The organism is uncultured Streptococcus sp. (genome assembly GCF_963456385.1).
Taxonomy (GTDB): domain Bacteria; phylum Bacillota; class Bacilli; order Lactobacillales; family Streptococcaceae; genus Streptococcus.
In genome coordinates this window covers 1-56727 of record NZ_CAUOLF010000017.1, presented here as the reverse complement: position 1 = coordinate 56727, position 56727 = coordinate 1, and the positions used below count along the sequence as shown (strand labels likewise).

The following is a 56727-nucleotide window of genomic DNA, read 5'->3' as shown; positions in this document are numbered from 1 at the left end:
ATGCTGGCATTTTCCACCCAGTCCGTCTCAATCCCATAGGCTTTGAGCTCAGGATAATGAGTCGTCGCCATGGTTTTAATCTGCCTCAACCGCAAGTCTTCCAAGATAGCAATAGCCAGAGCTGCACCCTCCTGCGGATCAGTCCCAGCTCCTAGCTCATCCAGCAGGACCAAGCTATCGCTATCCACCTGCTCCAAAATAGAGACGATATTGGTCATGTGACTAGAGAAGGTAGACAGGCTCTGCTCAATGGACTGCTCATCACCAATGTCTGCAAAAATCTGACTGAAAATCCCGACGCGGCTGCCCTTGTCCGCCAGAATCGGCAGACCTGACTGGGCCATGATCTGAGCCAGCCCCAAGGTCTTCAGCATGATGGTCTTACCACCGGTATTAGGCCCGGTAATAACAATCTCTGTCAAATCAGGCCCGAAATGTAGGTCATTGGCCACTGCATTTTCAATCAGGGGATGACGGACACTAAGCAGTTGGATATCCTGCTCTTCCGACAGGTCTGGCACCACCGCTCCCGTCTCTTGCATGAAGCGGACCTTGGCACGCACCAGATCCAGATGTCCAATAATCCAAGCATTGTTGGCAATTTCAGCTGCATGGGGACGGAAGAGATCCGATAATTCCTGCAAAATCCGCTGAATTTCATAACGCTCGTCCGCCCGACTGCTGGCAATTTCTTCGTTGAGATTGACAACTGCTCTAGGCTCGATATAGACGGTATTGCCGCTGGCTGAAATATCGTGAACCACACCAGAAATGCGGTTGCGGTAGGTATTTTTCACAGGCAGCACATTGCGACCATTCCGGCTGGCCACTACCTGATCCGCCAGCATCTCTCCCTTGTTTTTGAGAATCTCTTGCAGAATTTCCCGCACCTGGTTTTCATTTTCTTGAATTTTTCGGCGGATACGGCTCAAACTTTCGCTGGCAAAGCTTTCGATAAAGCCGCCATCATTAACAGCCTGCAGACTTCCTTGCAGCTTAGGGAACACAGCTAGGTTCTCAAACAGACGGTCCAGCTTTTCCAAGTGCACATTTTCCAAGTCCTCATAAAAGGACTTGAGCTCCTGAGTCACAGCCAAGACGCGCTTGAGAGCCAAAAACTCCTCAATATTCAAGTCGCTTTCCAGCTCCAAGCGCTTGGTCAAGGCAGTAATATCCTGAGTCGCAGCCAGACTAAAGTGCGGATGCTGCACAAAAATCTGCTGCATATCTGTCATTTCCAGAAAAGCTGAGGCCACCGTCTCCATCTTGCTAGTCGGCAAAAGCAGGCCCAGCTCCAACTGCCCCTGCTCGGTCAGAAGATAGGGAGCAAACAGTTCTTTAATCTTGCTAAATTCTAAGGTTTCTAAAATTTTTGTGTTCATAATTTTCTTTTCTAGTAAAAAAGAACTCAGCTAGCAGGCCAACTGAGTCGTCTTTTATCCGATAACTTGATTCACCCAGAGATCTTTGAGGATATTGGATGTGATAGGGGTATACTTGACAATAAAGCGAATCATGAAGCTGCTGTTGAGCCGCTCCTGAACCATCTCCATCGGCACCGTCGCTAAAATAGTCAGGCACATTCCCAAAACAAAAATAGAGATGCAAACAGCAATGACTCCGCTGGTCACATTGTACCATTTGGTATCCAGCTTATTGGGATAGGGAATCAGATTCGCAAAAATCCCGAAAAAGCGCCCAAGGATATAGACAGCCGTAAAAATAATGAGATAGGCCAAACCAGCATAAAAAACCTGATCCAACTGAAAAAGCTGGGAGCTAGGGAAAAAGTAGGTCGAAGAGCCCTGAGTTGCGCTGGCATAAGGCACCCAAAGGCTGATAAACTTAGCCAAGCTCTTATAAAAAGCTCCAGCCACCAGCATAGAAACCATGGTCGCAGAGGCATAATAGCCCTGCAGAACAATGCCACGCGAGTAGCCAATATAAAAGCTCCAGGCCAATATTAGTAAAATAATAATAGAAAACATTATTGCTCCTCTATTTACCCGACTTTTCTCTTAAATCACTGAGCATTTTGTGACGAAAATCTTCTAGTTCTTTTTCTTTGTCATCAAACTCAATCTCGCGGCTGAGCTGGGTAGATAGGCTATTGACCGCCAGCAAAATCGCCAGGACTTCATCATCTGCCGCAGGCATCTGCTCTTTGATAGCCTTGTATTTTTCCTTTGCTACCCGTTCTACTTCTTCCATAAAGAGATTATCGTGTTCTGTTGTTAGAGTTAAGGTCTTGTTTCCAAATGTAAATTTATATCGATTCAAATTTGCCATAAAATCACCTCATTGTATTATATCAAAAAAGAAGCCCTTTGTCAGTTATTAAAACACTTGGAACTAGACAAGGACTTTCTTTTTCATCTTTTTTGACATTGTAAACAGCGGTGCGCTCCTACAAAATTTTTGTAGGATTTTCAATCTTATGACTTTCGACTTTTCCTTTTTATGGTACAATAGGGGGTATGGAAAGTATCACCCTCAGTCCCAAACAGCAAGAAATTCAGGCTTTTGTTGAGAAATATCAGAGCCAGCTGGCTCCCAGCAAGAACCCGCATATTCAATATTTCTTCCGGCTGGATCAGGCGACGGTCAGTGTCTTTAGCTCCGGAAAAGTTCTCTTTCAAGGGGCAAAAGCTGCTCACTACGCTGGCTTTTTTGGCCATCAAGTGACCAAGACCAGTTCTAGTCCTGCTTCTCAGAATTTCGCCCTCATTGGGACAGATGAGGTCGGAAACGGCTCCTACTTTGGAGGTCTAGCCGTCGTAGCTTCTTTCGTCACTCCAGACCAGCATGACTTTCTGAGAAAACTGGGTGTCGGTGATTCTAAAACCTTGAACGATAGCAAGATTCGCCAACTGGCACCTGTCTTGAAAGAAAAGATTGCTCATCAAGCTCTGCTCCTATCGCCAGAGAAGTACAACGAAGTCATCGCTTCTGGCTACAATGCCGTCTCTGTCAAGGTAGCTCTGCACAATCAAGCTATCTACCTACTGCTGCAAAAAGGCATCAATCCCGAAAAAATTGTCATCGATGCCTTTACCAGCCAGCAAAACTACAATAAATACCTAAAGCAGGAAAAAAACCATTTTCCAAATCCGGTAAGTCTGATTGAAAAGGCCGAAGGAAAGTTCCTAGCTGTTGCGGTCAGCTCTATTATAGCTCGTGACCTCTTTCTGGAAAATCTAGAAAATCTTAGTCAAGAGTTAGGCTATACCCTGCCTAGCGGAGCCGGAAGCAAGAGCGATCATGTTGCCAGCCAGATTCTCCAAGCCTACGGAATGGCCGGTCTGCAGCATACTGCCAAACTCCACTTTAAAAATACTGAAAAAGCTCAAAAACTTCTAGAAAGGTAACCTATGAAAAAATCAAATACTGCTGTTGTCATTCTCAAAGAATGGGGACTCTTTATCTTCTTTATATCTGTCATTATCCTGTCAAGGCTCTTTCTCTGGTCGCCTGTCAAGGTAGACGGCCACTCTATGGACCCTACTCTGGCCAATGGGGAATACCTGCTGGTCCTCAAACATCAGTCTATTGACCGCTTTGATATCGTTGTCGCCACTGAGACAGATAATGACGGAACGACCAAGGAGATTGTCAAACGGGTCATCGGTATGCCGGGCGACACTATTCAGTATGAAAATGATACCCTTTACATCAACGGCAAAAAGACAGATGAACCTTACCTGACGGACTACATCAAGAAATTTAAAGAAGACAAGCTCCAATCCACTTATACTGGGGACGATTATGATGACAATGGTGAGTTTTTCAGAAAACTCGCTGCTCAGGCTCAAGCCTTCACTGTTGATAGTGAAGGCAGCCCTGTCTTCACCGTCAAGCTTCTGGATGATGAATACCTGCTTCTAGGTGACGATCGGATTGTTTCCAAGGATAGTCGCCAAGTCGGTACCTTCCAAAAAGAACAAATCCAGGGAGAAGCCAAGTTCCGCTTCTGGCCACTGCTGCCTTTTAAGACCTATTAAGCATACCGAACTCAGTTGAACGTCAGCTGGGTTCGTTTTAAAAGAAGAACCTATAAACTATGGAATTTTACTTTTCAGGAACGATTGAACGGATTATTTTTGAAAATCCCAGCAACTTTTTCCGCATCCTGCTCTTAGATATTGAGGATACAGATGCCGAAGATTTTGAAGATTTTGAAATCATTGTCACCGGCTCCATGGCAGATGTCATGGAAGGCGAAGACTACACCTTCTGGGGCAGTCTTGTCCAACACCCCAAATATGGCCAACAGCTGAAAATTTCCCGCTATGAGCGAGCAAAACCCAGCAGCAAAGGCCTAGTAAAATACTTCTCCAGTGACCATTTCAAGGGCATCGGGGTCAAGACTGCTCAAAAAATCGTCCAACTCTACGGAGAAGATACCGAGGACACCATTGACAAGATTTTAGCGGAGCCGGAAAAGCTGACTCAGATAAACGGCTTAGCAGCTAAGAACCGCGAGGCCTTTGTCGCCAAGCTCAGACTCAACTACGGAACTGAGATGGTACTAGCCAAACTGTCAGCCTACGGCATTCCCAATAAGCTGGCTTTTCAAATCCAGGATACCTACAAGGAAGAAACGCTGGATATTGTCGAAAAATATCCCTATCAGCTGGTAGAGGATATTCAGGGGATCGGCTTTAAAATCGCTGACCATCTGGCAGAAGAGCTGGGGATCCAAAGTGATGCCCCTGAGCGTTTTCGGGCTGGTCTTGTCCACACCTTGCTGACCCAGTCTATGGAGCGGGGAGATACCTATGTCGAAGCTCGTGATTTACTAGAGCATACCATCGAACTCTTAGAAAGCTCACGCCAAGTGGAGCTGGACCCTAGTCTAGTCGCTGATGAGCTGGCTCATCTAATTGAGGAAGATAAGGTCCAGAATGTAGAGACCAAGATCTTTGAAAACAGCCTATTTTTTGCTGAAGAAGGAATAAAAAGTAATCTGGTTCGTCTGTTGGAAAAAGGAGAGCAAGACTGCTTTGACGCAGATAACATTACTGCGGCTATCCAGCAAGTGGAGGAGAACTCCGGTATCTCCTATGACAGTATCCAGAAAGAAGCTATCCGTCAGGCTATCAATCAGAAGGTCTTTATCCTAACCGGCGGACCGGGTACTGGAAAAACTACCGTTATCAACTGTATCATCGCAGTCTACGCCCAGCTTCGCGGTTTGGATCTGCGAAAGGTCAATGATCTGCCGATTCTGCTAGCGGCTCCCACTGGTCGTGCTGCTCGGCGCATGAACGAATTGACTGGTCTGCCTAGCGCCACTATCCACCGCCACTTGGGGATGACTGGAGATGATGATACCAGTCATTTGGATGATTATCTGGATGCTGATTTTATCATTGTGGATGAATTTTCCATGGTCGATACTTGGCTGGCTAATCAGCTGCTCAGCAATATCTCCTCTCAAACCAAGCTCTTGATTGTCGGAGATGCGGATCAACTTCCGTCTGTCAGTCCAGGTCAGGTTCTGGCAGACTTGCTGCAGATACCGACTATCCCACAGACCAAGCTGGAAACCATCTATCGGCAGAGCGAAGAGTCTACAATCGTCACACTGGCCAGCCAGATTCAGAAAGGCATTTTACCAGCAGACTTTACAGAGAAAAAAGCGGATCGCTCATATTTTGAAGCTAGAAATGAACATATCCCGCCTATGATTGAGAAAATCGCTAGCGCTGCCATTCGCAGCGGTATCCCTGCTCAAGATGTTCAGGTATTGGCACCTATGTATCGGGGGCCAGCCGGCATTGACCAGATTAACAATCTTATGCAAAATCTCATCAATCCTGTCGAGAAAGAGGAACTGACCTTTGAAGCTCCCGACTGTCAGTATCGCCAAGGAGATAGGGTTATCCACTTGGTCAATGATGCCGAAAGCAATGTCTTCAACGGTGACTTAGGCTATATCAGCGATCTGCTGCCTGCTAAGTACACCGACTCCAAGCAGGACGAGCTGACCATTGACTTTGATGGCAATGAACTTGTTTATCAGCGTAGCGAGTGGTATAAGATTCGCCTGGCCTACGCCATGAGCATCCACAAGTCTCAGGGCAGTGAATTTCCCGTGGTTATCTTGCCCATCACCAAGAGCAGTCACCGAATGCTGCAGCGCAACCTCATCTACACCGCTATCACCCGTGCCAAGAGCAAGTTGATCTTACTTGGGGAAAAAGCAGCCTTTGACTATGCTGCAAAAAATACTGGAACCGCCCGTAAAACCTATCTCATCGAGCGCTTTGGAGACCTACCGCAAGCCGAAAGCAATATCCACAATCCTGTGGATAAAATGAAAACACCTGTGGAAAACTATGTCCTGACTGAGGAAAACTTCCAGAAAATTGACCCTATGATTGGAATAAGAGAAGAAGATATAAAGGGAATTTTTAAGTAATCCTTGACTCCCTTCTTTGCTCTGTGTATAATGCTAAAATGTGGCTATACGACCAGACAAAACAACAATTAACTTTCTTCAAAGGAGATATTAATGAAATACAATAAATATGCCTCTCTAATAAAATGGGTGCTTGTAGGATGCTGTCTTATTTTATTTGGTACCCGTTCATCAAAAAACATTAAGGATATCAGTGTGGAAACCTTGCGAAAAGAAGGAAAAATTCTTTCTGCAAAAATCTCTGATACCTCCTACAGCCAAGCAATACAAATTACTCATATTGATGGACCGGTTGCTGAGTTAAAAGAAGAGCATGACTCAACCTATTTCTACAAAGTAACTTATATAGATAAAAATGGTAGGGAAGCCGATATTGGCCTACGCAATGATTCTTCAACTAGCCGCTTCGTAGATGAACTAGAAAAAGCGAATACTTTAGGAGGAGAGCCAAAATGGTTGATTGCCTCAGTACACTCAGCTTCAGATATTCCTGATTACGCTAAAATCATGAACTCTCATCTATTTAATGATGAAAATAACCAACAACTGAAATACTACATCACTCTCTCTGATGACAAAGAATTCCAAAAAGGTGGAACAACTTCCTTCACTTTCTTCACCTATATTGCTATATTCTGCATTTTGATCGGGTTCATCCGTTATTACTTAAACCATAAAAGATTGAATGATTTTTACAGACTCTATCCCGAGTTGAATGAAACGCTGGATCAGATTGAAAACAATGGTGGTTATGTTGACCCAGATATTCGTGTCTTCTTTTACAAGAATCATCTGGTCAGTTACAAATCTAGCTTTAAAACATGTGACATACATGACGCGCTAACAATTTATCATCATAGCAATTCATTCATGATTTCTATCTTTCCAATCATCAGAAAAAATGAGATTCGGGTTGTCCTTTCTGATGGCAACGAAGAGAAACTGCCTCTAAGACATCAAAACGTTTCTAAAACAGATCTTGCTTTAACTCGTTTAAAAAATCAAATCCATGAAAAATTTCCAAATATTGAATTATAAAGAGGACAGTTTGCTGTCCTCTTTATATTAACTTTCTACAATTGTATTTAGAAAATTCGGTGTACCAATCATCGCTTAGCTTCGTTTTAAGTATGTCAGAGTCTGTTCCATCAGATCGTCACTAAGAATATCAATGCCAATAGATTCCAGCATAAAGCGGATAAAGCGGAGACGCTCAGCCTGCTTTTCAAAACTTTTCTCTGAAAATCGACCCCCTAATCGGCCTGACCGAGGAAGATATCCACAGTATATTCGGAACATAAATAAAAAGGCAGGGACAGAATTAAATTTTTTAGTTCTGTCCCTGCCTTTTTTATGCTTTTTTTTTTCTGGCTAAAGAGAGCCGCATGAGCTCATCATTAAAGATATCCATGCCGACCGAGGTCATCATAAACTGCAGAAAATGGAGGCGTTCTGGCAGTTTTTCAGGATCGCTTTCAAAAACTGTCTCATTCATCCAGAAGTTCACTAGCAGCAGAAAGACTTCCGCAGCCTGGTCCGGATACTGAGTCTGGATAGACCCATCTGCCATGCCTTTTTTGATAATATCGCTGACCAGAGGGGCGCCTATCCGCAGATTGTCCCGCATCATGGTCAAAATAAAACCTGCATCCTGCTCGTACTCATCCACAATGCCGTCTAAGGCCCGGGCTGTCTGACTTTCCAGATTGGACTTGAAGATGGTTTGCAGCTGCTCCCTGCCGGTCAGATTTTCCGTAGCCTTGAGCCACTGCTTCATCTCTTCTTCCATCAGCTCCTGCCGGCTCCTCATCACCGCCAGGACAATCTCATCTTTTGACTTGAAATGATGGTAGATAGCCCCCTTGGAAATGCCTGCCGTCTGGGCGATGTCCTGCATACTGGTCTTTTCGGACCCCTTTTGGATAAAGAGCTGGGTCGCTGTATTTAAAACTTTTTCTCTCATGGCCTGGGATTTGTCTTTTCGTTGCGCCATTCTGTTCCCCTTTGTTTCTGATATAGCTTTATTCTACCAGAAAAGCCGGGAAAATACAAAATTAGAAAAACAGCCACTAAAGCTTGTCTTGCTGACTCCTTTGATACCAAAGATAGATACTGTAAGCCGCCATCAAGATATAGCCTAGGAAAAAGAGGGGATTTTCCGTACCCTTACCAGCAAAAATGCCTTCGCCAATAGTATTAATGAGCCCATGAAAGAGGACACAATAGAGGACAGACTGACTGGTCTTGTAAAGGGCTGCCAGCCAGAAACGGCTGAGCAGGCAAAAGGCTGTAAAGACCAGAAGAGAGGTCCCCGCCTGACTGCTGCCCGGCGTAAAGAAGAGAGGCAAATGCCAAACTGCCCAAATTAATCCCATTGCCCCAGTAGCTAGCGGAAAAGGAAGTTGCTTTTCTAAGGCCGGCTGCAGGAAACCCTGCCAGCCAATTTCTTCATTACCACCTGTCAAGAGAGTCGTTACCAGAGCTAGAATCAAGACATTCAAAAGATTCAAACCTGGCAGCGGCTTGGTCACAAAGGCAATGGAAATCGTGAAGAGCCCCACAAAAATCAATAGATAAGGCCAGCTTCCTTTCCTAGTAAACTTGATAAAAGCCAGCATTTCTTTCAAAGACTTACCTAAGACAAGCTTGGTGCTTATAGCAGGACCAAATGTTCCCACTATCATGAGAAGCGAAGGAAGCAGCGGCACTCGTCCTTTCAGCACAGCTGAGAGAATCCACGCAGACCAAGTGATACCAAAAGTCCAAAGCAGAAAAAATAGAATTTGCTTGACAGATGAGGAATCTTTATAGCTTCTAGCTTGCATTTTTCTCAGCCCCTTTCCGATTGCCCTTCCAGTACCACCAGCCTAGCAGTAAAATTGTCATCACCGCATTTGCAGCATGAAAGCTTAGGGACGTTCCGCCCTTGATAGCTGCTCCTACGATGACTGTCTGGGCAAAGTTTATACAGCCGTGAAAGACCATGCAGGCAAAGACAGAGGCCGTCTGCTTGTAGAGAACCGCCTGACAGAAACAGAGCAAGATACCAAAGGAGAGATAGAAGGGCAAAGAAATCTGACTTTGACTCGTTCCCGGAATCAGCCAGAGAGGCAGATGCCAGGCCACCCAGACCAGAGCCGTGATGACAGTTGCCAGAGGGAAGGAGAATTTTTTCTCCAGAGCCGGCTGCAGCACTCCCCGCCAGCCCAACTCTTCATTCCCGCCCCCAGCAAAGGTGACAAAGGTCCAACCCAGAGGAAACATGAGTATGGCATTGAGCGGCGGTAATACAGGATTGGCAATAAAGAGAGTCAAAATCCGAATCAGGCAGAAGACTAGCATATACAGCCACCAGCCCTTAGCATGAGAAAAGATAAAGGACAGCATTTGCTTCGGTTTAGAAATGTTAAGGCTGATAAAGCTCCCTAGAGCCGGGCCAAAACCTCCTATCAAGATAAAGACAGTTCCCAGAGTTTCTGCGCTGTTGGTGACCTGCAGCACAGATAAAATATAGAGAATCAGCCAGGCACCCCAGCTAATACCAAAGGTCCAAGCTAAGAAAGGCCAAATATGCTTGGGTTCTGGCCCTACATGTGTTTGTGTGTTCATACGATAACTCCTTATCAAATGTAGAATAGTGAAAAATCATTCGAAAACTGGATAAAAGCATCCTTTACCCTCAGTCGTTCAGATGATTGCCTGTTTTGAAACGCAGTCTTTTAAAATCCGACCATTTGGTTTGTTTTTGTTATAAAAAATAAAGACCTGCGCTAAATAGAAAACATAGTCTTTTAGTCCTTGCCTAAAATAAAAAGCAAAGATAAATTAAATGATGTTAAAAGAACCGTCAGCACCGTCTAGCTGCTACCAGCTGCTTTTAGTTTCTAAGTTGTCCTAACTCTGATGCTTAAGACAGGTCATCTCTCTGCTACTTGCTCCTTTCCTGATTTTGCAATCGCCGGATATGCCATAGATTGGAGGCAAGGCTCAGACCGCCTACTGCTATAATACCCAGTCCTCGCCATGGGCTAAAGACAGAAGTCAGCAAGCCACCAGCAAGGACAGCATATCCAGCTTTGACTCCCCACTTAGAATAGCGTATGCCATTCTCACCCTGTGTTATCTTTTCTAGCCACACCTTACGTTTTTCTGCCTGCTGCTGCAAAAACTCTTTCTGACCTTCCAGCTGCCGATCCAGCTCCTGATTCATCTTGAGGATGTGCTCGCTTGTTTTTTCTACTACAGATTTCTTCATTTCTGCTCCTTTCTTTTTAAAAACCGACCAGGCGGTTTTTTATTTTATAAACTCAGTATAACAGATACAGAAAACTTTGTCCACTATTTTTTCAAAAAAGATTATTTTTAGTCAATGAAAATTATCAGACAGCTTAGAAGCTCGTCACAAGCAACTCTCTCATACTAAAAACTATATCTAAAAAAGCTCGGTAACGAACCAAGCCTTTATCTTTATTCAAACCCCGTCACTGTCAGTCCTAGCAGTCGGATACCTCGTGGTTGCTCTTCCAAGCTATCGTATATCTCATGCGCAGTTCGCTCGATTTGCTCCTTGTCTCGAGTGGCTAGATTCAAACTTTTCCTTTTAGTCAAGGTGGAGAAATCAGCATAGCGGATTTTCAGAACGATGGTTCGCCCTTTCTTGTCATGCTTAGTCAAGCTATTTTCTACCTTCTGTGCCAGCAGGGTCAGCTCTTTCTTGATGTCCTCCTCACTATAGAGCAGTTTGGCATAGGTCCGCTCCTTCCCGATCGACTTACGAATACGATTGGATTTGACTGGACTATTGCTGATGCCACGCGCTTTACGATAGAGATCAAAACCAAAGCGACCAAACTTATCAATCAAGGTCATTTCTGATACCTTGAGCAGATCTGCACCGGTATAAATACCCATGCCATGTAGTTTTTCAACGCTCTTCTTACCAACTCCATGAAACTTGGCAATATCCATAGGCGCCAGAAAGGCCTCTGCTTCCTCAGGCAGAATAACAGTCAGACCATGAGGCTTCTCATAGTCACTGGCAATCTTGGCCAGAAACTTATTATAAGAAACGCCTGCCGAAGCTGTCAGATGGAGTTCATTCCAGATATCATGCTGAATCAGCTTGGCTATTTTGACTGCGGATTTAATCCCCAGCTTGTTTTCCGTTACATCCAGATAAGCCTCGTCGATGCTCATGGGTTCAATCAAGTCCGTATAACGTTTGAAAATTTCTCGGATCTGCAATCCGACCGCCTGATATTTTTCGTAATTCCCCGAGATAAAAATCCCCTGGGGACAACGCTCATAGGCTTCCTTGGAGCTCATAGCCGAATGAACTCCGAACTTTCTGGCCTCATAATTGCAGGTGGAGACGACACCACGACCGCCTGTCAAGCGTGGGTCGCTGCCGATAATGACTGGATGCCCCTTTAACTTAGGATTATCCCGCTCTTCCACCGAAGCGAAAAAAGCATCCATATCAATGTGGATAATCTTCCGAGATGTATCGTTAATCAGTGGAAAAATCAGCATACCCTCCTCCTTTCTCCTGCCATCAATCTCAGCTTACAGGCTTTCACAAAGTCAGCCCTTTTTGCTCAAATAAATCTGAAACAGTTTTTCGTTCTTGTAAAAAGTATTTTAAACGTAAGATTCTTCGTCAGCAATTTTTGTATGACATTTTAATTACTTTTATTATAACTTTTTTACCCATTTTTCCAAAATATTTGAAAAGAGTTATGTTTTTCAAATCTATAGTACACATCTGAGACTTTTTACTTTCTGTATTATAAAAGAAAGTCTTTCTTTCTGCCAAAAATGGTTTGTGAAACCGATTACCATATGATATACTTTACTTATAAATGTAACAGTTTATGTTGCTAGAATAAAGAGGAAAATCAAATGGTTGTAAAAACAGTTGTTGAAGCTCAAGATATTTTTGACAAAGCTTGGGAAGGCTTCAAAGGTGAAGACTGGAAAGAGAAAGCAAGTGTTTCTCGCTTCGTTCAAGCTAACTACACACCTTATGATGGAGATGAAAGCTTCTTGGCAGGTCCTACTGAGCGCTCACTCCACATCAAGAAAATCGTAGAAGAAACAAAAGCTCACTACGAAGAAACTCGTTTCCCAATGGACACTCGTCCAGCATCTATCGCTGATATTGACGCTGGTTACATTGACAAGGACAACGAACTGATTTACGGTATCCAAAACGACGAACTCTTCAAATTGAACTTCATGCCAAAAGGCGGTATCCGCATGGCTGAAACTACTTTGAAAGAAAATGGATACGAACCAGATCCTGCTGTTCACGAAATCTTTACTAAATATGTTACTACAGTAAATGACGGTATCTTCCGTGCTTACACTTCTAACATCCGCCGTGCTCGTCACGCCCACACTGTAACTGGTCTTCCAGATGCTTACTCACGCGGACGTATCATCGGTGTTTACGCACGTCTTGCTCTTTATGGAGCTGACTACCTCATGGCTGAAAAAGTTCGCGACTGGAATGGTTTGACTGATATTGACGAAGAAACAATCCGTCTGCGCGAAGAAATCAACCTGCAATACCAAGCACTTGGTGAAGTTGTAAAACTTGGTGACCTTTACGGAGTTGACGTTCGCCGTCCTGCTTTCGACGTTAAAGAAGCTATCCAATGGACTAACATCGCCTTCATGGCTGTCTGCCGTGTTATCAACGGTGCTGCAACATCTCTAGGACGTGTGCCAATCGTACTTGATATCTTTGCAGAACGTGACCTTGCTCGTGGTACATTTACTGAATCAGAAATCCAAGAATTTGTTGATGATTTCGTTATGAAACTTCGTACAGTGAAGTTTGCTCGTACGAAAGCTTACGACCAACTTTACTCTGGTGACCCAACCTTCATCACTACTTCTATGGCAGGTATGGGTAACGACGGCCGTCACCGTGTTACAAAGATGGACTACCGTTTCCTTAACACACTTGACAACATTGGTAACTCTCCAGAGCCAAACTTGACCGTTCTCTGGACTGACAAACTTCCATACTCATTCCGTCGCTACTGTATGCACATGAGCCATAAGCACTCTTCTATCCAATACGAAGGTGTAACAACTATGGCTAAAGACGGCTACGGTGAAATGAGCTGTATCTCTTGCTGTGTGTCTCCGCTTGACCCTGAAAATGAAGAACAACGCCACAACATCCAATACTTTGGTGCTCGTGTAAACGTGCTGAAAGCCCTTCTGACAGGTCTCAACGGTGGTTACGACGATGTTCATAAAGACTACAAGGTATTTGACATCGAGCCTATCCGTGACGAAGTTCTTGAATTCGAATCAGTTAAAGCGAACTTTGAAAAATCTCTTGACTGGTTGACTGACACTTACGTAGATGCTTTGAACATCATCCACTACATGACTGACAAGTACAACTACGAAGCTGTTCAAATGGCCTTCTTGCCAACTTACCAACGCGCTAACATGGGATTCGGTATCTGTGGATTTGCCAACACTGTTGATACCTTGTCTGCTATCAAGTATGCAACTGTTAAACCAATCCGCGACGAAAATGGCTATATCTACGACTATGAAACAATCGGAGAATACCCACGTTGGGGTGAAGATGATCCTCGCTCTAACGAACTGGCTGAATGGTTGGTAGAAGCTTACACAACTCGTCTGCGCAGCCACAAACTTTACAAGAACGCTGAAGCAACAGTATCACTCTTGACTATCACATCTAACGTTGCTTACTCTAAACAAACTGGTAACTCACCAGTCCATAAAGGAGTGTACCTCAACGAAGATGGTAGCGTGAACTTGTCTAAATTGGAATTCTTCTCACCAGGTGCTAACCCATCTAACAAGGCAAAAGGTGGCTGGTTGCAAAACTTGAACTCTCTTGCTAGCTTGGACTTTAGTTACGCAGCTGACGGTATTTCCCTGACAACTCAAGTATCACCTCGTGCGCTTGGTAAGACACACGACGAACAAGTAGACAACTTGGTAACAATCCTGGATGGCTACTTCGAAAACGGTGGTCAACACGTTAACTTGAACGTTATGGACTTGAAGGATGTTTACGACAAGATTATGTCTGGCGAAGATGTTATCGTTCGTATCTCAGGTTACTGTGTAAATACTAAGTACTTGACTCCAGAGCAAAAGACTGAATTGACTCAACGTGTCTTCCACGAAGTACTCTCTATGGACGATGCTTTGAGCTAATAAACGACTAAGGACTTACAAACCATTTGAAAGAAGATTGGAAATTTCCAATCTTCTTTTTTGTATTTCAGACTTCGAATGACTGCCAACTTGATGATATTTTTCAGAGGCTTTATGGTATAATGGTTCTATTGCTATACTAGGAAAAGGACTGGGGAAATGACAGAGAAAGGTATCAGGGAAGAAGCCAAAGATTTCAATCTGGCGGTAGATGTCATCATGCTGGCTGGGACACTGCTGCTGCAGAGCGGTTCCGAGACTTATCGGGTGGAAGACACCATGATTCGTATCGCTCATTCGCAAGGGATAATCGACTGCAATGCCTTAGCAATGCCAGTGGCTATTTTCTTTTCGATTGAAAATACAAATGTTTCACGGATGAAGCGTAATCTCAAGACCAACTACAATATCGAGAAGGTCTGCGATGTCAATCAGGTCTCCCGTCAGTTGGTAACAGGAGAAATTAGCCTTCAAGAGGCTTTTGATGAGCTGAATCGCCTCAAAGTCAAGGAGCTGCCCTATAACAACAAGCAGCTGATTGCTGCCGCAACGCTCAGTGCTCCCTTCTTCTCCATCATGTTTGGCGGAAATTTCTACGATGCTTTGGGGGCTGCCATTGCTACCTTCTTTGGCTTTGCCTTCTCTTTGTATGTGGACAAATATATCCGCATTCCTTTTGTGACAGCTTTTGCCGGTGCCTTTGTCTTCGGACTGCTGGCTCATATCTGGACGCGTTATTCCGGTTTTAACTCCACAGATGATTTGATTATTGCGGGTTCTGTCATGCCTTTTGTCCCTGGCATTGCTCTGACCAACTCTGTGCGTGACATCATGACCAACCATATCAACTCTGGGATGAGCAAGCTCTTTGAATCGCTCCTCATCACTCTTGCTCTCGGTGCAGGCACTTCTGTTGCCCTCCTTATTATGAAATAAGCCTATGACAATCTTGACATTCTTACTGCAAGCAGTTGCCAGCCTACTGGCTATCATTACCTTTTTAATCGTTCTAAATGTCCAGCGCAGTATGCTGATTCCCGGTGGAGTACTGGGTATGGCTATTTGGCTGCTCTATCTCCTGCTCAAAGGACCGACCAATGTCATTATAGCAACCTTTGTGGCTGCTATCATTGGTTCCTGCGTCAGCCAAATTCTCAGCATCATCTACAAAACGCCCGCTGTTGTTTTTATTTTGGCTATTCTAGCCCCCTTGGTCCCAGGCTACATTTCCTATCGGACGACTGCCTTCTTTGTCACTGGTGACTATAGCCAGGCCATGATTCACGCCACTCTGGTAGTCATTCTAGCTTTGGTCATCTCAATTGGCATGGCCAGCGGCACCGTCGTACTCAAGCTCTACCACTATTTAAAAAAGCGCCAAACCAAACTCACAGCAAACAAACAGTAGAGCCATCTGCTGTTTTTATTTTGGAAAATACATCTTAAGCCTGATTTAGCTGAGATTAGATGTTTTTGTAAGAGTTTTATTCCTAAGTATGGTAAAATAGTCTTCGGAATATACTAGAATAAAAGGATTTAAAGAGGTCTTATAATGACAATCGGAATCGACAAAATCGGTTTTGCGACCAGTAATTATGTCTTAAAATTAAATGATTTAGCTGCAGCCCGTGAGACTGACCCAGAAAAGCTTAGCAAGGGACTCTTGCTCAAGGAACTAAGCATTGCTCCTCTAACTGAGGATATTGTTACTTTGGGAGCCGCGGCAGCAGACCCCATCCTGACAACAGAGGACAAAGAAAAGATTGATATGGTCATCGTGGCTACTGAGTCAGGGATCGACCAGAGCAAGGCGGCAGCCGTTTTTGTCCACGGCCTTTTGGGTATCCAGCCTTTTGCCCGCAGCTTTGAAATCAAGGAAGCCTGCTATGGAGCAACTGCTGCACTGGACTATGCCAAGCTCCATATCGAAAAACATCCAGACAGCAAAGTTTTGGTGTTAGCTAGCGACATTGCCAAGTACGGCATTAACACACCTGGCGAGCCAACACAGGGAGCCGGAGCCATTTCTATGCTGATTAGCGGCAATCCTCGTATCCTCGCTTTCAATGATGATAATGTAGCTCAGACGCGCGATATCATGGATTTTTGGCGCCCAAATTACTCGACAACCCCTTATGTCAACGGCCTCTATTCAACCCAGCAATATCTGGATAGCTTAAAGACAACTTGGATGGAGTACCAGAAGCGCCACAAGCTAGCTCTCAAAGATTTTGCGGCCTACTGCTTCCACTTGCCCTATCCAAAACTTGCCCTTAAAGGCCTCAATAAAATCATGGATAAAAGCCTGCCTCAAGAGCAGCAAGATCAGCTTAGAAAGAACTTTGAAGCCTCTATTCTCTACAGCCAAAAGGTTGGAAATATCTATACAGGCTCCCTCTTCCTAGGTCTTCTGTCTCTTTTAGAAAACTCTGACAACCTCAAGGCTGGTGATCGAATTGCTCTCTTCGGCTATGGCAGCGGAGCTGTATCTGAAATCTTTAGTGCCAATTTGGTAGAGGGCTATGAAAAGCATCTATCTCAAACACGCCTAGAGGAATTAGACCAACGTCAGGCTCTTTCCATCCCAGACTACGAGCGCATCTTTTTTGAAGAAGCTGAGCTGGATGCGGAGGGCAATGCCAGCTTCTCTGGCTATGAAGACCAAAGCTTTGCTCTGGCAGAAATTGCAGAGCACCAGCGCAAGTACATCAAAGTTGAGAAATCATCATGAAAGTAAACTGGACTGGATTTTCCAAAAAAACTCCTGCTGAACGGCTGCAGATGTTGAAAGAAAAGGGACTTTTACAAGATGAACATTGGCAGCTGCTAGACAGTCAGCAGACTTTGCCTCTGGAAACGGCCAACCAGATGAGTGAAAATGTGCTAGCCACTCTGGCTCTGCCTTACTCTCTGGTGCCAGACTTTCTGGTGGATGGCAAAAGCTATCAAGTTCCATTTGTGACAGAAGAGCCATCTGTGGTAGCAGCGGCTAGCTTTGCCGCTAAGATTATCAAACGTTCAGGCGGATTTGAAACCGAGGTTCACAAACGCCAGATGATTGGGCAGATCGCCCTCTATCAGGTTGATGATAAAGACCGAGCCATTAAAGATATTCTCAAGAAAAAGAAAGAGTTACTGGAACAGGCCAACCAAGCTTATCCATCGATTGTTGCCCGTGGGGGCGGAGCTAGAGATCTCTGGCTGGAGCCAAAGGATGACTTCCTCATTTTTTATCTTTCTGTGGATACACAGGAAGCCATGGGTGCCAATATGCTCAACACCATGCTGGAGGCCCTCACCCTTTCTCTGGAAGAGCTGACTGGCGGTAAAAGTCTGATGGCTATCCTATCAAACTATGCAACAGATAGCCTAGTAACAGCCCGCTGTGTCATCGACTATCGTTTTCTCAGTCGGGATAAGGCCGAGGCGGAACTTCTTGCGGATAAAATGCAACTAGCCAGTAAATTAGCAAAGGTCGACCCTTACCGGGCAGCTACCCACAATAAAGGTATCTTTAATGGTATTGGTGCTTTGGTGCTGGCTACTGGAAATGACTGGAGGGCTATAGAAGCTGGCGCTCATGCCTATGCCAGCCGAGAAGGAAGCTACCGCGGCCTCTCTACTTGGACGGCAGACCCAGACAAACGCCAGCTTCACGGTCAGATGACCCTGCCCATGCCCATTGCAACTAAGGGGGGCTCCATCGGCCTCAATCCCACAGTGACAGCCAGCTTTGACTTGCTAGGGCAGCCTCAGGCCAGGGACTTGGCATCCCTCATCGTATCGGTTGGATTGGCACAAAATTTCGCTGCCCTCAAAGCCCTGGTCAGCACTGGTATCCAAGCCGGACACATGAAATTGCAAGCCAAATCTTTAGCATTACAAGCTGGAGCCCAGGGTGAAGAAATTGCTGCTGTAGCCAATCGCTTAACAGCCATGAAGACTTTCAACCTCGCTACTGCTCAGGAAATTCTAGCTGATTTACGAAAACAGGACAAGTAAAAAGGCCTTAATGGCCTTTTTTTATGTCTTTATGCTATTTATTGAATCTGTTCCTGAGCTTCTTTTAGCCGACCGTAGAGTAGATAAGGTACACTCTTTAATTCTTGCAAGTTTCGGCAAGATAGGGCGCACATGATAAGCCGCAAATCCGATTTCCAGCCTTCTACAATATCAATAACCTCTTCCACTGAGTGATTTTCCACCAAGTCCAACATGGCGCGAGAAAGGCCAACCGACTTGGCTCCTAAGACCAGAGCTTTGATTATGTCTAAAGGATGGCGGACACCTCCACTAGCCAAGAGTTCGACCTCATCACGAAGTGGCTGAAGAGCTAGCAGACTTTGCAGAGTAGATTGACCCCAATCATTAAGGTAGTCACGATTGCCACCCCGCTGATTTTCAATATAGGCAAAGCTAGTGCCACCCCGGCCGGAAATATCAAAAGTCTGAATTCCAAAGAAGCGCGCTTCTTCGACAGTAGAGCGATCCATGCCAAAGCCAACTTCTTTAAGAATTAGAGGGACTTCTAATCGCTGACTATAATCTGCCAAGTACTGGCGCCAAGAACGAAACTCCCGCTCGCCCTCTGGCATTAGCAATTCCTGCATGAGATTGACATGGACCTGCAAAAAGAGGGGCTGTAAATCAGCTACTGCTTGCTGGGCGGCTTGATAAGGCTTGTCCAAGCCGATATTGGTAGCCAGTAATAAATTAGGCAGACCAGCCGCCACCCGATAGGAAGGATCAGAAGGATTTTTCAAGGCTGCGCTGTAAGAGCCAGTTACAAAAAGAAGGCCACAACTTTCAGCTACTTGAGCCAGCTTTTCATTGATTTGACCGCCTTTTTGGCTGCCGCCAGTCATGGCATTGATGTAAAAGGGAAACGCCCAATCACGGCCAGCAAAGTGAGTAGATAGGTCAATCTCTGCCAAATCGTACTTGGGCAGAGAACGGTGAATCAGCTCCATTTCATCAAAACTGTTGTAACCCAGACGCTGCTCTAAGGCGTATTTGATATGGTCATCCTTACGATTCTGGCTCATCATGGCCCATCCTTTCTCTGTATAATAGCTCAATGCCAGCTGCTTGCCAGGCTTGAATCAGTTGCTTGCTAGATGTGACATCAAAGCTGAGAGCAATCCCACAGTCGCCACCGCCGGCACCACTGCTCTTAGCCACACAGTTCAGACCCTCTGCCGCTTCTTTTAAGACTTTCAACCTGTCTGTATAAATAGCTGGGCTGAGCCTTTCTAAGAGCTGGCTAGCCTTTTCCAAACTGGACTGAATAGCAAGCTTCTCTCTTGCTAATAAAGCTCTCTCCAAAGCATCAACCTGCGTCCTGCTTCCTGTCAAAAAGGACTCTGAAATAGCTGACTTGACCTGATTGACCAAGTCCTTAGAGATAGCCGGCTGCTTGGTCCAGCCAACTAGAAAATCCATGGCTAAGCGAGGCTTAATGCTGCGAATTTCAAAACCCCAATCCTCTGCTAACAGCTGTAGCAAATCAACTTTGTCCATACGCTTACGGATCAGTTCTCTATCAAAAGACCGGTAGTAAATCAGGTCTTCATAAGCAATGCAGGCTAGATCTCCCATGGAGCCATTGTCCCCTCGCTTTAGGAGGACGTAGGAAGCCAGCTTAAAGAGTAACTCTGGCTCCAAGTCCAGCTCATAAAGCGCCGCCATGGCCTTGAGAGTCAGAATAACCACACTACCGCTGGAGCCAATCCCGAACTTCTTACCGTCCCTTTCCATTTTGCCACTAATCTTTAGAGAAAAGGGCTGAAGTTGGTAGTCTAAGGCTAGCAGATAAGTGTTCATAGCCCCTACCGTCTCCTGAATCAAGGCATAATCAGGGTCTGACTCTAGGTTAGCGCTGTGTTCAAACATATCTGATGTCAAGCGATAGGCGGAGGCTGCCTGGATTTCCGCCGTCATATAGATAGGAATGGCCTTGATAATGGCCGGCTGACCTGCCGCCAGCACGGCATATTCACCCGCCAGATAGAGCTTGCCGCAGGTTTGGACTCTTGCACTAGTCTTCATCTGACAAGTCCTTTGTTTTGGAGACGATAAGCCGGTAGTCCTTCTCAAAAATAGCCACCAGATGGTCTAGGTCTTCCTCCAAGCAGAGCACCTTGACATTGGGCCCCGCGTCCATGGTAAAGTAGCAACGCTCGCCCTGCTCCCGTAGCTTTCTGACAGCATCCATAGCCTGGTAAGACTCCTCTGTCAGATAAGAAAACGGCGGATAAGCTTTTTCTGTTGTAGCATGCATTCGAAGAGCATTTTCTTCCGTCAGCTGACCCACCTTGGTGAAATCATTGTCCTGCAAATAGCCTAGCATGGCCTGATAATCCAAGGCAGACTGGGCAATCCAATCTGGGAAAATCGTGGAAGTTTTAGCACAGAGCTCCATACCGTCGCGGCTGGAAATGGGCTTTTTCTCATCGTGCAAAACCAGCATAATCATGGCTAGTTTCAAATCCGTCTTGACTGGATAAATGGCCCCACTGTCCTTATCCCAGGCCGCTAGCGGACCAAAGAAAGACCGAGCTGATGACCCTGAAGCAAACTTGGCTAGCTGAGCCAGCTCTTGCGTCTGATAGCCCGTCTGAAAATAAGCATTGCAGGCTTTGACTAGGGCAGATAGGCCGCTGGAGCTGGAGGATAGACCAGCTGCTGTTGGCATATTATTGCTGGTATCAACACGGACAAAACCATCTTCTGGAGAGCGGAAACGGTCAATAATCTTACTGATTTTGGCATGTTCTGCTGGGCTTTGCAGCTGACCGTCAATATAAAACTCATCTTCAGTCGCTGTATCCGGCAAAGGACTCAGCTGCGTCTCAGTATACATATTTTCCAGTGTCAGCGAGATACTGCTGGTAGACGGAATCATCTTTTCTGCATCTTTCTTCCCCCAATATTTGACAATTGCAATATTGGCATAGGATTTGACACTTACAGACTTTCGATCCATGTGTTAATGGCCCCTTTCTCTCTCAATAAGGCGGCTAAGGCCTCCGCCTGATTTCTTTCTCCTACAAGAGCAATGACACAGCCGCCCAGACCGCCGCCGCTCATTTTAGCTCCCAAAGCTCCGTTTTCAAGAGCTGCCGATACTAGCTCATCCGCTTTCTGGCAAGACACTCCTAACTTGGCTAGCTTCTCATGAGCCTTGGTCATAGCTTGTCCCATCGTCATCAGGTCCTTGATAGAAATAGCCTTCTCAAGGATTTTCGTTAAATTCCCCAATTCCTGCAGCAAAGGCAGAGCTTTTTGACCCTGACTTTCTACAGCACGGATAGCTTCGCGGGTATGACCGTGAATGCCCGTATCTGCAATCACTAAAAAGGCATCCAGATCCAGCTCTATTTCACTGAAACCGAAATTGCGGATAAACTTAATAGCTACATCGCTAAGGCAGGTCTTGGCATCAAGGCCGCTGGGATTCATATGGGCAATCATCTCTGCCCGATTGGCTAGAATCTCCAGTGTTTGGTCATCCAGCTCTTCCTCAAAGTAGTCAAAGACCGCCCGAATAGCCGCAATACTGACTGCGGCTGAAGACCCCATCCCCCTCTTCTCAGGGACCATGGACTCCACCTGACAGCGAATCTTAGCTCCCTGCCGGCCTAGATGTTCTAGACAGGCAAAAACAGCCATGGACAGTGTATCCTCAGCGTAGAGGGTCCAGGCCCGCTCAGACGGAAAGACCCGACAGGTCACTTCAATACGATTAAGAGGCAGGGAAATGGCCGGATAGCCATAGACCACCGAATGCTCTCCCATTAAAATAATTTTACTATGTGCCTTGCCGACACCGATTTCTTTTGTCATATTCTTCTCTTGTTTGTAGATTCTCTCTATCTTATTTTAATATACTTTGGCAAAAAAAGCGATTTTTATTAAGAGAAAATCACTGGGGCTAGAGACCGATATTTATATAGGCAGACATGATAAAACCCCGGGGCTTGCAGCCGGAGTCTTTTAAAGTTCTATTCTTATCAGGTCCATCAGCTGGTTACGATCCAAGATCCACTGAGCCCGCTCGTCTTTTTCATAGGTCCGGTTGGATAGGAAAATAGCCGCCTTTTGCTCCTTGCGATTATACATGATAAAGATTCCCGTGTAGCCAGTATGGTCCAGCCAGCCGCTTTCTAGATTCCAAGCTAGACTGCGTCTTTTGCCAGGCTCTTTGGAAAAATTCTGGGTCAGATTGGCCGCAAAGTCATCCTGCAGATAATGCTCCAGAAATATTTCCAAATCCTTGAGAGTTGAAAATAAGCCAGCACTGCCAGCATGGATGCCTAGAACACGCGCCTTGGGATCATGAACCTGACCATCCTGGACACCGCGAACGGTCGGCACAGCTACTGGAACTGGCCCAAAACCTGTCTCAGTCAAACCCCAAGGCTGGAAAATCTGACTTTGAAAAATCTGATCCAAGGACTGACCGTAGATCTCTTCCAACATAAAGCCCAAGAGCAGAAAATTCACATCCGTATAGCGGAAGGTCTTATCTTCAAGCACGGTCAAATGATTGAGCGCTGATTTCAACTCAGGAGCTGTCAGCTGGTCACGATTGGGAATAAAGGGATCCAGCCCAGATGTGTGGGTCAAGAGCTGACGCAAGGTCACATCTTCTTGATGGAAGGCCGGATAATAGTGTTGCAAGGGTAAATCCAGCTCCAGCTTGCCTTGCTCATACAAAAAGGCTGCCAGAGTACCAACTCCGACCACCTTGCTGACGCTAGCCAAGTCATAGACCAAACCTGCTTGAGTGGCCTTTTTTTCTTGCGGATCAGCTAAACCAAAGTAGAATTCCTGCCACTGGCCAGCTTGATACAAGGCCAGACTAGCACCGGGATAGATACCGTCTTTTAGCTGTTCTTTGATTTTATTGGTGATTTTTTCTAGAGTCATGCTTCAAACCACAATTCAATCTTACTAAAATCCTGACTCAGCAGGAACTTATCTGACTTGGGTACAAAGACCTCGTGTCCTTCAAAGATAGGACGCAGCGCAGCGGTTTCTAAACGATTGACTTGAGCTTTGAGCATAGTCAAGTCCCAAGTTAGGGCATTGTCTGCCTTCAAGTCTTGACCCTCTGCTTCTATAAAGGTCAGAAAGTCCAGCGCATTTTCAATCTTGCTATAAAATTCTTGGGCTGCATTGGCATCAGGCACACGAATTTCTACTGTCTCTATCTCAAATTGACTAAGACCGATGAAGTCCTCTTGCTTTTCAAATTCAGGCGCCTCCGCCACTTCTTGAAGATTTGTTCTATTCTCTTCTGCATGCAGGAGAACTAGGTCACCCTCTGGTGACAGAGCTTCAAAAGCATAGCCTTTCTCTCCTTGATACAGCTTAGTCCAAGCAGGCTTTTGGGCCAATAGAGACTCGATTTCTTTAGCATCTGCAACCTTGACAACGATTCTGGCTAATTTTTTAGGACCTTTGACTCGCCGCGACCGCATACTGGGTGATTCTTCCAGCTGCAGTTTCTCTGTCTTAGTCTGATCTCCTAAAGACAGAAAAGCAGCTTCCTCTAAAAGGGCCTTCATGCCCAGCTGATTTACAAAAAATTCTTGATTTAAATGACGATTATTTATCTTTAATACAGGGATAATTCTAATAATATGATTCGCGCTCATAATTCCTCCAAACCATTTTATTGTAATGGATTTTCATCTTTTTGACAAGAAATTATGCGCAAATAAACAATTTTTAAAACAAGAAGGACTTGGATTTATTGGTAAACGGTCTGAGCAATGACCAAACCTCTAGCGGACTCAAACTCGTACTGCAGATAGGACTGGTAGGTACCAGGCGCGATAATACCACGAATATCCAGAATATCTGTCCCAGCCTGCCCAATAATCGAATCTGCTAGCAGGCAACAGTTGGTCGACAGGACAAAATAAGTCTTGAAACGACTGGTTTTAAACTTATATAGCTGCGCTCCTAGTTCATGCTTCAACTTGTAGGAGTATGTTGGCTGGCCATTTTTCAGTTCCGCTGGCGGCTCCCATTCTACCAACAGCTGATCAATTTCAGCCAGGCGCTTCTCAACCGCCTCCTTCTCCTTATCCGTCAAAGCCAAAGAATAACCAAAGAGTGTTTTCTTGCTTTCTTTTTTGCAAAGCTCAATATAAGCGTCTTTAGGAACCTTGAAGAGAACACCGTCTCCAATCATGCCCTTGCATCGCTCAGAAAAAACATCATAGCTGCCATAAGAAATCACTTGTCCCTGATAACAAATATCTACATGACCAATGCCCCCTAATAAACTTGTCTTTGAAGTATGGACCAAGACCTCCAAGTCCGCCTTTTTCTCTCTATTCTTAACAAGACTATAAACATTTTTACGATCAGAAGCAGTATCTCCCTGAATCAGTCGATTAAAGTGTTCCAGATTTTCTACCGGAATAAAGGCTGCAAAAATAATAGGGAGGTTAATACGAATTTGCCTACGCAGCCGATGTTTTTCACGGTCATTATCAAAAAAGAGGCCATCCCGGATATTGGACATTCCCAGCATCATCAAATAGATTCCCAAAATCAAAAACTGCAAGTGTCCGTCAGTCGCAGGCGAAAGAATACTGGTCAGCCCAATCCCACCATAGAGAACGGTATCAAATAGATAGCGCAAGCCGCCCTTGACATGATTTTGCCGATAAAGGAGATAGGTCACTCCGTAAATACCGGCAGTCAAGAGCTGGTAGCTACCCAAACTGATAATCACAATATTGACAGGCACATCACTGATTCGGTTGAGCCAGCTGATACCCATAGCGACTGCAATCTGAAGCAGACTATGCCAGACAGCCCCTTCTTTCTTGCGCGTAAAAACATGAAGAACAATATTTACCAAGCCAACAACCGTCAGATAAAACGAAATAAAATCGAAGGCCAGCTTGGTAAATCTGAAGCCATTGACAATGATAATCAGGCCAAAAACAAGGGCTAAAAAGCCAAAGAGTAAGGTTCTGCGGCCACTGATCTTATGATATTTTGATACTTGCATCTCCATCTTTACCTTCTCTATCGTTCGAAAAAAGAGCTGGGGAAATCCCCCAACTCTGATCTTATGTGCTTATCCGTAGATTGTTTTAAACAAGAGGACTGCTGTGATACCTGCAAGAATCGGTGCCACAACTGGAACCCAAGAATACCACCATTTTGAATCACCCTTGTGTTTGCCCAAAACAGATTCTGGCAGGATGAAGTGGAGGATACGAGGTCCAAGGTCACGAGCTGGGTTCAGCCCAGGTCCAGTAGGGCCTCCCAGAGAGGTTACCAAAGCCATTACCAAGAAACCAAGTGCCAAGTGAGCGACTGAAAGGCTACCAACTTGGAATGGTGCAACTTGGTCTTTAGCCTGAGATATTGCAGCAGCAATCTGTTCTTTAGGAACTGAAGTCCCTTGTGCTGCCATCTGAGCAGCTTGCGAATTGATAGTTGCTTCAGCTTTGCTCAACAATTCTGCTCCAAAGTAGTTCTTGGTCAAACCCATAGCAGCAAAGAAAAGAACAAAAGAACCAACAAATTCATTGATAAAACCATTGAACAAGGCTGCTTTACGTGATTCAGGCGTGCCATGGTCTAGACTAGAGATAGTAGAGAAAGTACCTAAGATATTGTTAGGATTTTCTGTTTTCAGATAGTAAGGACGGTGGGTCGCAACGACCAAGGCCTGTCCGAAGATAGCTCCCAAAATCTGCGCTGCAATGTATGGTGCAACCTGTTCCCAACGGAAATAACCGCTGACAGCAAGTCCCAAAGTAAAGGCAGGGTTGATATGGTTGCCAGACACATTACCAAACATCAAAGCTGGAATCATAACCCCCATACCGTATCCGACAGCGATGACTAACCAACCGCTCTGGTGTCCCTTAGTTCCTTTTAATTCAACGTTGGCAACAGCTCCGTTCCCCAAGACAATGAGGATAGCTGTTCCTAAAAATTCTGTGGCGTATTTAACGACCCATTCGAAATCCATTTAGTGATACTCCTTAAATATTTTTTAGACAAAGTCTATTTTATCAAGTATAATGGATAATGTAAAGGTCATTTTTAATAAAAATAAGAAAAAGAGGGAAGAATATGCGTTTTAATCAGTATAGTTATGCAAGAACGAAACGGGAAAATATGTTGACAGAATTAGCGGAATTAGGCTTTTTTTATGACAGCAATCGCTCTGATAAGGAAAATCTTGAAGATTTTCTCCGCACCAGCTTTTTCACTTATAAAAATACAGATTATCCCTTGAAATCCTTGGCTGCTGACAGCCAAATAGACCTGCTGAGCTTTTTCCAGTCTGACAGAGAACTGACGGCGTCTGTCTTTTACACTGTGGCCTTTCAGCTGCTTGAGTTCTCGCCCTTTATTGATTTTACAGATGTTGAGGCCTTTCGCAAAGAAACAGGCTTTCCCATTACATTTGGAGACTTGTTGGAAAACCTCTACCAGCTGCTCAACACTCGAACAAAAAATGGTAATTTGCTGATTGATAAGCTAGTCAGCGAGGGTTTGATTCCTGAGGACAATACCCACCACTACTTCAACGGTAAGAGCCTGGCAACCTTTTCCAGCCATGATGCTATCCGAGAGGTGGTTTATGTGGAATCACGCGTGGATACTGATCAAGACGGTCGTCCGGATCTCATCAAGGTCAGCATTATTCGGCCCCGCTATCAAGGACAAGTCCCTGCTGTCATGACCGCTTCTCCTTATCATCAAGGAACCAATGACCCCGCCAGCGACAAGGCTCTCCACGATATGAATGTGGACTTAGTAAAAAAAGAGCCTCATCAAATCACAGTACAAGATCCTGAGCTCAAATTGCTCCAGCTTGATTCGCCGGATTCTGCCCAAGAAGTCTCTGAATCCGAGGAAAAATTAGGCCATATCGGTACCTACACGCTCAATGATTACTTGCTGCCCCGCGGCTTTGCCAATCTCTATGTGTCTGGTGTAGGAACCAAAGATTCTGAAGGGCTGATGACCAGCGGTGACTATCAGCAGATTGAGGCTTATAAAAACGTTATTGACTGGCTCAACGGCCGCTGCCGAGCCTTCACCGACCACACCCGCCAACGGGAAATCAAGGCTAGTTGGTCCAACGGAAAAGTAGCTACGACCGGTATCTCCTATCTGGGCACCATGTCCAACGGACTGGCAACAACCGGTGTAGATGGTCTGGAAGTCATCATCGCTGAAGCTGGGATTTCTTCTTGGTACAACTACTACCGCGAAAACGGCCTTGTCACTAGTCCTGGCGGCTATCCAGGAGAGGATTTTGAATCCCTGACCGAACTGACCTACTCCCGCAACCTGAGGGCTGGTGACTACCTGCGTCATAATGATGCTTATCAGCAAAGCCTAGAGCAACAGCGCAAAGAACTAGACCGGCAAACCGGAGATTACAACCAATTTTGGCATGACCGCAACTACCTGCTCCACGCATATAAGGTCAAGGCCGAAGTCGTCTTCACCCATGGCTCTCAAGACTGGAATGTCAAGCCCCTCCATGTCTATAATATGTTTCGAGCCTTACCGCACCACATCAAAAAACATCTCTTCTTCCATAACGGTGCCCATGTTTACATAAACAATTGGCAGTCCATCGACTTCCGTGAGTCTATCAATGCTCTGCTGAGCAAGAAACTGCTGGGGTATGAATCAGACTTTGAACTTCCAGCAGTCATCTGGCAGGACAACAGCCAGGCTCAAAGCTGGCTGACCTTGGAAGACTTCGGCGGACAAGAGCAGAAGCTTCAGCTCCAACTAGGCCAAAACTGCAAATCTATCCAAAATCAATATTCAGAAGAAGACTATAATCGCTTTGCTAAAAATTACCAAAGCTTCAAGACTGAGCTTTTTAAAGGTAAGGTCAATCAGATTACTCTGGACTGGACCTTGGAAAAGGACCTCTTTCTCAACGGAGCGAGCCAGCTCAATCTTCGCCTCAAATCCAGCACTGATAAAGGACTGATTTCTGCTCAATTACTGGACTTCGGACCAGCTAAACGCCTCACACCGATTCCTAATCCTATTGAGCCTAGAGTCATGGATAACGGCCGCTACTATATGCTGGACAATCTGGTTGAACTTCCCCATACTGAAACGCCTCATCGCGTCATCACCAAAGGCTTCATCAACCTGCAAAACCGGACCAACCTACTGACTGTCGAAGAAGTCACTCCTGACCAATGGCTGGAATTTTCCTTTGAACTGCAACCAACCATCTATAAGATGAAAAAAGGCGACCAACTGCGCCTCGTCCTCTACACTACAGACTTTGAGCATACCGTTCGTGATAAGACTGACTATCAGCTGACGGTAGATTTGGAGCAATCTAGTCTGGATTTGCCGACCATGACATCACATTAATAAAACCTAAAAGGCGCTAAAATTCAGCGCCTTTTCTTTTATCGTAGATTGAGATATTCCTCTGCATATTTTTTATAATCCGGCTTTTCCTTGCGGTTCATAGCAAAGAGCATACTGCCTGTGAGATAGTCATCGTCTGAGTCAGGAATTAGCATAATAGCAATATTTTTATCTTTCTCAGGAAAGACGATAGAAAATGTTCCGCCATTATCTTTCCGAGTCAAGCCATAATAACTCACCCCATTCTTAAAACCAACTGCATTTTGAGTATACTCATATTCTTCTTCGTTGACAATGATGGTCTTGTCTTTTATTTCAATGGTCTTTTGTTCACCGCTAGCGTCCTGTACATTCCATTTTCCCTGAATTTTGGGGCTGCCGCTACAGCCAATTAGGATGAAGAGGGATGAGAGCACTATCAACAGCAAAGCTTTTATCTTCTTATTTTTCAAGTTGTCTTCTCCTTGATATATAGATTCATGACCATTCTACTATAAATGCTAAATTTTTGTCAAACCTCTTAGAAATGTTCTTCTTGCCACTTTTCCAAAAAATGATATAATTTGAAGAGTGAAGATTACCAAGGGCTAAGCCCTTGCGAGAGAAAGGAAAGAAAATCTTATGATGAACATGCAAAGCATGATGAAGCAAGCACAAAAGCTTCAAAAACAAATGGAAAAAGGACAGACAGAACTAGCTGCAACAGAATTTACCGGCAAATCAGCTCAAGACTTAGTCGTTGCTAAGCTGACAGGCGATAAAAAGGTAGTCGGCATTGACTTCAATCCAGCAGTTGTGGATCCTGAAGATTTGGAAACTCTGTCAGAGATGACTGCGCAAGCCCTGAATCACGCGCTGGCTCAGATTGATGATGCTACTCAGAAGAAAATGGGCGCTTTCGCAGGCAAATTGCCATTTTAAGCAAGATAAATAACCTTCCAACTTGACTAAACATAAGTCAAGAGATACTCGAACCAGCAAAAAAGACTGAAAAATCTCAGTCTTTTTTGATTTATAGTCGTTTTCTCACTAGTCAACTACACAAAATTAAGCAAATCCGCTGCCTTACTCATCAAAAGCAGGGCATAGTCGGGATTGTTTTGCAGCTCCTTGATAGAGCTCTGCACCAGCTCTAAATCATCGGTAATCATCCCATCAACACCCAGACGGAAGGATTTTCCAATGCTGTCTGCATCATTGATGGTCCAGTCATAGAGCTGCTTATCTGTCGTCCATAGCTTATCGACAAAGTTTTCATCGAGGGTTGAGTACTCCATCGTATAGCCAGAAGCCTGTGTCCGTGGAAAAATAGTATTGTAGGGCAGGATAAAGAAGGTCGGTATGCTCTCATCATACTGGACTGTCTTGTCAATAACCTGATAGTCCAAAGACTGAATCTGATGGCCATAAACCTTGATATTGGCTCCGTATTGGCTCAGGAAATGCTCCATCATATCGTCTGAGTCCAAGCTGCTGGTCTTGATTTCTATCAAGAGTCGCTGGCCCATTTGATTGGCTCGTTTGAGATAAGCATCAAAGCTGGAAATTTTGGCAGTGTGTCCATTTTCTGAAATATCTAAAGCCGTCAGCTCTTGCAGAGTCAGCTCTTGCGGTCTGGCATCGACGCCGGCCAAGGCTTCTAGATTGGCATCGTGCATCATGACAAACTGGCCGTCCTTGGTCTCCTGTACATCCATTTCGATATAGTCTGGCTTAAGCAAGGCTGTTTTCTCTAGCGACTCAACCGTATTCTGAACACCATTTCCCTGCGAAACTCCGCGGTGAGAGATGGTCAGAGGGACGTTTTCCAAGGGCAGATTGAGATAGACAAAGCCTTCAAGGGCAAAGACAGAGCTAGTGACCAAAAGGATAAACCAGCGCATGAGAGGCAGGCCTTTTCTGTAGCGGTATTCAGACAGCTTACTGTCTGTCAAAAAAGCCACAAACTTAATCAAAAAGTAAGCTACCATGAAGTAATAAGCCAGCTTGATGAGGCAGTAATTGACAACCGCTGCTATCAAGGCTATCTGATTGGACTGGCCATCCGCATACTGCTGCAACACTAAAATCGGAATGCTGCTTAAAAGAAAGAAGAGAAAGCTCTTAGCCAGTATCCAAAAGAGCTGCCAAGTATAGCGAATCAAGTGCCCCTTGGTCTTCTCCAAACTATACCTAATCGCGTCTCGTAGGCGGAAATGCTCAAAAAAGAGCTTGGGCAGGGCAAACATCAGGCGAACCGCTATCAAAAAAAGCAGAAAACCTAAAGCATAGATTGATAATCTCATCCATAAGGCCGTCTTGAGATAGGTAACAATAAATTCTGGAATCAGAATTTTATTCAAGTAATAAATTTTGAGAATTTGCCGCAGAAAGGGAAAGATAAAGCCCATATACAGTGCAATAAAGAGGACCTTGCTGGGCCGGGCGTAGCGAATCAGCGAGCCGCTGTCTCTGAAACTTTTCTTAATGAACTGAAAGGCGCTTCGTTCTTCCTCGTCCAGAAGATTGCGGAGACCCATAAATATCAGTCCAATCTGAAAATAAGCGACAAAGAGATTAGCTGCAAAAAGCGCTAGAAAGGCTAAGCCAACCCAGACATTTGAAGTCAGAACCTTCAGGCCATTCGTATAAGATAAGAAGAGGTAGCCTGTCTGCTTGAGCAGAGTCTCTGCTGCAAAGGAGTTGAAAGGCACCCAGGCCAGCTCCATGAGCATAAAGACCGTGAAAAAGAGCAACAGAATTTTATCAAGATTGCGATAGAGACGTAAAAGCCCTAGTCTTTGTGATTTCATTTTCTTCCTTTATGTTGTGAACAATACAAAACTTGCTAAAAAGCGATTCTTATTTAAAACAAGGTTGAGACAGATGTCCCAACCTTATTTTTATTTTCCAAATAAACGTGCCCAGAAGCCCTTGCTTTCCTGCTCCTGCACCTTTTCCTTGGCTTCATCCAACTCCAACAGCAAGGTTTCACGCTCATTCATAGCCTTAGCTGTTAGCTGCTGCTGCTGGTCCAACTGCTTGTCCTTTTCAGCAATCTGGACATCCTTGATGCGCAGCTGCTCATCTTTCTTAGCCAGTTGGCCGTCCTTGGCCTTAAGCTGCTCATAGAGACGCACAATCTCAGCATTTTTTTCGTCCACCAAGATTTCCATCAGCTCGCGTTGCTTCACATCTTCGCTGACAGGTTCATCTTCAAAAATAGTTTTCTTATAAATTTCTTCCAGCTTAATCAAGCCGCTGCGGGTCACCACCGTGACTCCTTTTTCATTCTTTTCCGTATCTTCTGGCGGCAGTGCCTTGACACGATTGTTAATCGCCTGGCGGCTAACTCCAAGAATCTCGGCTAACTCGCTGACTGTCTTTTCAATTGCCATAATTTCCTCAAAAACTTTTTCTAGTTTGTAGATACCTAAATCTTATCATATCAAGCCTTAACTGTCAAATTTCACAATATTTTTTGAGCCTGACTCCTATCTTTTTAGCCCTTTTTTATGATACAATGAGACAGATTAGTCTAATAAAAGAAATGAAAAAATCGAATGAATTTAGAAGCCTAGAGATATTCAGCTACAGCCTTCCAAGAGGATCTGCAAGACAGCAAAAAGGCATCCGTAAGGATATACCAGACTTCCAACCAACAGATAAAAACCACTTTCCACGAAAGGAAAAGACCAATGAAGTATTTCGACACAATCATCATCGGAGGAGGACCGGCTGGCATGATGGCTGCCATTTCCAGTTCTTTCTACGGACAGAAGACCTTGCTCCTTGAGAAAAATAAACGATTGGGAAAGAAACTAGCTGGTACAGGCGGCGGCCGCTGCAATGTGACCAATAACGGAAACCTGGATGACCTCATGGCTGGTATTCCAGGCAACGGGCGCTTTCTTTACAGCGTCTTTTCCCAGTTTGACAACCATGATATCATCAACTTCTTTACAGAGAACGGTGTCAAACTTAAGGTTGAGGACCACGGCCGTGTTTTCCCAGCGACAGACAAGTCCCGCACTATTATCGAAGCTTTGGAAAATAAAATTGCAGAGCTGGGCGGCACTGTCATAACCAATACTGAAATCGTCTCCGTCAAAAAATCCGATGGACTTTTCACTGTCAGATCCAGCGACCAGACTTGGACCTGCCAAAAATTGATTGTGACGACTGGCGGCAAGTCCTACCCTTCAACTGGCTCGACAGGCTTCGGTCACGATATTGCCCGACACTTCAAGCACACAGTGACTGAGCTGGAAGCTGCTGAAAGTCCTCTTATGACTGACTTTCCTCACAAAGCGCTTCAGGGGATTTCGCTGGACGATGTGACCCTCAGCTACGGAAAGCATGTCATTACCCACGACCTGCTCTTTACCCACTTTGGCCTATCAGGTCCGGCAGCCCTGCGCTTGTCTAGCTTTGTCAAGGGTGGAGAAACCATTTATCTGGATCTTCTGCCACAGATAAGTAAGCAGGATTTGGCAGACTTTTTAGAAAAACATCGGGAAAAATCACTGAAGAACTGTCTGAAAATTCTCCTACCCGAGCGACTGGCAGACTTTTTTGCCCAGCCCTTTCCCGAGAAAGTCAAACAACTCAATCTCAGTGAAAAAGATGCCCTCATCAAACAAATCAAAGAACTGCCCATCCCTGTCACTGGCAAAATGTCCCTGGCCAAGTCCTTTGTAACCAAGGGTGGCGTCAGCCTCAAAGAAATCAATCCCAAAACTCTGGAAAGCAAACTCGTTCCCGGCCTCCACTTTGCTGGAGAGATCCTAGACATCAATGCCCACACGGGTGGTTTCAACATCACATCTGCCCTCTGCACCGGCTGGGTGGCAGGAAGCTTGCATTATGAGTGATTGTTTAGATTCCACCATTCATCTCAAACAAAAGGAAGAAACAAATGAATCGACTGGAAAATGTAGAATTCGTCAATATGTGCATGATTTATGACGGAGAAAAAGTTCTCGTCCAAGAACGAGTGAAGTCTGACTGGCCAGGCATCACTTTTCCTGGCGGGCATGTAGAGCGTGGAGAATCTTTTACCGATGCAGTTATCAGAGAAGTAAAAGAAGAAACTGGATTAACCATATCCAAGCCTCAACTTTGCGGCATAAAGGATTGGTATGATGATAAAGATTTTCGTTATGTCGTCCTGCTCTATAAGACAAAGCACTATTCTGGTGTGCTGCAATCCTCAGATGAAGGAAAGGTCTGGTGGGAAGATTTTAAAAATCTGTCCCATTTAAAGCTGGCAACCAGTGACATGTCTGATATGCTACGTGTTTTTTTAGAAGACGATTTAAGTGAATTCTTTTACTATAAAGACGGTGACGACTGGCTTTATGACTTGAAGTAGAATAAAATAGGCTAGGAAATTCCTAGCCTATTTATTTCGCAATTGTCTGCACATAAGCAGCAATCACATCTGCTGTGTACTGGGCAGTGCCTGGTCCAAATTGATCGATATTCTTCTTGAATTCTGGATTGTGGACATAGCCTTGGCCGATGTGAGCAAAGACTTGCAGTGAGCAGTCAAAGCCGTAAGTGCGAATGGCTTGTAAGAGACGCGCTGCCTGCTCCTGATTTTCTGTTGCCTCAACTGGCAAGCCTTGTTGCATATTCTCTGCCAGACTTTGAAAAACTTGATTGAAGGCTGCGGCAGATTCTTCTTCCCGTCCATTTTGACGAGTCAATGCTTCCGACATGACTTCTTGACCGTATTCTTCGACGGCTTCTTGATGATATTTGTGATTATCTTCGTAGGTAAAGCCTGCGAATTTTTCTTTCATTGTCATCTTTCTTTCTCCTTTTTCTTCTTGGATAGTTTTTTGTAAGGTGGAAATCAAGGTATCCAAGCGGTCTCTTTCCTGCTGCAAATACTCTAACTGCCTAACCAGATGCGGCAATAAAGCCTGTTCATCCTGACTCAGCAGCTCTGCTATTTTCTCCAAAGAAAAGCCCAGATACTTATAGTAGAGGATGACCTGCAGCCGCTCTAAATCAGCTTGGCTATATGTCCGATAGCCATTTTCTGATTTGGCGGGGACTAACAGTCCGATTTTATCATAATGATGCAGGGTTTTCACAGAGACACCTGAGAGCTGCGCCGCTTCTTTGATATGGTACATGATAGACCTCCTTACCACTATAGTATAAACCCTGACCTAAGGGTAGAGTCAAGCCTTTTATGAAATTTTTAAAGTCACTTTAAATTTTCTAAAGTAGCTAGCATTTATTTGCGAGAAACCATAGCAATAAAGCCCAGTTTTTCCTGATTTTTTTGGAACATCTTAAACATCTTCATAAACTGGCCGTAGTTCTCTTTTTTAAGGGCATTGAAGCAGATTTTCAGAGTGCCGCCCAGTCCTTCGTCATAAATCATACCTCGAAGACTCATCAAGGTCATTTCGCCGACAAAGGTGTCCACACGGTCAAAAGCATGAGAACGTGCCAGCTGAATCCAAGAGCCCTCGGTTAGAGGACCAACATTAACGTTAATCGCACGCGATAGCTCTTCCCGGATATTCTCATCTTTTTGTTTGAGCATGACATCGTGTGTGAGGAGCACTCCACCTGGCTTCAGCACCCGGTAGTACTCATCCATACATTTGGCCTTCCCCTTATCCGTCTGCATGGTCAGCATGGCTTCATTGATAACAATATCAAAAGAATTGTCATCATAAGGCAGCTTCATGGCATTAGCCTGCTCAAATGTGACGAGTTCACTAACACCAGCTTTGTCTCCATTAAGCCGTGCCTGAGCCAGCGCAGCCTTATCCAAATCAACTGCAGTAATCTGGCAGCCATATGTTTTAGCTAGCTCGATTGTTGTGGTCCCCATATTGCAGGCAACCTCTAGAACTTTCTTATCGCTGGAAAACTGCCCCTGCTCAATCAGCCAATCCGTTGCCAGCTTACCACCGGGACGAAGACGTTTCTTTCCTAATTTTGCTAAAAATTTATGACCTGCTTCTGCCATTTCCGAACCTCCATGATTTTTATTGCTTCCATTATAGCATAAAATATTATATTTTCAGATAATTCTTAGAATTCGACAAAAAAACAGACCGAATCGACTGATTCAATCTGTCTTGTATCTTCTTTACAGCCCAAGAAATCCAGCCAGATAGCGCAGCAAGGCCACCAAGACTACGCCAAACACAACAGTTGCAATTAAGTTCTTATACTTAAAAGCCACATAGCTTGTTGGAAAAACGGCTATTAAATCTAGCCATTTAAAACTCGGCAGCTGACCTGTTTTAGCATTGGTGACACTGGATAGGATAAGGGCAAAGATAATGGAAACTGGCAGATATTTGAGGAAACGCTCTACCATGGGCGGAAGCCCCTTGTACTTGACTAGGATAAAGGGCAAAACCCGCGGAATCCAAGTGACCAGGGCTGACAAAAGAATAGCCAGCAAAATATACTTACTTATCATCCAAGATCACCCCCACTGTACAGCCTAGTAAGGTTGCAAAAAGCACCGCTAACGAATTTTGAAGTAGCATGGTTAGGACTAAGTAGGAAAGGCCGACCACACCCAGAACTAAAAAGAGCTTCTTTATCTTGACCCGTCGCAGCATGATTGTAAACTGAGAAGAGAAGATACCGATAAACATGGAGACTAGGGCAAAGTCCAAGCCAAAGCTTTCAGGATTGGGCAGAAGGGCACCGAGAGTTGTTCCCAAAATAGACCCCAAGATCCAAGCAGTATAACCCATAAAATTATTGCCCATCATCCAACGAGCAGCGATTCCCTCTGTATGTGCCCGCTCTCCCATCAAGACTCCGTAAGATTCATCCGTCAAAAAAGAGCCAATGACAATATTCTGAGTCAAGCTAGACTTACGAAAAAGAGTTGATGCATGTAAGCCTAGCAGAAGATTCCGAATATTAATAAGAAAAACAGTCAATGCGATGGCCAAGACAGGCGCCTGCTGAGCAAATAAACCAATCATTGCAAACTGGGCACTGCCCGCATAAACCAGAATACTCATCAGCCCCATCTCCAAGGGATTCATATAAGGCGCCGCCATGATGCCGCAGGCTAAGCCAATCCCAATATAGCCCAGAGCTGTTGGCACTGCTGCTTGTGTCCCTTGTTTAAATGTCTGTCCGCGCATTCTTCTCCTTTACTCCATCGTTTCAAAAGCCAGACTCGGCTTAGCATTCAGGTCCAAACTGGCAAAATTCTTCTTATTCCATTCGCTGACACTGGCATAGGCAATCATACCAGCGTTGTCACCGCAAAGGCGCAGAGGCGGAATGATTACTTTCACATCCTGAATCTCAGCAGCCAAGCGTTCTCTCAGACCTTGATTGGCCGCAACACCGCCCGCCACGACCAGAGTCTTGACTGGATATTTTGCCAGCGCTTTCTTAGTCTTGGCCATGAGAATATCCATGACCGCTGCCTGAAAGCTAGTCGACAAGTCTTGATTAGACAAGACTTCTACTTTTTGCTGGGCATTGTGGTGCAGGTTGATAAAGGCCGACTTGAGACCAGAAAAAGAAAATTCCAGATTGTCCTCCTTAATCATTGCCCGAGGAAAATCATAAATATCCTGTCCCTCATGAGCTAACTGATCAATCTCCCGTCCTGCTGGATAGGTCAGCCCCATAACGCGACCCACCTTGTCATAGGCTTCACCGACTGCATCATCGCGGGTCTCCCCCACAATCTTATAATCACCAGCCTGACTGACATAGACCAGCTCAGTATGGCCGCCGCTGACCAAGAGAGCCAGCAAGGGAAACTCCAAGGGCTCCACGCTCTGGGCCGCCATCAGGTGTCCAGCCATGTGATTGACTGGAATCAGGGGAATATCATGAGCCCAGGCAAAGGACTTGGCCGCTGCCAAGCCGACCAGAAGCGCCCCAACCAGACCAGGACCATAGGTAACGGCCACTGCTGTGACCTGCTCCTCGCTAATCCCTGCTTCTGCCAAAGCCTCCTCAATGCACACCGTAATGACCTCCACATGGTGACGGCTGGCCACTTCCGGTACCACTCCACCAAAACGCTTGTGGCTCTCAATCTGGCTGGCAATGACATTGCTCAAAAGCTCCGTCTCATTCTTCAGAACCGCCACACTGGTCTCGTCACAGGACGTCTCAAAAGCTAAAATATATCTATCTTTCATGGATCTCTCTTTTCATGACAATCGCATCTTCCACCGGCGCATGATAGTAGGCCTTCCGCCGCGCGATTTCTTCAAATTTTTCTTTTTTGTAAAATAGCAGAGCTGGCTTGTTCGATTCCCTCACTTCGAGGAAAATTTCTTTATCTGCTGGCAAAAAGTCAAACAAGGCTGTCGCGATTTTCTGCCCCTGATAACTAGGCAATACAGCAATCTGCAGAACTTCTGCTTCAAAGTCTGTCTCCTGCCAGACTAAAAAGCCGACAAGCTGACTCTCATCTGCTGCTAGTGCACAGCTGTTCACATTCGAGAGCAGGACCTCTTCCAATTGACCCACAGTCCAAGGGCTGACCTCATAAACAGCTAGTAAGAGCTGTTCCAGCTCTTCTGCGAGAGCAGCCGCGTCCACATCCGAGTTAGCGCTCCATTTTCTCAACTCAATCATAGGCGCTGAATGTAAGAATCACTGGATTCCTGATGGGTCTTGAGCCAATTTTCCTCGGCCTCTACCCGCTTGAGGTAGTTAGGGACAAAATCATGAATGGACTGGGCTGGCAGGTCTAAACCGAGACGACCAATAGCTGCCGCATCTGGCAAGGTCGGCTGAATGGTAGCCTGAGGAAGAGCCGTTTTAATCTGCTCCGCAAAAGCTGCTGTTTCTCCGACAAAGGTGACTGGCTGATTAGCAGCGCCAGCCATTTCCAACACCTCTGCCAAAGGCAGATGAGCTTCCGGCTGCACAGGCTGACCAGACTGGTAAAAGCCAGCATAGACATTATTGCGACGGGCATCTACGATGGGAATGACCAAACCTTCCGCCTGCTCTGGGACTAAAGCCAGCAGACTAGACACACCGACCAGCTCAATCTTGAGGGTATGAGCCAGAGTCTTGGCAGTCGCCACCGCAATTCTCAGACCTGTGTAGCTGCCTGGACCCTGAGCAACTACGATACGATCCAAATCTTTTGGCTTCATATCCAGACTATTCATCAGAAAATCAATAGCTGGCATAAGGGTAATGCTATGATTTTTCTTGATATTGAGCGTCACCTGTCCCAAGAGCTCCTTATCCTGCAAAAGTCCCAAGGACAAGGCTTTATTGGACGTATCCATCGCTAAAATGTTCATAAAAATCCTCTCATTCTTCACTGTACCAAAGAGAGCGGCGTTTTAATTTGTCTTCGTAGAAACTATCTACCAAAAATTCCTCTAAAATCTGGCTAAAAGCCTCCAAATTAGGCACTTGCTGCGCCAAGTGTTTTCCAAAAATCGCTTCTTGCTCAGCAATCTTGGGCAGCAAATCCGCTCCAGCAGCAGTCAAGCTCAAGCGAGAACTGCGCTTGTCCTTGCTAGAAATTTCCTTCTTGACCAAGCCTTTTTTAATCAAAGCCTGCACCAAGCGACTAGGGCTTTTTTCCTCACAAATCAGGGATTCCCCCAAGCCCTTGAGAGACAGCGGAGCATGTTCGCCCAAAACGAGCAAGACCTCGCTTTGATTGGGCGTAATTCCCAAAGGCTCTAGCAACTTCCCATATTCTCTCGTCGCTAAGCTCTCTGCACTTCTAAACAAATAGCCAAATCGAATTCCTTCTGCTACCACGCTGCTCTCCTTTCAAAAATCACTTCTATACTATTTTACACTAGATTAGGTAAATTGTTGACAATTTTAGTTAAAAAATATAAAATCTTAAATAGATGATATATCATCTATTTGCAAAAGGAGGAAAAACGGATGACCCCAAACCCTACAAATCAAAAACCAGCTAGAACAATGACCCACGCTTTTGTGACTGGTGCGACCGGTCTTTTAGGAAATAATCTCGTGCGTGCTCTGCTAAAAGAAAACATTCAAGTGACCGCTCTCGTTCGCTCCGAGGAAAAAGCGCGCAAACAATTTGCCGACCTGCCTATCCAGATTGTCAAGGGGGATATTTTAGAGCCCGAAAGCTATCGTGACTATCTAGCAGGCTGCGACAGCCTCTTTCATACCGCTGCTTTTTTCCGCGATAATTATAAAGGCGGCAAGCACTGGCAGGAGCTCTACGACACTAATATTATAGGCACAAATAACCTCCTAGAAGCTGCTTACGAGGCTGGTATCCGCCAATTTGTCCATACTTCCTCCTGTGTCGTACTGGAAGGTGAGGCCAATCAGCTAATCGATGAAAGCATGTCTCGCTCAAAAGATACTCCTTTTGATTACTATCGCAGCAAGATTTTGAGTGAAGAGGCCGTTCGTGATTTCTTGGACAAGCATTCAGATGTTTTCGGTTGCTTCATCTTGCCGAGTGTAATGTTGGGTCCTAGAGACCTTGGTCCGACCTCCAGTGGGCAGCTGATTATCAATTTTGTAGAGCAAAAACTTCCAGGTATCTTAAAGGCTAGCTATAATATGGTGGATGCTAGAGATGTAGCAGATATTCATCTCCGCGCCATGAAATACGGACGCTCAAAGGAGCGCTATCTGGCAGTTGGACGGCAAGTGACCATGACAGAATTGTACCAAATACTGGAAAAAATCACTGGCGTTCCCGCCCCCAAGCGCAAGATCTCCCCTCTTTTCGTCAAAATCTATGCCCAAGCAAGTGAGCTCTACCACCGGCTCACCAAAAAACCAATTTTGGTTACCAATGAGCTCGCTCATCTCATGGCCGAAGAATATCTCAAAAGTAATTTTAGCTTTGCCAAAACCGAGAGCGAGCTAGGCGGACAGCATCGCCCTCTCGAAGAAAGCTTAGCTGACGTGGTAGATTGGTACCGCAAGCACGGCTATTTCGCCAAATAAGCAGCCCTCAAAATCAAGTGACCAAATGTTCATCGCTTGATTTTCCGCACTTCTGAATAAATATCTAAAACGGTCTCCTAAAGATGACATTCTATTCCCGTCCTTTGCAAATTTCTTCTGTATCTATTTTACACTAATTCCCTTAATTGTTGACAATTAATCTTGCAAAATATAAAATAAGAGAATAGATGACATGTCATCTAAATATAATTTAAGGAGAAGAGCCATGCCCCCAAAACACCAAAGCCGAAGTATTCACCACGCCTTCGTTACTGGCGCAACAGGTTTACTAGGAAATAATCTGGTGCGATCCCTTCTAAAAAAAGGAATTCAGGTGACTGCTTTAGTACGCTCTCGACAGAAAGCCTTAGAGCAGTTTGGCAATCTGCCGATCCATTTCATTGAAGGAGATATTTGCCAGCCAGACAGCTATCAAAATCATATGCAAGATTGTGATAGTCTTTTTCACACAGCTGCTTTCTTTCGAGATAGTTTGAAAGGCGGTCAGCACTGGCAAGAACTGTATAATACCAATGTGAAGGGTAGTTTGGAACTTTTTGAAGCCGCTTATAAAGCTGGCATTCGTCAGGCGGTCCATACCTCATCGATTGCAGTTCTCTATGGTGAGCAAAATCAACTGATTGATGAAAGCATGTTACGCAGCAGGAATACAAGCAATGACTACTACCGCAGTAAGATATTAAGCGAAGAGGTTCTCTTAGATTTTTCAAAAAAACATCCTGATTTTTTTGTTAGTTTTGTCCTGCCTGGATTTATGTTTGGCCCAGGCGATATCGGTCCTACCTCTGCGGGACAGTTGATTTTCGACTTCGTTCATAAAAAACTGCCTGGAATCATTCCCGGCAGCTACAGCGTCGTAGATGCCCGAGACGTCGCAGACTGCGAAATCCTAGCTATGCAGTATGGCCGACAAGGAGAACGATATTTAGCAGCTGGTAGGCATATGACGATGGAAGAATTATTGAAGAACCTAGAAGCGGTCAGCGGAGTTGCCGCTCCAACTAGACGGATTCCTCTTTTTCTTCTAAAGATAATTGCTCAATACAATGAACTATATCATCGTCTAACAAAACGTCCTATTCTGTTGAGTAAGGCTGCTGTGACCTCTACTGAAGAGGAATATCTCCGAACACATTTCAATTCTGCAAAATCTCAAAATGAGTTGGGAGCCCATTTCCGTCCCTTTGAAGAAACTCTCAAAGATGTCCTAGCTTGGTACAAAGAGCACGGCTACCTATCATAAGATTAAAAGTATCCAGAACAGGCATTTCAGGAATATGGAATCCGAATGCTTTCAGACTAAATCACTCTTACATTTTCTTATCTCCACCTTTTACTATTCCCTTATTTTATGTTATAATCATTATAATTGTAACGAATCAGGATTAATCTACTACTCAGAATTGAATAAAAGAAAACAGCTAATCAGCTGTTGTTTTCTGCAGGTTAATCATGAAAATATGAAAGGAAATGTAATGATTTACAAAGTTTTTTATCAAGAAACAAAAGAGCGCAGTCCGCGCCGTGAAAAGACACGTGCCCTTTATTTAGATGTCGAAGCAGCTAATGAATTGGAAGGCCGCATTCAGGCTCGTAAGTTAGTCGAAGAAAATACCCCTTACAATATTGAATTTATTGAGCTCTTGTCTGACAAACACCTCGAATACGAAAAAGAGTCAGGCACTTTTGAATTGACGGAGTTCTAACCCATGGCATATACCTTAAAACCCAAAGAAGTTGGCGTTTTTGCGATTGGTGGGTTAGGCGAAATCGGTAAAAACACCTACGGGATTGAATACCAAAATGAAATTATCATCGTAGACGCCGGCATCAAGTTCCCAGAAGACGACCTGCTAGGAATTGACTATGTCATTCCTGACTACTCATATATCGTAGAAAATATTGACCGCGTAAAAGCTGTCCTCATCACCCACGGGCACGAGGATCATATCGGCGGTATTCCTTTCCTGCTCAAGCAAGCCAATGTTCCTATCTATGCTGGTCCTTTGGCCCTGGCCCTCATTCGAGGCAAGCTAGAAGAGCATGGACTGTTGCGCGATGCCAAGCTCTATGAAATCAATCAAAACACAGAGCTGCAGTTCAAGCATCTGAAAGCTACTTTCTTCCGGACAACCCACTCTATTCCAGAGCCTTTGGGAATTGTCATTCATACGCCGCAGGGTAAGATTGTCTGTACCGGTGACTTCAAGTTTGACTTTACACCAGTTGGTGAGCCGGCCGACTTACACCGCATGGCTGCTCTGGGCGAGGAAGGTGTGCTCTGTCTCCTATCTGACTCGACCAATGCTGAAGTTCCAACCTTTACCAATTCCGAAAAAGTTGTCGGGCAATCTATCATGAAGATTATTGAAGGCATTAATGGACGCATTATTTTCGCCTCCTTTGCCTCAAACATCTTCCGGCTCCAGCAGGCAGCAGATGCTGCTGTCAAGACCGGTCGTAAGATTGCGGTCTTTGGCCGCTCCATGGAAAAGGCTATTGTTAACGGGATTGAGCTGGGCTATATCAAGGTTCCTAAAGATACCTTCATCGAGCCAAATGAACTCAAGGACTATCCAGCTAGCGAAGTGCTGATTATGTGTACCGGAAGTCAGGGTGAGCCGATGGCAGCCCTGTCTCGGATTGCCAATGGTACCCACCGTCAAGTTCAGCTGCAGCCTGGAGATACAGTCATCTTCTCATCCAGTCCTATCCCTGGTAATACGACCAGCGTTAACAAGTTGATTAACATCATTTCCGAGGCTGGTGTAGAAGTGATTCACGGCAAGATTAACAACATCCACACCTCTGGGCACGGTGGCCAACAAGAGCAGAAACTCATGCTCCGCTTGATCAAGCCTAAATATTTCATGCCAGTCCATGGTGAATACCGTATGCAGAAAGTCCATGCAGGCCTAGCCGTTGATACTGGAGTACCAAAAGACAATATCTTCATCATGAGCAATGGTGATGTGCTGGCTCTGACAGCTGACTCAGCTCGTATTGCCGGCAGCTTCAACGCTCAAGATATTTATGTTGATGGGAACCGCATTGGTGAAATCGGAGCTGCAGTCCTACGCGACCGTAAAGACCTGTCAGAGGACGGTGTTGTCCTGGCTGTTGCGACGGTTGATTTTGAGTCCAAGATGATTTTAGCCGGTCCAGATATTCTCAGCCGCGGCTTTATCTACATGCGCGAATCAGGAGACCTCATTCGCCAAAGCCAGCGCATCCTCTTCAATGCTATTCGCATTGCACTCAAGAATAAAGATGCCAGCATTCAATCTGTCAGCGGCGCTATCGTCAACGCCTTGCGTCCTTTCCTCTACGAAAGCACCGAGCGTGAACCTATTATTATTCCGATGGTTCTTACACCAGACGAAGACAACTAAAAAATAAGCTTTGCTAGATTTAGCAAAGCTTATTTAGTTATTTAGAACCAAACTTATTATTTCTCATCCAGCTTCTGATAATAACTCCGATTTTCATGATAGCGTTGTTCAAGTATATCATCTATCATTCCATTGTACTCTTTTCGATAATCATGTAGATTTTCTTCTAATTTGTAAAGATAGGGGCTAGCTGATGCATCTGGAACTGCTCGAAAAGCTTCCATCACCTTTTCCATTAATCCATGTGAATGTTGCTCAAACTCCTCCATCCGACTGTCTAGAATCACCTCAGCCCGAAAAAACTGCTTTAATCGTAAATCATGTGCATCGTCTAACTTTTGACGTTCCTTCCTATCCAACATAAAACACTCCTATCACTTGATTGGACTCTGCAGATTTGGAGTCTTTAAAGATGCAAGATAATCTTTAGCAGCATCGCCTGCCGTACCAGAAAATCCCCCCTCAATATTAGTTGAATAAGTAGTAGCATGCTCTTTCATCAAAGTTGCCTGAAGCTTTAAACTTATATTCAACATAGCTCCCATCGCATGAATTTCCATCCTTTTTGCCAATAAAAACGCTCGTATAGCTTCTCGTTCTTGGCTTTTCATTTTTTCTATGTGAGCTTCATTCAAGCGTCGCTCAAAACTCTCATTGAGTACTATCATTACCATGGCGTCCTCCATACATTCTTTGTTTCTTCTAGCAATGCATTGAAACTCTCTGCACTCTGACTATCCACTTTATTAAGTAAAGAAGCTCCTCTAACCAGCGTCACAGATAACTGATCAATACTATTTCTAAAATTTGTTGATTCAGCTTTTGTATCTGTATAAACACCCTCATCCCAAAAATTGTCAATTGTAAAGTCTGACAGCATCTGATCTACTTCTGATCGGCTGAGGTGAGTCGCCATACTATAAACTGTTTCAGTAGCTTGACTAACTGTAGTCTGCAGTTTTTCTTTGGCATCATCTAAAAGTTTTCCTACCCGCATATCGCAATCCTCAACCCCAAAGGAGGCTAGCTGAGCGGCTGTTTGTAATAATTTAGTTTGTAGCTCAATTCTTTTTTCACCAGTAAGTTTACTATTTGAAAGCTGATTTTTGTAATCAGCGATGGCCTTTTTATCCCACTCTATGGATTCCTTACGTGCCTCACTAATAATCCTTCCATACTCTTCTACGAACTGACGACTTTCTATTGCTAATTCGGAACTTTCCAAAGCAGTCATGGTGGGTGACACTATCATCTGAGTCAACTTCGTCACCATAGTTAGAGCAACATTGTCAGAATATCCTTTTGAACGCAGAGAATTCAGAAATTTTTGTTCTAACCGCGCTAGCTTTTCCCCCGCTTTTAGTAGCTCAGGATGGAAATCTTTTGAGGCAACCAGATAATTCCCAGAGGTATCCATCTGCATCACGCCAAAATCATGAGAGCTTTCATCCATCTTAAAAAAAGCAGTATAATGCAAAGGAACAACAACGCGGGCAGTTCCAAGTGGCTTTTCGAGTGGTTCTTGATTTGGGTTCTCCAGATTATAAATTGTATTTTCACGATTGAGCATACTCACGATGTCAAAGGGATTAAGATAATAGGTGATACGTGCATTTAACTCGTCGTAAACCTCCTTAGATACATTCATATTTTTTAAACTTTTCCTTGTATCCGGTCCATCAAGAAGAACAACTTGACCAATGGTTTTAAGCTCTTCCACACTTAAACCTGCCAAGCCTTGGACAGAAACCATAGTACCTAAGGAATGAGCTGCAACATCCATTTTTACATTATCAGGTGCTTTTTCCTTTATCTCCTTAATCCGTTCCCTCATAGCAACCGTTGCTAACTTGGCTTGAGGTATATGAGAGTGGTTGAAGGCAAAGTTGGCGTCATTATCAACCCAGTCATTCCAAGTCTCTAGCCTCATACCATCACTACCTCGAATAGCCATGTAGGCTTTGGTTGTCTTAGAACCCAACTCTTCTGAATCCGTCAGAAAATACGAGTTAAAACCAGCCTTTTCGTCTGTCATCAAGCCTTTTTGATAGCTATTAGTAATATATGTTCCTTCTACTGTATGCAAATCTGGATCAGGATGCAGATAAACCTTGCCCTCATGAACCAAATCTTTCCCACCGCCAATAACTTCCCTTTCAACTTCAACTTCAGCTCCGGTTACTGGATCTTTTTCTGTTTGTTTATATTTTTTGTTTTTAGAAAAATCAAACAGAATAGAATCTCCAGAATCTAGCTTTTTTCTTTGGTCTTTTGTTAAACTATCATAAGGAAATACAACTGGTCTACCATGGTAAGATGATTGCGCTAAATCAGCATAAAAATTATCAAAAGACTTTAAATTACTATTACTCAAATTCTTCGCCTCCAACACTTAAATAATTTACCAATGTCATGGCACGTATATTGAATTCTCCCTCAGGTACATCTATCATGACATGCCAACCAGAATTTTCAATATTATTAAACGTTCCATAAACATCAATAATATCTCCCGCGCCTTGGGGAGTACCATTTCCGACTTGATTCCATTGTGTTTCTGCCCAATCAATTTGCACTGAGTCAATTTTAGGATTTTGCGACTTGACAAAATTTTTTATTTCATCTTGGTGCTTCTTCAAATAATCTAGCTGTTTATCTTTTGAAGTTCGCAAATTAGCTTTGCCATCTGAAAACAAATTCCCTTGACTGAACATATATAGACTTCCTCCTCCAATAAAAAGGGCGATTAATACCAACCAAATCATTTTATGCTTCTTCATTTTCTTCCTCCTAGACAGTAGAAGTTACATATATTATAACACAGAGTTACATAAAACGACGCGTTAAATCTACATAAAAATTATCAAAGGATTTCAAATCGCTATTACTCAAAAATCCTACCTCCTACATATAAATCATTTGCTAAAGACATTGAATTTGGAACTACCTCATTATCTTTTACTAAAAAGGTGACATTCCAAGAAGAATCCTCAATATGATTGAATCTCCCATATACATTAACAATTTCTCCAGCGCCCCATGGTGTTCCGTTGCCTACTTTTTCCCAGTTTGTCTGGTTCCAATCCACTTGAACAGATTCAATCTTAGGATTTTGCGACTTGACAAAATTTTTTATTTCATCTTGGTGCTTTTTCAAATAATCCAGCTGCTTTTCTTTTGTGATTCGCAAACCAGCTTTACTATCTAAAAACAAATTCCCCTGGCTAAACATATATAAATTTCCTCCTCCAATAACAAGGACAATAAATAGCAACCAAATGATTTTATGTTTCTTCATTTTCTTCCTCCTAGACAATAGAAGTTACATATTATAACACCAAATCACATAAAAAGACGTGTAAAATCTGTATAGAAATTATCCAAGGATTTGAACCGCTCTCACTCAAAAATCTCTCCTCCTGCTCGTATCGGACTACCTTGCATGATAGAATCGATATCCGCTTTCCCATTTTCTACATCAACTAAAACACTCCAACTCGAGTCTTCGATATGGTTAAATCCTCCAAAAATTCTTATCACTTCTCCTCCTCCCCATGGAGTACCATTGCCTACTTCTTCCCAGTTTGTCTGGTTCCAATCCACCTGAACAGATTCAATCTTAGGATTTTGTGACTTTACAAAATATTTGATTTCTTCCTCATGCTTTTTCAATTCATCCAACTGCTTTTCCTTTATCTTTTGCAAATCTGGCTTTTTGGTTATAATTTTATTTAAGCTCTCCTGATTTCCAAGGAAAAAAGCTCCACCTATGATTCCTATAGTTACTAAAGCTAGGGCTATTCTTTTCTGCTTTTTCATTTCCTATTCCTTTTGACAGTCATTACCAATATTATAGCATAAAAAACAGAAGCCAAATTGGCTTCCGTCTATTTGAGAATGGCTTCGTTTAATCGCTTGATAAAATGATATTTGGTAATGCACTTTTGCGGAACATCTGTTAGACTGGCGTAGATTTCATAGCCTTGCTTGATGTAAAAATCCCTGGCCTGATAAGATTTAGTGGACAAGGTAATGCTAGTTACTCCAACTTCTGCAGCCTTTTCTTCTAATTCTGCCAAAAGACTTGCTCCCAATCCTCTTTTCTGATGTTCTTTATCCACCACCAAAGCCTTGACATGAATATTTTCCAACACCTGTTGGGCATGGAGCAAGGCAATTAACTGGCCATCTTCCTCCCGCCTTAAATAATAATCTTGAGGTTCAAGTTTTTCAAGCATATCTGGACCAAAATAGGCTTCATATTGCTCATCAAAAACACGCTTAATAAAATCATGAAATTTTTCCATCTTTCTCCTCCACGAAAAAGCAGGGGATATGCCAATCCTCCTGCTCTAAGTTTAGTATAAATCGAGATAATTATCTACTTCCCATTGAGAAACAAAGGTTGCATAGCTAGCCCACTCGATACGCTTAGCTTCTAAGAAGCTCGTATAGATATGCTCGCCAAGTGCTGCTTTCACAACTTCGTCTTCTGTCAAGGCCTTCAAGGCATTGTGAAGAGTTGATGGCAGGTCTGTAATTCCTGCTTCCTTACGTTCCTCTGGAGTCATGATGTAGATATTCTCTTCGATTGGAGCTGGAGCTTCGATTTTATTTTCAACACCGTGCAGTCCAACTTCCAAGAGAACAGCCATAGCAATATATGGATTGGCCATCGGGTCAACGGAGCGCAACTCCAAGCGAGTACCCATACCACGAGAAGCCGGCACGCGCACCAATGGTGAACGATTGCGTCCTGCCCAAGCAATATAAACTGGTGCTTCATAGCCAGGAACCAGACGTTTATATGAGTTGACCGTTGGATTCATGATAGCTGTGTAGTTATAAGCATGGTTAATCAAACCACCCAAGAAATGGTAGGCTGTTTCTGACAGCTGCATACCTTTTGGATCTTCTGGATCGAAGAAGGCATTATTGCCGTCTTGATCAAAGAGGGACATGTTACAGTGCATACCAGATCCCGCAATGCCAAACTTAGGCTTAGCCATAAAGGTCGCATAAAGGCCGTGCTTACGAGCAATAGTTTTCACAACCAGCTTAAAAATCTGAATCTTGTCACAAGCCCGGAGCACTTCGTCATACTTAAAGTCAATCTCGTGCTGGCCGACTGCGACCTCATGGTGGCTAGCTTCTACTTCAAAGCCCATCTTGGTCAGGACATTGACGATTTCCCGACGGGTATTGTCTGCCAAGTCTGTCGGCGCCAAGTCAAAATAACCGCCCTTGTCATTTACTTCCAGCGTCGGATCGCCATTTTCATCCAGCTTAAAGAGAAAAAACTCTGGCTCTGGTCCGAGATTAAAGGACTTGAATCCCAGCTCTTCCATATGTTTGAGGGCGCGCTTGAGGTTACTGCGAGGATCCCCTAGAAACGGTACATGATCTGTCGTGTAAACATCACAAATCAGACCCGCTACACTGCCGTTTTCATCTCCCCAGGGAAAGACTGTCCAAGTATCCAGATCAGGGTAAAGATACATATCTGATTCATTGATACGGACAAAACCTTCAATGGAAGAACCATCAAACATGGCTTTATTGGATAAGACCTTGTCAAGCTGTTCATCCGTGGCAGGAATTTCCACATTCTTCATAGTCCCTAAAATATCAGAGAACATAAGACGAATAAAGGTAACATTTTTCTCTTTTACTTCGCGACGGATATCAGCTGCTGTAATAGACATTAAATTTCTCCTTGTAATTCAAACAAAATAGCTATGGTCGACGCATCTGACCAAAAGTTGGCAGAGAAGAAGCAAAACGACCTTGCTGCAAGATGTCATGATGCAGAGCACGGCGGACATCTTTTTCACTAATGGTCTTGTGGGACTTGGCTTCACGCTCAGCATATTTCCTCTTAATTGCAGCGATATTATAACCTTCCGAAATATAATCTTTAATTTCTAAAAGACGGTCCATATCATTCAAAGAATACATCCGACGATTGCCCTCATTCCGAGCAGGGGTAATCAGATTCTGGTCTTCATAATAACGGATCTGACGGGCAGATAGGTCCGTCAGTTTCATAACACTGCCGATGGGAAAGACTGCCATGTTTCGGCGAAACTCTTTTTCCTTCATTCAAATTCCTCTCTACGCACTATTATAGGCTGAAATCAATCTTATGTCAAGAAATAATGTCAGATTTTCTTACACAGATTTTATTTTTCCTTTTCAAAGATGGCTCGCAGCCGATCTATATCAGAATTTACCAGAATTGCAACAAAGACTCCCATGAAGGTTTCAAAGATTCTGGCAAAGACATACAAGATGGTATCTTCCGGCCGAATGGATAGCGTAATAATCAGCATAGCAGATACTCCGCCAATGACTCCCGCCTTGTTGTTCATGGCGACATTGGTCATGATTGTCAGCATGGTACAGACCGGCACCAAAAGGAGGGTGACCCAATACTGCTCCTTAAAGACACTATTGACAATGAAAAATAGCAGAGCGTAAAAACCACCGATGCTGTTTCCCAAGATTCGCGATGTTCCGAAGTGGACACTCTTATCAAAATCCTCACGAAGACTAAAGACTGCCGTCAAAGCACCGATTTGCAGGCCTTTCCAACCAAAAAGCCCAAAGAGCAGTAGGATGATGAAAACAGCTAGACCGGTTTTAAAGGTACGCATGCCCAGACGAAATTTCGATTTATCAAACTTGTACTTATTGAAATAACTCATTAGTCTCCTTCCAGGAAATCCTCCCTCTCTTCATTTTAACATATTTCGTCTCAAAAAAACTCTTTCTGCTCAGGACTTTTCCCGCACAAAGAAAAAGCCCTATCAGCTAGCGCATCAAGAGCTATTGACTATTTAAAAGCTGAGACATTTTTTATCCCAGCCTATTTTCATAATCTTTAGTTTGGATAGATATAGGTAACGCCACCCATAAATTCATTTGGGTTAAAGTAGCCACGATAGTTGTTAATCTGCTTTTGGCGATTGTAGTTTGCTTCCAAGACTTGGATAGAGCTGTCGCTTTGCACATCTGTCACATAAGCAACATGTCCGTATTCACCGCCATCCCAAACTGCAATAGCCCCTGCTACTGGGACATTTCCTGTTGCATAACCCTGAGCACCAGCATTGATTGCCCAAGTATTAGCATTGCCCCACCAGTTGCTTGCCCAAGGAGCCATTTCTTTCACGCCCCAAGTACATTGGCCGATTGGGTAAGAATTGCCATAGTCAGTTGGTGTATTTAAGACAACATCTTCAGTATCAGATACCAAAGCAGCATCGCTTGTCGCTTCATAAGCTGGAGCGCTGTAAGGATTGTATGTCTGAGCCAAAGCAGTGCCATTTACTTGCAACACATCTCCTGGGTTAATCGTATCAAAAATTGTCTTTCCATTATTGGCAGCAAGTTCGTAAGGATTCATTCCATTGGCGCTAGCAATGGCAAAAAAAGAGTCCCCTTGCTGGACAATGTAAGAATCTGCATTGACAGCTTGAGCGCCGATTGTCGCCAAAAAAGCTGTAGAAGTTAAACCAAGAGTTGCTTTAGCAAATGCTTTTTTCATAACTGTTTTTCTCCGTATATATATAATTTGATGATAAAAAAATCATACCCTATTTACATGTCAGTTTTTTTAGAATTATGTTTTTGTCATGTTACAAATGATTTATTGTTATGCTACATTAGATTTAGCAATATTTTTAAAGATAAAAAGGCTAGGGATTCCCTAGCCTCATCTATTATCAGTCTTCTTTACCTTTCAATTTTCCTAGACCTAAAGCAGCAATAATGGCTGCTAAACCTAGATATGGCAAATAGACTGCATCTTTGGCTCCCGTTTCTGGCAGAAGAGAAACAGGAATCTTTTTAGCCACTGGAGTTGGATTGGCTCTTCTTGGATCGTTTACATCCGAAACAAGCAGATGCTGTGCCTTAGGAGTGACTGTTGTAACTGTATTTGAAGCATAGACCACACGATTGACGGTATTGATGTAGGTATTTTCAAAAGTACCCGCAGCAATCCGCTTCATCTGTAGATAGGTTTCAGTCTGAAAAGCTGAATCCAGAGAAATAGTCTCTAAGAATTCTTCTTTGAAACGAATAGAAATCAAGCCTTTCTCAAGATCAATATTCGCAGCTGTATACTCAGCCAAATCTGTACCAGCCTTTATCACCTTACCATCTTTGAGCGTGATGTCTACTTTGGCAAAGGTTTTGTAAGCACCCGTGTACTCATCGCCTCGTTGATCATAATCATCCACAAAACTATAGTCCGTCAAATCTTCAGAATGATTAGCTGGGATTAAACCTCCGATGAGACGATAGTTAAAATGCCGTCCCAAAGTCAGTTCCTTGCCATCCAAGTTCTCTGCACTTGCTGGATCAAGACTCAATGTAATATCTTTTTCAGGACTGATTTTAGGAACATTGTTCACGACTACGTCTGTCGCATAACCATTTCCAAAGTCAATTTGATAAGCCCGGTTCTCGAATTTACCGCCTGTGCGACCCATTCCTTCTTTGACTGCCATAGGGCTTTTTATGGTCAAAGACTTACCTGTTACGACATATTGATCGTAAAATGCTTGGGCATCGTCTGCTGCAAAGAGTTGGAAAGAACCTTTAACAGTGATATTGGCCTTTTGAAGGAGCTCTCGAACTGCTGCAGGGGATGTTTCAAGGCTCTCGTAGTGGGTCACTGTCACACCTGCCACAGCTTTGCCATCCGCATCTACTAGCTTGACTAATTCTGGACGAAGTTCAAGTGCTTCTTCCGGATAGTCATCTACATAGTAGAAACCTTTTTGAATCGTGCTCTTAGATGACTTGTCACCCTTATACTGATCCAAATCCCAAGTCAGCTCGTAGTAATTGGTCGAACCAGCCAAGACTTCCTTACCATCAATCACCAATCCTGCCTTATTTTTATTGACCTTGGTTGGCTTGATGTAATTATTGCTAGGATTGTCTGAATCGTCTGGCTTGCCTGGCGTGGTGACACGTACAACATTTGAGCGGACACCATAGGCATCATTGACTGTCAGGGTGAAATTATTAGTATAGGTTGCGCCATCATTGAGTACTCGGCCAACCACTGTTGGAAAGAGCGTAGCAACCTCTTTGGTCCTATCAGCGTTATAAGTAGCTAAGGTTGCTGCAGTTGCCTTGAATGTTACTGTGTGACCAGCCTTATCATAGCTGACTTCAAAACCTGCACTAGCAGCTTTTGTTGCTTCTAAGTCAACTTCATAACCACTTGGCAGTGGATCAGCAATGACAAATGAAGTCGTCTCACTGCGTCCAGCTGGAAGAGCTTCTGTCTTTAGAGCAAACTGAACGACGGACTGCTTAGCCACCAGAGTCTTATCAATATTGGTGCCTTGGTCATTTTGAATCTCTTTATGAATCTGCGGTTGAGATTGCAAGAGATGATAATGATAATGCACAGTCGGAGCTACGGGCGCTGCTGGCTCTTTTTGATAAACAGGCTCTGCTGGTGAGGTTGGCAGCGGGCTATAAGTTGGTTCTACCGGCTTATTAGGCTCCGGTGTATCTGGTGTAGGAGTTGGCGCTTCCGGCTCCTTCTCATAAGTCGGTGCTGCCGGAGGTGTTGGAAGAACCTTCGGTGTTGGTGTAGTTGGAGCTGGATCCAAAGGCTTAAGCGCTTCTTCGCTTGGCACTGCAGGAGCTGTAGGAGCTACGGGCGCTTCCGGTTCTTCTACTGTGATGATTGGCAGATCATTCGCTCGAACATCACCATTAATCGCAAACCAAATATTTGGTTTCTTAGGAGCTAGTTTGTCAGCCCTACGTGGATCAGTAGCCTCTGGCTGGCCTAACACTTCAGAAGAGGAAATCGTTCCAATCGTCATGCTGTTGGTTGTACCAGAAATTTCCACCGCTCCTGCCCCATACCATGAGTTAGGAGCATCTGTAGTGTCCCAGCCTGAGTCTGGCTGAGCATTCTTATACATGGTGAAGCGAGATCCGCCAACTCCTTTTTTGAAGTTTTCAGACTCAGTCGCATAGATTTGACCGTTCTTTTCACCAACTGATGAACCCGAAATCTTGTTGAAAGTTCCTGTATAATCTTTGGCCATTTCGATAGAGTTAGCTTCACGGTTGAGGGAAGCCACGGACATCAAAGCCTGGTCAAAATTAATAGGTTGGCCTTTGTCATCATAAAAGACAAATTCCGTCTTCACAAAGAGAGAGGTTGCATCTTCAAAATTTCCTGTATAAGCTGAAGCAAAAACTCCCATGGTTGGATCTTTAAAAACACCTAACCAAGCCTTATCATTGCGGAATTGTGAGCTTGGATCAAGAGTATAGGTATAGACGATTTTAGAAACTTTTTTCCCTCGATAATAAGTTCCCTGAAGATTTGTATAGGTTGCTGTTGCAGACTGACCGCGGCTCAGCAAAACAGAAGACCATTCAGTCGGCCCTTTACCGCTTGTTACGTTAGAACTGTAGCCTGCATACTTGCCAACTGTACCAAAGATTTCCTGCTGATTGGTCTGATAGTTAGCATTTTGAATATCTGTTACTTTGAAGTTATCCAACTGGAAGAGTTTCTTAGAAAACTCTGCAGTATTCTTCACAGCGGCTTCCATGCCAGCATAGCTGACAAACTCACCAGTTGTAGTCAGTGACAGATCAGCATTAGGTTCTGATTTGAAAACCAGACTTTGTGCAATTGGACGGCTCAAATGACCGTCTTCAGTCTTCTTTGTTTCTGCGATAGCCAGACCAGCCTTAATCTGGGCCTGTTCAGCATCATATTTAGCCTTATCTTGCTGATATTTGGCTAATTTTTTGTTATAGACAGCCAAATCTGCATTATACTGGGCCAACTGGGCTTGATAGTTTGCTTGGGCTTGAGCATTACGCTTCTTGATTTCTTCATTTTCAGCTGCTACAGTGGCATTCTTAGTTTGGTTCTCCGCTAACTTTTGCTCATATTCTTTTTGAGCTGCCGCATTTTCAGCTTCAATTTGAGCCTTTTTAGCTTCATAAGCTGCTAAATCTGCTTCATATTGAGCTTTTTTATCTTGATTTTCCTTTTGGATACGGGCCAATTCAGCATCATAGGCCGCTTTAGCCACTTGGTAAGCCACCGCATTATCTGCATTGGTCTTTTGAATCGTTGCTAAATCTGTTTTGTATTTACTAAGGGCCGCTTCATAATCTGCTTTCAGCTGAGCATTTTCTGCTGTGATCCGAGCTACTTCTGCTTGATGAGCAGCCAAATCTTTAGCGTATTGTTCCGCTGTCGCTTTGTTTTCTGCTGTAATCCGAGCTACTTCCGCCTCGTAGGCTGATACTTTTTCTTTGTACTCCTTGACCTTGGCATCAATCTCGGTTACCTGCGCTTGATAATCTGCTGCAATCTCCGCTTTTTTGTCTGCTGTTTCTTGAGCAGTCTGGGCTACTCCTTTGTCAACAGCTGGGTCTTTGACCACTGTCAGCCCAGCTTCTTGAGCCTTTTTGACTCTTTCATCTAAACCAGCTGTTGGAACAGTCACTGTCACACCGCCATCTGCCTGACTTGCTCGCGCCTGACTCTCTTTAGATGCCTGACTGGCTGGTCCTTGAGCTTGAGGCAGATTGGTCGCTGCATTTCCAGTGCCCACCATTTCAATATTGACAGGACTATTGGTATCAGATACCACTTCATCTGCTCTTACTTGCATCGTTGACGTTAAAAAAGCCGCACCTAGAACAGCACCGCATAAAGTTTTAACAGCCTTGTTTTTCCTAAAAGCAAAAACTTCTTTTTCCATTTTTCTCCTCCCTCTGCCAACTTTTACAGTCAGCAGTTTTCCCATGCCCTCAGAACATCAAAAAGCAATGGAAACCTCCAATCGGAAGTTTCTTTCTCATTTTGATCCTCTTTAAGCATCAGAATATATATGTATCTTAATCCTAACAAGTTTTGCCTCGTTTTGCAAGCATTTTTTGCTCCTTTTATTTACCTTAGAATAAATTTGGACATTTATCCATATATTGCCTATTTTTATCTTTTTTTGCTCTATCTTTCTTTAAATGAACAATAAGAATACAAGAAAAAGACCAGCTTTCACTAGTCTTTCCTTATTACAGTTTTGTACTTGTTATCTACAAAATCAAAGTTTCTAAGCTTACTGCTTATTTTTCAGTCAGTGCTGCAAGTCCTGGCAATACTTTACCTTCAAGGAGTTCCATTGATGCACCACCACCAGTAGAAATCCATGAGAACTTGTCTGCACGGCCAAGGTTGATGGCTGCGGCAGCTGAGTCACCACCACCGATGATTGATTTTACACCTGGTTGTTTCACGATAGCATCCATGACACCGATTGTACCAGCTTGGAAGTC

General features: G+C 44.2%; 57 protein-coding genes (1 of these 57 only partly in view). 17 read left to right on the top strand and 40 right to left on the bottom strand.

The window, feature by feature from the left end; translation table 11 throughout:
- The 3 genes in view from RP262_RS08050 to RP262_RS08040 are tightly spaced (at most 54 nt apart) and all read right to left on the bottom strand, a layout consistent with a single transcriptional unit that may run on beyond the window.
- Positions 1–1382: the 5' portion of an endonuclease MutS2 gene (locus RP262_RS08050; protein ID WP_311154804.1), read on the bottom strand. The gene continues 952 nt to the left of window position 1, outside the view; only the first 1382 of its 2334 coding nucleotides appear in the window; the start codon lies at positions 1380–1382; the stop codon falls past the left edge of the window.
- Between the two features lie 54 nt (positions 1383–1436).
- Entirely contained in the window at positions 1437–1988 is a 552-nt protein-coding gene (locus tag RP262_RS08045; protein WP_311154803.1) for a CvpA family protein, read from the bottom strand.
- A gap of 10 nt (positions 1989–1998) precedes the next feature.
- Positions 1999–2289: a hypothetical protein gene (locus RP262_RS08040; RefSeq protein WP_002896593.1), complete on the bottom strand. Its 291-nt coding sequence runs from the start codon at positions 2287–2289 to the stop codon at positions 1999–2001.
- Between the two features lie 188 nt (positions 2290–2477).
- Here RP262_RS08040 and rnhC point away from each other — a divergent pair, with 188 nt between their 5' ends.
- From rnhC to RP262_RS08020, 4 genes are all read left to right on the top strand, one after another.
- Complete coding sequence (rnhC, locus tag RP262_RS08035; protein ID WP_311154802.1) at positions 2478–3368, top strand: ribonuclease HIII; 891 nt, start codon at positions 2478–2480, stop codon at positions 3366–3368.
- Between the two features lie 3 nt (positions 3369–3371).
- Positions 3372–4001 carry a signal peptidase I gene (gene lepB, locus RP262_RS08030; RefSeq protein ID WP_125330885.1) on the top strand — a complete coding sequence of 210 codons (630 nt, stop codon included), beginning with the start codon at positions 3372–3374 and terminating at the stop codon, positions 3999–4001.
- A 59-nt stretch (positions 4002–4060) separates the two neighbouring features.
- Positions 4061–6424 (top strand): ATP-dependent RecD-like DNA helicase, encoded by a 2364-nt coding sequence (locus RP262_RS08025; RefSeq protein ID WP_311154801.1) that lies wholly within the window; start codon positions 4061–4063, stop codon positions 6422–6424.
- A gap of 93 nt (positions 6425–6517) precedes the next feature.
- Positions 6518–7462 (top strand): hypothetical protein, encoded by a 945-nt coding sequence (locus tag RP262_RS08020; protein WP_311154800.1) that lies wholly within the window; start codon positions 6518–6520, stop codon positions 7460–7462.
- Between the two features lie 313 nt (positions 7463–7775).
- Here RP262_RS08020 and RP262_RS08015 read toward each other — a convergent pair whose 3' ends face one another.
- From RP262_RS08015 to dinB, 5 genes are all read right to left on the bottom strand, one after another.
- Positions 7776–8417 carry a TetR/AcrR family transcriptional regulator gene (locus RP262_RS08015; protein ID WP_311154799.1) on the bottom strand — a complete coding sequence of 214 codons (642 nt, stop codon included), beginning with the start codon at positions 8415–8417 and terminating at the stop codon, positions 7776–7778.
- Positions 8418–8493: 76 nt separating this feature from the next.
- A complete protein-coding gene (locus tag RP262_RS08010) occupies positions 8494–9249 on the bottom strand; it encodes a CPBP family intramembrane glutamic endopeptidase (RefSeq protein WP_311154798.1) in 756 nt (251 codons plus the stop codon).
- Positions 9239–10033, bottom strand: a complete 795-nt coding sequence (locus tag RP262_RS08005; protein WP_311154797.1) for a type II CAAX endopeptidase family protein — start codon at positions 10031–10033, stop codon at positions 9239–9241. The genes RP262_RS08010 and RP262_RS08005 overlap by 11 nt, the downstream gene beginning before the upstream one ends.
- Positions 10034–10352: 319 nt before the next feature.
- Complete coding sequence (locus RP262_RS08000; protein ID WP_311154796.1) at positions 10353–10679, bottom strand: hypothetical protein; 327 nt, start codon at positions 10677–10679, stop codon at positions 10353–10355.
- Between the two features lie 212 nt (positions 10680–10891).
- Positions 10892–11956 (bottom strand): DNA polymerase IV, encoded by a 1065-nt coding sequence (gene dinB / locus RP262_RS07995; protein ID WP_311154795.1) that lies wholly within the window; start codon positions 11954–11956, stop codon positions 10892–10894.
- Positions 11957–12325: 369 nt separating this feature from the next.
- On the opposite strand from dinB, the gene pflB reads away from it, so the two are divergent.
- From pflB to RP262_RS07970, 5 genes are all read left to right on the top strand, one after another.
- Entirely contained in the window at positions 12326–14641 is a 2316-nt protein-coding gene (pflB, locus tag RP262_RS07990) for a formate C-acetyltransferase (RefSeq protein ID WP_311154794.1), read from the top strand.
- A gap of 159 nt (positions 14642–14800) precedes the next feature.
- Positions 14801–15577 (top strand): threonine/serine exporter family protein, encoded by a 777-nt coding sequence (locus tag RP262_RS07985; protein WP_002901514.1) that lies wholly within the window; start codon positions 14801–14803, stop codon positions 15575–15577.
- 4 nt (positions 15578–15581) lie between these two features.
- Positions 15582–16049 (top strand): threonine/serine exporter family protein, encoded by a 468-nt coding sequence (locus tag RP262_RS07980; RefSeq protein WP_002903393.1) that lies wholly within the window; start codon positions 15582–15584, stop codon positions 16047–16049.
- A 144-nt stretch (positions 16050–16193) separates the two neighbouring features.
- Complete coding sequence (locus RP262_RS07975) at positions 16194–17372, top strand: hydroxymethylglutaryl-CoA synthase (RefSeq protein ID WP_268682824.1); 1179 nt, start codon at positions 16194–16196, stop codon at positions 17370–17372.
- Entirely contained in the window at positions 17369–18643 is a 1275-nt protein-coding gene (locus tag RP262_RS07970) for a hydroxymethylglutaryl-CoA reductase, degradative (RefSeq protein ID WP_268682823.1), read from the top strand. The genes RP262_RS07975 and RP262_RS07970 overlap by 4 nt, the downstream gene beginning before the upstream one ends.
- Before the next feature lie 38 nt (positions 18644–18681).
- On the opposite strand, the gene fni is transcribed toward RP262_RS07970, so the two are convergent.
- From fni to gla, 8 genes are all read right to left on the bottom strand, one after another.
- Entirely contained in the window at positions 18682–19689 is a 1008-nt protein-coding gene (gene fni, locus RP262_RS07965) for a type 2 isopentenyl-diphosphate Delta-isomerase (RefSeq protein WP_002903399.1), read from the bottom strand.
- Positions 19670–20689: a phosphomevalonate kinase gene (locus tag RP262_RS07960; RefSeq protein WP_002903402.1), complete on the bottom strand. Its 1020-nt coding sequence runs from the start codon at positions 20687–20689 to the stop codon at positions 19670–19672. The genes fni and RP262_RS07960 overlap by 20 nt, the downstream gene beginning before the upstream one ends.
- Positions 20679–21626, bottom strand: coding sequence for a diphosphomevalonate decarboxylase (gene mvaD / locus RP262_RS07955; RefSeq protein WP_002903403.1), 948 nt, complete (start codon positions 21624–21626; stop codon positions 20679–20681). Before mvaD ends, RP262_RS07960 begins: the two co-directional genes overlap by 11 nt.
- A complete protein-coding gene (gene mvk, locus RP262_RS07950) occupies positions 21608–22486 on the bottom strand; it encodes a mevalonate kinase (RefSeq protein ID WP_311154793.1) in 879 nt (292 codons plus the stop codon). Before mvk ends, mvaD begins: the two co-directional genes overlap by 19 nt.
- A gap of 150 nt (positions 22487–22636) precedes the next feature.
- The gene (locus tag RP262_RS07945; protein ID WP_002901525.1) at positions 22637–23572 is read right to left on the bottom strand and encodes a serine hydrolase domain-containing protein; all 936 of its coding nucleotides are present in this window, start codon (positions 23570–23572) and stop codon (positions 22637–22639) included.
- Entirely contained in the window at positions 23569–24303 is a 735-nt protein-coding gene (locus RP262_RS07940; RefSeq protein ID WP_247909026.1) for a CppA family protein, read from the bottom strand. The genes RP262_RS07945 and RP262_RS07940 overlap by 4 nt, the downstream gene beginning before the upstream one ends.
- 95 nt (positions 24304–24398) lie before the next feature.
- Positions 24399–25682: a DUF308 domain-containing protein gene (locus tag RP262_RS07935; protein ID WP_311154792.1), complete on the bottom strand. Its 1284-nt coding sequence runs from the start codon at positions 25680–25682 to the stop codon at positions 24399–24401.
- A 63-nt stretch (positions 25683–25745) separates the two neighbouring features.
- Positions 25746–26651, bottom strand: a complete 906-nt coding sequence (gene gla / locus RP262_RS07930; RefSeq protein ID WP_311154791.1) for an aquaglyceroporin Gla — start codon at positions 26649–26651, stop codon at positions 25746–25748.
- Positions 26652–26755: 104 nt separating this feature from the next.
- Between gla and RP262_RS07925 the strand changes: the two genes are divergently transcribed.
- Positions 26756–29044 (top strand): Xaa-Pro dipeptidyl-peptidase, encoded by a 2289-nt coding sequence (locus tag RP262_RS07925; RefSeq protein WP_311154790.1) that lies wholly within the window; start codon positions 26756–26758, stop codon positions 29042–29044.
- A gap of 38 nt (positions 29045–29082) precedes the next feature.
- Here RP262_RS07925 and RP262_RS07920 read toward each other — a convergent pair whose 3' ends face one another.
- Positions 29083–29496, bottom strand: a complete 414-nt coding sequence (locus RP262_RS07920; protein WP_311154789.1) for a glycosyltransferase — start codon at positions 29494–29496, stop codon at positions 29083–29085.
- A gap of 169 nt (positions 29497–29665) precedes the next feature.
- Between RP262_RS07920 and RP262_RS07915 the strand changes: the two genes are divergently transcribed.
- Positions 29666–29965 (top strand): YbaB/EbfC family nucleoid-associated protein, encoded by a 300-nt coding sequence (locus RP262_RS07915; RefSeq protein WP_311154788.1) that lies wholly within the window; start codon positions 29666–29668, stop codon positions 29963–29965.
- A 116-nt stretch (positions 29966–30081) separates the two neighbouring features.
- Here RP262_RS07915 and RP262_RS07910 read toward each other — a convergent pair whose 3' ends face one another.
- Positions 30082–31836: a glycerophosphodiester phosphodiesterase gene (locus RP262_RS07910; protein ID WP_311154787.1), complete on the bottom strand. Its 1755-nt coding sequence runs from the start codon at positions 31834–31836 to the stop codon at positions 30082–30084.
- 90 nt (positions 31837–31926) lie between these two features.
- Positions 31927–32421, bottom strand: coding sequence for a DUF536 domain-containing protein (locus RP262_RS07905; RefSeq protein ID WP_002903414.1), 495 nt, complete (start codon positions 32419–32421; stop codon positions 31927–31929).
- Between the two features lie 300 nt (positions 32422–32721).
- Between RP262_RS07905 and RP262_RS07900 the strand changes: the two genes are divergently transcribed.
- Both RP262_RS07900 and RP262_RS07895 read left to right on the top strand, forming a co-directional pair.
- Positions 32722–33897, top strand: a complete 1176-nt coding sequence (locus tag RP262_RS07900) for an NAD(P)/FAD-dependent oxidoreductase (RefSeq protein WP_311154786.1) — start codon at positions 32722–32724, stop codon at positions 33895–33897.
- A gap of 44 nt (positions 33898–33941) precedes the next feature.
- On the top strand, positions 33942–34397 hold the full coding sequence (locus RP262_RS07895; protein WP_311154785.1) for an 8-oxo-dGTP diphosphatase: 456 nt from the start codon (positions 33942–33944) through the stop codon (positions 34395–34397).
- A 31-nt stretch (positions 34398–34428) separates the two neighbouring features.
- On the opposite strand, the gene RP262_RS07890 is transcribed toward RP262_RS07895, so the two are convergent.
- The 8 genes from RP262_RS07890 to RP262_RS07855 all read right to left on the bottom strand — a co-directional run bounded on the left by RP262_RS07890 (position 34429) and on the right by RP262_RS07855 (position 39784).
- Entirely contained in the window at positions 34429–35169 is a 741-nt protein-coding gene (locus RP262_RS07890) for a MerR family transcriptional regulator (protein ID WP_311154784.1), read from the bottom strand.
- A 104-nt stretch (positions 35170–35273) separates the two neighbouring features.
- Positions 35274–36020 (bottom strand): class I SAM-dependent methyltransferase, encoded by a 747-nt coding sequence (locus RP262_RS07885; protein ID WP_311154783.1) that lies wholly within the window; start codon positions 36018–36020, stop codon positions 35274–35276.
- Between the two features lie 123 nt (positions 36021–36143).
- Positions 36144–36482 carry an AzlD domain-containing protein gene (locus RP262_RS07880; RefSeq protein WP_125390078.1) on the bottom strand — a complete coding sequence of 113 codons (339 nt, stop codon included), beginning with the start codon at positions 36480–36482 and terminating at the stop codon, positions 36144–36146.
- The gene (locus RP262_RS07875) at positions 36472–37167 is read right to left on the bottom strand and encodes an AzlC family ABC transporter permease (RefSeq protein WP_311154782.1); all 696 of its coding nucleotides are present in this window, start codon (positions 37165–37167) and stop codon (positions 36472–36474) included. Before RP262_RS07875 ends, RP262_RS07880 begins: the two co-directional genes overlap by 11 nt.
- 9 nt (positions 37168–37176) lie before the next feature.
- Entirely contained in the window at positions 37177–38187 is a 1011-nt protein-coding gene (gene tsaD / locus RP262_RS07870) for a tRNA (adenosine(37)-N6)-threonylcarbamoyltransferase complex transferase subunit TsaD (protein ID WP_311154781.1), read from the bottom strand.
- The gene (rimI, locus tag RP262_RS07865) at positions 38177–38629 is read right to left on the bottom strand and encodes a ribosomal protein S18-alanine N-acetyltransferase (RefSeq protein WP_311154780.1); all 453 of its coding nucleotides are present in this window, start codon (positions 38627–38629) and stop codon (positions 38177–38179) included. Before rimI ends, tsaD begins: the two co-directional genes overlap by 11 nt.
- Positions 38626–39312 (bottom strand): tRNA (adenosine(37)-N6)-threonylcarbamoyltransferase complex dimerization subunit type 1 TsaB, encoded by a 687-nt coding sequence (tsaB, locus tag RP262_RS07860; protein WP_311154779.1) that lies wholly within the window; start codon positions 39310–39312, stop codon positions 38626–38628. Before tsaB ends, rimI begins: the two co-directional genes overlap by 4 nt.
- A gap of 10 nt (positions 39313–39322) precedes the next feature.
- Positions 39323–39784, bottom strand: coding sequence for a MarR family winged helix-turn-helix transcriptional regulator (locus tag RP262_RS07855; RefSeq protein WP_002929093.1), 462 nt, complete (start codon positions 39782–39784; stop codon positions 39323–39325).
- Between the two features lie 132 nt (positions 39785–39916).
- On the opposite strand from RP262_RS07855, the gene RP262_RS07850 reads away from it, so the two are divergent.
- From RP262_RS07850 to rnjA, 4 genes are all read left to right on the top strand, one after another.
- Positions 39917–40969, top strand: a complete 1053-nt coding sequence (locus RP262_RS07850; RefSeq protein WP_002903702.1) for an SDR family oxidoreductase — start codon at positions 39917–39919, stop codon at positions 40967–40969.
- Positions 40970–41195: 226 nt separating this feature from the next.
- On the top strand, positions 41196–42233 hold the full coding sequence (locus RP262_RS07845) for an SDR family oxidoreductase (RefSeq protein WP_002929091.1): 1038 nt from the start codon (positions 41196–41198) through the stop codon (positions 42231–42233).
- Between the two features lie 232 nt (positions 42234–42465).
- Positions 42466–42696, top strand: a complete 231-nt coding sequence (locus tag RP262_RS07840) for a DNA-dependent RNA polymerase subunit epsilon (RefSeq protein ID WP_032906349.1) — start codon at positions 42466–42468, stop codon at positions 42694–42696.
- Between the two features lie 3 nt (positions 42697–42699).
- Positions 42700–44382 (top strand): ribonuclease J1, encoded by a 1683-nt coding sequence (gene rnjA / locus RP262_RS07835; RefSeq protein WP_002926870.1) that lies wholly within the window; start codon positions 42700–42702, stop codon positions 44380–44382.
- A gap of 56 nt (positions 44383–44438) precedes the next feature.
- Here the strand turns inward: rnjA and RP262_RS07830 are convergent, their stop codons facing one another.
- The 13 genes from RP262_RS07830 to pgk all read right to left on the bottom strand — a co-directional run.
- Positions 44439–44744 (bottom strand): hypothetical protein, encoded by a 306-nt coding sequence (locus RP262_RS07830; RefSeq protein ID WP_002926872.1) that lies wholly within the window; start codon positions 44742–44744, stop codon positions 44439–44441.
- Between the two features lie 12 nt (positions 44745–44756).
- Positions 44757–45056 carry a hypothetical protein gene (locus RP262_RS07825; protein WP_023916796.1) on the bottom strand — a complete coding sequence of 100 codons (300 nt, stop codon included), beginning with the start codon at positions 45054–45056 and terminating at the stop codon, positions 44757–44759.
- Entirely contained in the window at positions 45050–46756 is a 1707-nt protein-coding gene (locus tag RP262_RS07820; RefSeq protein ID WP_399553057.1) for a DUF2974 domain-containing protein, read from the bottom strand. The genes RP262_RS07825 and RP262_RS07820 overlap by 7 nt, the downstream gene beginning before the upstream one ends.
- Positions 46749–47162 (bottom strand): hypothetical protein, encoded by a 414-nt coding sequence (locus RP262_RS07815; RefSeq protein ID WP_002926876.1) that lies wholly within the window; start codon positions 47160–47162, stop codon positions 46749–46751. Before RP262_RS07815 ends, RP262_RS07820 begins: the two co-directional genes overlap by 8 nt.
- A 104-nt stretch (positions 47163–47266) precedes the next feature.
- Positions 47267–47680: a hypothetical protein gene (locus RP262_RS07810; protein ID WP_002926877.1), complete on the bottom strand. Its 414-nt coding sequence runs from the start codon at positions 47678–47680 to the stop codon at positions 47267–47269.
- A 101-nt stretch (positions 47681–47781) separates the two neighbouring features.
- Positions 47782–48201 (bottom strand): hypothetical protein, encoded by a 420-nt coding sequence (locus tag RP262_RS07805; RefSeq protein WP_002926879.1) that lies wholly within the window; start codon positions 48199–48201, stop codon positions 47782–47784.
- A 68-nt stretch (positions 48202–48269) separates the two neighbouring features.
- The gene (locus RP262_RS07800; protein WP_311154777.1) at positions 48270–48689 is read right to left on the bottom strand and encodes a GNAT family N-acetyltransferase; all 420 of its coding nucleotides are present in this window, start codon (positions 48687–48689) and stop codon (positions 48270–48272) included.
- Between the two features lie 51 nt (positions 48690–48740).
- Positions 48741–50087: a type I glutamate--ammonia ligase gene (glnA, locus tag RP262_RS07795; protein ID WP_002896640.1), complete on the bottom strand. Its 1347-nt coding sequence runs from the start codon at positions 50085–50087 to the stop codon at positions 48741–48743.
- 31 nt (positions 50088–50118) lie between these two features.
- A complete protein-coding gene (locus RP262_RS07790) occupies positions 50119–50484 on the bottom strand; it encodes a MerR family transcriptional regulator (protein WP_002898467.1) in 366 nt (121 codons plus the stop codon).
- Between the two features lie 80 nt (positions 50485–50564).
- Positions 50565–51089 (bottom strand): aromatic acid exporter family protein, encoded by a 525-nt coding sequence (locus tag RP262_RS07785; RefSeq protein WP_002926896.1) that lies wholly within the window; start codon positions 51087–51089, stop codon positions 50565–50567.
- Positions 51090–51265: 176 nt separating this feature from the next.
- Positions 51266–51931 carry a CHAP domain-containing protein gene (locus RP262_RS07780; RefSeq protein WP_311154776.1) on the bottom strand — a complete coding sequence of 222 codons (666 nt, stop codon included), beginning with the start codon at positions 51929–51931 and terminating at the stop codon, positions 51266–51268.
- A 178-nt stretch (positions 51932–52109) separates the two neighbouring features.
- Entirely contained in the window at positions 52110–56198 is a 4089-nt protein-coding gene (locus RP262_RS07775) for an antigen I/II family LPXTG-anchored adhesin (RefSeq protein ID WP_311154775.1), read from the bottom strand.
- Positions 56199–56517: 319 nt separating this feature from the next.
- A partial coding sequence (gene pgk / locus RP262_RS07770) for a phosphoglycerate kinase (protein ID WP_017284923.1) occupies positions 56518–56727 on the bottom strand: 210 nt, incomplete at its 5' end.

What these genes read in the sequence shown, in the direction of transcription:
- RP262_RS08045 (WP_311154803.1), bottom strand. Translation starts at nt 1,988, where the DNA reads ATGTTTTCTATTATTATTTTACTAATATTGGCCTGGAGCTTTTATATT.
- RP262_RS08040 (WP_002896593.1), bottom strand. Translation starts at nt 2,289, where the DNA reads ATGGCAAATTTGAATCGATATAAATTTACATTTGGAAACAAGACCTTA.
- rnhC (WP_311154802.1), top strand. Translation starts at nt 2,478, where the DNA reads ATGGAAAGTATCACCCTCAGTCCCAAACAGCAAGAAATTCAGGCTTTT.
- lepB (WP_125330885.1), top strand. Translation starts at nt 3,372, where the DNA reads ATGAAAAAATCAAATACTGCTGTTGTCATTCTCAAAGAATGGGGACTC.
- RP262_RS08025 (WP_311154801.1), top strand. Translation starts at nt 4,061, where the DNA reads ATGGAATTTTACTTTTCAGGAACGATTGAACGGATTATTTTTGAAAAT.
- RP262_RS08020 (WP_311154800.1), top strand. Translation starts at nt 6,518, where the DNA reads ATGAAATACAATAAATATGCCTCTCTAATAAAATGGGTGCTTGTAGGA.
- RP262_RS08015 (WP_311154799.1), bottom strand. Translation starts at nt 8,417, where the DNA reads ATGGCGCAACGAAAAGACAAATCCCAGGCCATGAGAGAAAAAGTTTTA.
- RP262_RS08010 (WP_311154798.1), bottom strand. Translation starts at nt 9,249, where the DNA reads ATGCAAGCTAGAAGCTATAAAGATTCCTCATCTGTCAAGCAAATTCTA.
- RP262_RS08005 (WP_311154797.1), bottom strand. Translation starts at nt 10,033, where the DNA reads ATGAACACACAAACACATGTAGGGCCAGAACCCAAGCATATTTGGCCT.
- RP262_RS08000 (WP_311154796.1), bottom strand. Translation starts at nt 10,679, where the DNA reads ATGAAGAAATCTGTAGTAGAAAAAACAAGCGAGCACATCCTCAAGATG.
- dinB (WP_311154795.1), bottom strand. Translation starts at nt 11,956, where the DNA reads ATGCTGATTTTTCCACTGATTAACGATACATCTCGGAAGATTATCCAC.
- pflB (WP_311154794.1), top strand. Translation starts at nt 12,326, where the DNA reads ATGGTTGTAAAAACAGTTGTTGAAGCTCAAGATATTTTTGACAAAGCT.
- RP262_RS07985 (WP_002901514.1), top strand. Translation starts at nt 14,801, where the DNA reads ATGACAGAGAAAGGTATCAGGGAAGAAGCCAAAGATTTCAATCTGGCG.
- RP262_RS07980 (WP_002903393.1), top strand. Translation starts at nt 15,582, where the DNA reads ATGACAATCTTGACATTCTTACTGCAAGCAGTTGCCAGCCTACTGGCT.
- RP262_RS07975 (WP_268682824.1), top strand. Translation starts at nt 16,194, where the DNA reads ATGACAATCGGAATCGACAAAATCGGTTTTGCGACCAGTAATTATGTC.
- RP262_RS07970 (WP_268682823.1), top strand. Translation starts at nt 17,369, where the DNA reads ATGAAAGTAAACTGGACTGGATTTTCCAAAAAAACTCCTGCTGAACGG.
- fni (WP_002903399.1), bottom strand. Translation starts at nt 19,689, where the DNA reads ATGATGAGCCAGAATCGTAAGGATGACCATATCAAATACGCCTTAGAG.
- RP262_RS07960 (WP_002903402.1), bottom strand. Translation starts at nt 20,689, where the DNA reads ATGAAGACTAGTGCAAGAGTCCAAACCTGCGGCAAGCTCTATCTGGCG.
- mvaD (WP_002903403.1), bottom strand. Translation starts at nt 21,626, where the DNA reads ATGGATCGAAAGTCTGTAAGTGTCAAATCCTATGCCAATATTGCAATT.
- mvk (WP_311154793.1), bottom strand. Translation starts at nt 22,486, where the DNA reads ATGACAAAAGAAATCGGTGTCGGCAAGGCACATAGTAAAATTATTTTA.
- RP262_RS07945 (WP_002901525.1), bottom strand. Translation starts at nt 23,572, where the DNA reads ATGACTCTAGAAAAAATCACCAATAAAATCAAAGAACAGCTAAAAGAC.
- RP262_RS07940 (WP_247909026.1), bottom strand. Translation starts at nt 24,303, where the DNA reads ATGAGCGCGAATCATATTATTAGAATTATCCCTGTATTAAAGATAAAT.
- RP262_RS07935 (WP_311154792.1), bottom strand. Translation starts at nt 25,682, where the DNA reads ATGGAGATGCAAGTATCAAAATATCATAAGATCAGTGGCCGCAGAACC.
- gla (WP_311154791.1), bottom strand. Translation starts at nt 26,651, where the DNA reads ATGGATTTCGAATGGGTCGTTAAATACGCCACAGAATTTTTAGGAACA.
- RP262_RS07925 (WP_311154790.1), top strand. Translation starts at nt 26,756, where the DNA reads ATGCGTTTTAATCAGTATAGTTATGCAAGAACGAAACGGGAAAATATG.
- RP262_RS07915 (WP_311154788.1), top strand. Translation starts at nt 29,666, where the DNA reads ATGATGAACATGCAAAGCATGATGAAGCAAGCACAAAAGCTTCAAAAA.
- RP262_RS07910 (WP_311154787.1), bottom strand. Translation starts at nt 31,836, where the DNA reads ATGAAATCACAAAGACTAGGGCTTTTACGTCTCTATCGCAATCTTGAT.
- RP262_RS07905 (WP_002903414.1), bottom strand. Translation starts at nt 32,421, where the DNA reads ATGGCAATTGAAAAGACAGTCAGCGAGTTAGCCGAGATTCTTGGAGTT.
- RP262_RS07900 (WP_311154786.1), top strand. Translation starts at nt 32,722, where the DNA reads ATGAAGTATTTCGACACAATCATCATCGGAGGAGGACCGGCTGGCATG.
- RP262_RS07895 (WP_311154785.1), top strand. Translation starts at nt 33,942, where the DNA reads ATGAATCGACTGGAAAATGTAGAATTCGTCAATATGTGCATGATTTAT.
- RP262_RS07890 (WP_311154784.1), bottom strand. Translation starts at nt 35,169, where the DNA reads ATGTACCATATCAAAGAAGCGGCGCAGCTCTCAGGTGTCTCTGTGAAA.
- RP262_RS07885 (WP_311154783.1), bottom strand. Translation starts at nt 36,020, where the DNA reads ATGGCAGAAGCAGGTCATAAATTTTTAGCAAAATTAGGAAAGAAACGT.
- RP262_RS07880 (WP_125390078.1), bottom strand. Translation starts at nt 36,482, where the DNA reads ATGATAAGTAAGTATATTTTGCTGGCTATTCTTTTGTCAGCCCTGGTC.
- RP262_RS07875 (WP_311154782.1), bottom strand. Translation starts at nt 37,167, where the DNA reads ATGCGCGGACAGACATTTAAACAAGGGACACAAGCAGCAGTGCCAACA.
- tsaD (WP_311154781.1), bottom strand. Translation starts at nt 38,187, where the DNA reads ATGAAAGATAGATATATTTTAGCTTTTGAGACGTCCTGTGACGAGACC.
- rimI (WP_311154780.1), bottom strand. Translation starts at nt 38,629, where the DNA reads ATGATTGAGTTGAGAAAATGGAGCGCTAACTCGGATGTGGACGCGGCT.
- tsaB (WP_311154779.1), bottom strand. Translation starts at nt 39,312, where the DNA reads ATGAACATTTTAGCGATGGATACGTCCAATAAAGCCTTGTCCTTGGGA.
- RP262_RS07850 (WP_002903702.1), top strand. Translation starts at nt 39,917, where the DNA reads ATGACCCCAAACCCTACAAATCAAAAACCAGCTAGAACAATGACCCAC.
- RP262_RS07845 (WP_002929091.1), top strand. Translation starts at nt 41,196, where the DNA reads ATGCCCCCAAAACACCAAAGCCGAAGTATTCACCACGCCTTCGTTACT.
- RP262_RS07840 (WP_032906349.1), top strand. Translation starts at nt 42,466, where the DNA reads ATGATTTACAAAGTTTTTTATCAAGAAACAAAAGAGCGCAGTCCGCGC.
- rnjA (WP_002926870.1), top strand. Translation starts at nt 42,700, where the DNA reads ATGGCATATACCTTAAAACCCAAAGAAGTTGGCGTTTTTGCGATTGGT.
- RP262_RS07830 (WP_002926872.1), bottom strand. Translation starts at nt 44,744, where the DNA reads ATGTTGGATAGGAAGGAACGTCAAAAGTTAGACGATGCACATGATTTA.
- RP262_RS07825 (WP_023916796.1), bottom strand. Translation starts at nt 45,056, where the DNA reads ATGGTAATGATAGTACTCAATGAGAGTTTTGAGCGACGCTTGAATGAA.
- RP262_RS07815 (WP_002926876.1), bottom strand. Translation starts at nt 47,162, where the DNA reads ATGAAGAAGCATAAAATGATTTGGTTGGTATTAATCGCCCTTTTTATT.
- RP262_RS07810 (WP_002926877.1), bottom strand. Translation starts at nt 47,680, where the DNA reads ATGAAGAAACATAAAATCATTTGGTTGCTATTTATTGTCCTTGTTATT.
- RP262_RS07805 (WP_002926879.1), bottom strand. Translation starts at nt 48,201, where the DNA reads ATGAAAAAGCAGAAAAGAATAGCCCTAGCTTTAGTAACTATAGGAATC.
- RP262_RS07800 (WP_311154777.1), bottom strand. Translation starts at nt 48,689, where the DNA reads ATGGAAAAATTTCATGATTTTATTAAGCGTGTTTTTGATGAGCAATAT.
- glnA (WP_002896640.1), bottom strand. Translation starts at nt 50,087, where the DNA reads ATGTCTATTACAGCAGCTGATATCCGTCGCGAAGTAAAAGAGAAAAAT.
- RP262_RS07790 (WP_002898467.1), bottom strand. Translation starts at nt 50,484, where the DNA reads ATGAAGGAAAAAGAGTTTCGCCGAAACATGGCAGTCTTTCCCATCGGC.
- RP262_RS07785 (WP_002926896.1), bottom strand. Translation starts at nt 51,089, where the DNA reads ATGAGTTATTTCAATAAGTACAAGTTTGATAAATCGAAATTTCGTCTG.
- RP262_RS07780 (WP_311154776.1), bottom strand. Translation starts at nt 51,931, where the DNA reads ATGAAAAAAGCATTTGCTAAAGCAACTCTTGGTTTAACTTCTACAGCT.
- RP262_RS07775 (WP_311154775.1), bottom strand. Translation starts at nt 56,198, where the DNA reads ATGGGAAAACTGCTGACTGTAAAAGTTGGCAGAGGGAGGAGAAAAATG.